Annotated in this window: 46 protein-coding genes and 2 tRNA genes (1 of these 48 running past the window's edge); 32 read left to right on the plus strand and 16 right to left on the minus strand. The window is 71.9% G+C overall.

Going from position 1 to position 57,671, the window contains the following annotated elements; translation table 11 throughout:
- Positions 1–165: 165 nt before the first annotated feature.
- The 5 genes from AC069T_RS17965 to moeZ all read left to right on the plus strand — a co-directional run bounded on the left by AC069T_RS17965 (position 166) and on the right by moeZ (position 6,557).
- Positions 166–2,004 carry a DUF3492 domain-containing protein gene (locus AC069T_RS17965; protein ID WP_478783666.1) on the plus strand — a complete coding sequence of 613 codons (1,839 nt, stop codon included), beginning with the start codon at positions 166–168 and terminating at the stop codon, positions 2,002–2,004.
- Positions 2,004–3,440, plus strand: a complete 1,437-nt coding sequence (locus AC069T_RS17970) for a hypothetical protein (protein ID WP_478783667.1) — start codon at positions 2,004–2,006, stop codon at positions 3,438–3,440. The genes AC069T_RS17965 and AC069T_RS17970 overlap by 1 nt, the downstream gene beginning before the upstream one ends.
- 142 nt (positions 3,441–3,582) lie before the next feature.
- Positions 3,583–4,542 carry an NAD-dependent epimerase/dehydratase family protein gene (locus AC069T_RS17975; protein ID WP_478783668.1) on the plus strand — a complete coding sequence of 320 codons (960 nt, stop codon included), beginning with the start codon at positions 3,583–3,585 and terminating at the stop codon, positions 4,540–4,542.
- Entirely contained in the window at positions 4,530–5,279 is a 750-nt protein-coding gene (locus AC069T_RS17980) for a spherulation-specific family 4 protein (RefSeq protein WP_478783669.1), read from the plus strand. Before AC069T_RS17975 ends, AC069T_RS17980 begins: the two co-directional genes overlap by 13 nt.
- A gap of 99 nt (positions 5,280–5,378) precedes the next feature.
- Positions 5,379–6,557: an adenylyltransferase/sulfurtransferase MoeZ gene (gene moeZ / locus AC069T_RS17985; RefSeq protein WP_478783670.1), complete on the plus strand. Its 1,179-nt coding sequence runs from the start codon at positions 5,379–5,381 to the stop codon at positions 6,555–6,557.
- 110 nt (positions 6,558–6,667) lie between these two features.
- On the opposite strand, the gene AC069T_RS17990 is transcribed toward moeZ, so the two are convergent.
- From AC069T_RS17990 to AC069T_RS18000, 3 genes are all read right to left on the minus strand, one after another.
- Positions 6,668–8,221, minus strand: coding sequence for an alpha/beta hydrolase (locus AC069T_RS17990; RefSeq protein WP_478783671.1), 1,554 nt, complete (start codon positions 8,219–8,221; stop codon positions 6,668–6,670).
- Between the two features lie 116 nt (positions 8,222–8,337).
- On the minus strand, positions 8,338–9,885 hold the full coding sequence (locus AC069T_RS17995; RefSeq protein ID WP_478783672.1) for an alpha/beta hydrolase: 1,548 nt from the start codon (positions 9,883–9,885) through the stop codon (positions 8,338–8,340).
- Between the two features lie 158 nt (positions 9,886–10,043).
- Positions 10,044–12,791 carry a lysylphosphatidylglycerol synthase transmembrane domain-containing protein gene (locus tag AC069T_RS18000; RefSeq protein WP_478783673.1) on the minus strand — a complete coding sequence of 916 codons (2,748 nt, stop codon included), beginning with the start codon at positions 12,789–12,791 and terminating at the stop codon, positions 10,044–10,046.
- Positions 12,792–12,976: 185 nt separating this feature from the next.
- Between AC069T_RS18000 and AC069T_RS18005 the strand changes: the two genes are divergently transcribed.
- From AC069T_RS18005 to nudC, 5 genes are all read left to right on the plus strand, one after another.
- Entirely contained in the window at positions 12,977–13,342 is a 366-nt protein-coding gene (locus AC069T_RS18005; protein WP_478783674.1) for an MGMT family protein, read from the plus strand.
- 326 nt (positions 13,343–13,668) lie between these two features.
- Positions 13,669–17,241: an ATP-dependent helicase gene (locus AC069T_RS18010; RefSeq protein WP_478783675.1), complete on the plus strand. Its 3,573-nt coding sequence runs from the start codon at positions 13,669–13,671 to the stop codon at positions 17,239–17,241.
- A gap of 295 nt (positions 17,242–17,536) precedes the next feature.
- Positions 17,537–21,106 (plus strand): UvrD-helicase domain-containing protein, encoded by a 3,570-nt coding sequence (locus tag AC069T_RS18015; protein ID WP_478783676.1) that lies wholly within the window; start codon positions 17,537–17,539, stop codon positions 21,104–21,106.
- 10 nt (positions 21,107–21,116) lie between these two features.
- Positions 21,117–22,529 carry a dipeptidase gene (locus AC069T_RS18020; RefSeq protein ID WP_478783677.1) on the plus strand — a complete coding sequence of 471 codons (1,413 nt, stop codon included), beginning with the start codon at positions 21,117–21,119 and terminating at the stop codon, positions 22,527–22,529.
- Between the two features lie 107 nt (positions 22,530–22,636).
- On the plus strand, positions 22,637–23,587 hold the full coding sequence (gene nudC, locus AC069T_RS18025; protein ID WP_478783678.1) for an NAD(+) diphosphatase: 951 nt from the start codon (positions 22,637–22,639) through the stop codon (positions 23,585–23,587).
- 183 nt (positions 23,588–23,770) lie between these two features.
- Here the strand turns inward: nudC and AC069T_RS18030 are convergent, their stop codons facing one another.
- Positions 23,771–24,013: a mycoredoxin gene (locus AC069T_RS18030; RefSeq protein ID WP_478783679.1), complete on the minus strand. Its 243-nt coding sequence runs from the start codon at positions 24,011–24,013 to the stop codon at positions 23,771–23,773.
- Between the two features lie 224 nt (positions 24,014–24,237).
- On the opposite strand from AC069T_RS18030, the gene AC069T_RS18035 reads away from it, so the two are divergent.
- From AC069T_RS18035 to AC069T_RS18055, 5 genes are all read left to right on the plus strand, one after another.
- The gene (locus AC069T_RS18035) at positions 24,238–26,433 is read left to right on the plus strand and encodes an ATP-dependent DNA helicase UvrD2 (RefSeq protein ID WP_478783680.1); all 2,196 of its coding nucleotides are present in this window, start codon (positions 24,238–24,240) and stop codon (positions 26,431–26,433) included.
- A gap of 163 nt (positions 26,434–26,596) precedes the next feature.
- The gene (locus AC069T_RS18040; protein ID WP_478783681.1) at positions 26,597–26,917 is read left to right on the plus strand and encodes a hypothetical protein; all 321 of its coding nucleotides are present in this window, start codon (positions 26,597–26,599) and stop codon (positions 26,915–26,917) included.
- 175 nt (positions 26,918–27,092) lie between these two features.
- Positions 27,093–27,461: a WhiB family transcriptional regulator gene (locus AC069T_RS18045; RefSeq protein WP_478783682.1), complete on the plus strand. Its 369-nt coding sequence runs from the start codon at positions 27,093–27,095 to the stop codon at positions 27,459–27,461.
- The gene (locus AC069T_RS18050; RefSeq protein ID WP_476752372.1) at positions 27,458–27,781 is read left to right on the plus strand and encodes a hypothetical protein; all 324 of its coding nucleotides are present in this window, start codon (positions 27,458–27,460) and stop codon (positions 27,779–27,781) included. The genes AC069T_RS18045 and AC069T_RS18050 overlap by 4 nt, the downstream gene beginning before the upstream one ends.
- 115 nt (positions 27,782–27,896) lie before the next feature.
- Positions 27,897–28,121: a hypothetical protein gene (locus tag AC069T_RS18055; RefSeq protein WP_478783683.1), complete on the plus strand. Its 225-nt coding sequence runs from the start codon at positions 27,897–27,899 to the stop codon at positions 28,119–28,121.
- A 6-nt stretch (positions 28,122–28,127) separates the two neighbouring features.
- Here AC069T_RS18055 and AC069T_RS18060 read toward each other — a convergent pair whose 3' ends face one another.
- Both AC069T_RS18060 and AC069T_RS18065 read right to left on the minus strand, forming a co-directional pair.
- A complete protein-coding gene (locus tag AC069T_RS18060) occupies positions 28,128–29,501 on the minus strand; it encodes an ABC1 kinase family protein (protein ID WP_478783684.1) in 1,374 nt (457 codons plus the stop codon).
- Positions 29,494–30,786 (minus strand): TOMM precursor leader peptide-binding protein, encoded by a 1,293-nt coding sequence (locus AC069T_RS18065; protein ID WP_478783685.1) that lies wholly within the window; start codon positions 30,784–30,786, stop codon positions 29,494–29,496. Before AC069T_RS18065 ends, AC069T_RS18060 begins: the two co-directional genes overlap by 8 nt.
- Positions 30,787–31,003: 217 nt before the next feature.
- Here AC069T_RS18065 and AC069T_RS18070 point away from each other — a divergent pair, with 217 nt between their 5' ends.
- From AC069T_RS18070 to AC069T_RS18085, 4 genes are all read left to right on the plus strand, one after another.
- Entirely contained in the window at positions 31,004–31,600 is a 597-nt protein-coding gene (locus AC069T_RS18070; protein ID WP_478783686.1) for a M48 metallopeptidase family protein, read from the plus strand.
- Positions 31,601–31,740: 140 nt separating this feature from the next.
- The gene (locus AC069T_RS18075; protein WP_478783687.1) at positions 31,741–33,435 is read left to right on the plus strand and encodes a TerD family protein; all 1,695 of its coding nucleotides are present in this window, start codon (positions 31,741–31,743) and stop codon (positions 33,433–33,435) included.
- Positions 33,436–33,446: 11 nt separating this feature from the next.
- Positions 33,447–34,127 carry an AIM24 family protein gene (locus AC069T_RS18080; protein WP_476752366.1) on the plus strand — a complete coding sequence of 227 codons (681 nt, stop codon included), beginning with the start codon at positions 33,447–33,449 and terminating at the stop codon, positions 34,125–34,127.
- A gap of 16 nt (positions 34,128–34,143) precedes the next feature.
- Positions 34,144–34,899 carry an AIM24 family protein gene (locus AC069T_RS18085; RefSeq protein WP_476752365.1) on the plus strand — a complete coding sequence of 252 codons (756 nt, stop codon included), beginning with the start codon at positions 34,144–34,146 and terminating at the stop codon, positions 34,897–34,899.
- A gap of 101 nt (positions 34,900–35,000) precedes the next feature.
- On the opposite strand, the gene AC069T_RS18090 is transcribed toward AC069T_RS18085, so the two are convergent.
- Together AC069T_RS18090 and AC069T_RS18095 are read right to left on the minus strand one after the other, a co-directional pair.
- Positions 35,001–35,522, minus strand: coding sequence for an NUDIX hydrolase (locus tag AC069T_RS18090; protein WP_478783688.1), 522 nt, complete (start codon positions 35,520–35,522; stop codon positions 35,001–35,003).
- Entirely contained in the window at positions 35,519–37,018 is a 1,500-nt protein-coding gene (locus tag AC069T_RS18095) for a zinc-dependent metalloprotease (protein WP_478783689.1), read from the minus strand. The genes AC069T_RS18090 and AC069T_RS18095 overlap by 4 nt, the downstream gene beginning before the upstream one ends.
- A gap of 192 nt (positions 37,019–37,210) precedes the next feature.
- Between AC069T_RS18095 and AC069T_RS18100 the strand changes: the two genes are divergently transcribed.
- The 4 genes from AC069T_RS18100 to AC069T_RS18115 all read left to right on the plus strand — a co-directional run bounded on the left by AC069T_RS18100 (position 37,211) and on the right by AC069T_RS18115 (position 40,548).
- Entirely contained in the window at positions 37,211–38,323 is a 1,113-nt protein-coding gene (locus AC069T_RS18100) for an SDR family oxidoreductase (protein ID WP_478783690.1), read from the plus strand.
- 183 nt (positions 38,324–38,506) lie between these two features.
- Positions 38,507–38,968, plus strand: a complete 462-nt coding sequence (locus tag AC069T_RS18105) for a molybdenum cofactor biosynthesis protein MoaE (RefSeq protein ID WP_358850156.1) — start codon at positions 38,507–38,509, stop codon at positions 38,966–38,968.
- Positions 38,969–39,217: 249 nt separating this feature from the next.
- Entirely contained in the window at positions 39,218–39,382 is a 165-nt protein-coding gene (locus AC069T_RS18110) for a hypothetical protein (protein ID WP_355781820.1), read from the plus strand.
- 68 nt (positions 39,383–39,450) lie between these two features.
- Positions 39,451–40,548 (plus strand): YlbL family protein, encoded by a 1,098-nt coding sequence (locus AC069T_RS18115; RefSeq protein ID WP_478783691.1) that lies wholly within the window; start codon positions 39,451–39,453, stop codon positions 40,546–40,548.
- A 112-nt stretch (positions 40,549–40,660) separates the two neighbouring features.
- Here AC069T_RS18115 and AC069T_RS18120 read toward each other — a convergent pair whose 3' ends face one another.
- Complete coding sequence (locus AC069T_RS18120) at positions 40,661–41,203, minus strand: PPA1309 family protein (RefSeq protein WP_476752360.1); 543 nt, start codon at positions 41,201–41,203, stop codon at positions 40,661–40,663.
- 137 nt (positions 41,204–41,340) lie between these two features.
- On the opposite strand from AC069T_RS18120, the gene AC069T_RS18125 reads away from it, so the two are divergent.
- The 4 genes from AC069T_RS18125 (at position 41,341) to AC069T_RS18140 (ending at position 47,004) form a co-directional block, all read left to right on the plus strand.
- On the plus strand, positions 41,341–44,298 hold the full coding sequence (locus tag AC069T_RS18125) for a UPF0182 family membrane protein (RefSeq protein WP_478783737.1): 2,958 nt from the start codon (positions 41,341–41,343) through the stop codon (positions 44,296–44,298).
- Between the two features lie 43 nt (positions 44,299–44,341).
- Positions 44,342–44,415, plus strand: a tRNA-Met gene (locus AC069T_RS18130).
- Between the two features lie 363 nt (positions 44,416–44,778).
- Entirely contained in the window at positions 44,779–46,593 is a 1,815-nt protein-coding gene (locus AC069T_RS18135; RefSeq protein ID WP_476752359.1) for a sel1 repeat family protein, read from the plus strand.
- Positions 46,594–46,930: 337 nt separating this feature from the next.
- Positions 46,931–47,004, plus strand: a tRNA-Met gene (locus AC069T_RS18140).
- A 128-nt stretch (positions 47,005–47,132) separates the two neighbouring features.
- Here AC069T_RS18140 and AC069T_RS18145 read toward each other — a convergent pair.
- Entirely contained in the window at positions 47,133–47,549 is a 417-nt protein-coding gene (locus AC069T_RS18145; protein ID WP_121405873.1) for a Fur family transcriptional regulator, read from the minus strand.
- 143 nt (positions 47,550–47,692) lie between these two features.
- Here AC069T_RS18145 and AC069T_RS18150 point away from each other — a divergent pair, with 143 nt between their 5' ends.
- Positions 47,693–49,144, plus strand: a complete 1,452-nt coding sequence (locus AC069T_RS18150) for a catalase (RefSeq protein ID WP_478783692.1) — start codon at positions 47,693–47,695, stop codon at positions 49,142–49,144.
- A gap of 81 nt (positions 49,145–49,225) precedes the next feature.
- Here AC069T_RS18150 and AC069T_RS18155 read toward each other — a convergent pair whose 3' ends face one another.
- On the minus strand, positions 49,226–49,618 hold the full coding sequence (locus AC069T_RS18155; RefSeq protein ID WP_478783693.1) for a CBS domain-containing protein: 393 nt from the start codon (positions 49,616–49,618) through the stop codon (positions 49,226–49,228).
- Positions 49,619–49,820: 202 nt separating this feature from the next.
- Positions 49,821–50,621, minus strand: coding sequence for a histidinol-phosphatase (gene hisN / locus AC069T_RS18160; protein ID WP_358850149.1), 801 nt, complete (start codon positions 50,619–50,621; stop codon positions 49,821–49,823).
- A gap of 291 nt (positions 50,622–50,912) precedes the next feature.
- On the opposite strand from hisN, the gene AC069T_RS18165 reads away from it, so the two are divergent.
- Positions 50,913–51,530: a TetR/AcrR family transcriptional regulator gene (locus AC069T_RS18165; RefSeq protein ID WP_478783694.1), complete on the plus strand. Its 618-nt coding sequence runs from the start codon at positions 50,913–50,915 to the stop codon at positions 51,528–51,530.
- Between the two features lie 37 nt (positions 51,531–51,567).
- Here AC069T_RS18165 and AC069T_RS18170 read toward each other — a convergent pair whose 3' ends face one another.
- The 4 genes from AC069T_RS18170 to AC069T_RS18185 form a co-directional block, all read right to left on the minus strand.
- Complete coding sequence (locus AC069T_RS18170) at positions 51,568–51,891, minus strand: DMT family transporter (RefSeq protein WP_358850147.1); 324 nt, start codon at positions 51,889–51,891, stop codon at positions 51,568–51,570.
- Positions 51,892–52,057: 166 nt separating this feature from the next.
- The gene (gene rsgA, locus AC069T_RS18175; protein ID WP_478783695.1) at positions 52,058–53,068 is read right to left on the minus strand and encodes a ribosome small subunit-dependent GTPase A; all 1,011 of its coding nucleotides are present in this window, start codon (positions 53,066–53,068) and stop codon (positions 52,058–52,060) included.
- A 16-nt stretch (positions 53,069–53,084) separates the two neighbouring features.
- Entirely contained in the window at positions 53,085–54,425 is a 1,341-nt protein-coding gene (gene aroA / locus AC069T_RS18180) for a 3-phosphoshikimate 1-carboxyvinyltransferase (protein WP_478783696.1), read from the minus strand.
- A gap of 134 nt (positions 54,426–54,559) precedes the next feature.
- A complete protein-coding gene (locus AC069T_RS18185; protein ID WP_478783697.1) occupies positions 54,560–55,282 on the minus strand; it encodes a M50 family metallopeptidase in 723 nt (240 codons plus the stop codon).
- A gap of 50 nt (positions 55,283–55,332) precedes the next feature.
- Here AC069T_RS18185 and AC069T_RS18190 point away from each other — a divergent pair, with 50 nt between their 5' ends.
- The 3 genes from AC069T_RS18190 to sigR form a co-directional block, all read left to right on the plus strand.
- Positions 55,333–56,169, plus strand: coding sequence for an SOS response-associated peptidase (locus AC069T_RS18190; protein WP_478783698.1), 837 nt, complete (start codon positions 55,333–55,335; stop codon positions 56,167–56,169).
- Position 56,170: 1 nt separating this feature from the next.
- A complete protein-coding gene (locus tag AC069T_RS18195; RefSeq protein ID WP_478783699.1) occupies positions 56,171–56,815 on the plus strand; it encodes an alpha/beta hydrolase family protein in 645 nt (214 codons plus the stop codon).
- Positions 56,816–57,090: 275 nt separating this feature from the next.
- On the plus strand, positions 57,091–57,671 hold the 5' portion of the coding sequence (gene sigR, locus AC069T_RS18200) for an RNA polymerase sigma factor SigR (RefSeq protein ID WP_476752349.1). 112 nt of this gene lie beyond the right edge of the window; 581 of the gene's 693 nt are visible here — the first part of the coding sequence; its start codon is at positions 57,091–57,093; its stop codon lies beyond the right edge, outside the window.

Below are 57,671 nucleotides of genomic sequence, written 5' to 3' on the forward strand. Positions count from 1 at the left end.
ACCAACCCCCTCCCCCCCCACCCCCCCCCCCCCCCCCCCCCCCCCCCCCCCCCCCCCCCCCCCCCCCCCCCCCCCCCCCCCCACCGTCATGTCCGCATACGTTCGTCCCGCTGCGAGCCGCCGGACCAACGGCGGCTCCCCATACGGGAGATCGGGGGTGCACTCGTGCGCATCGGACTGCTTACGGAGGGTGGCTATCCGTATGTGAGCGGTGATGCCAGGCTCTGGTGCGACCGGCTCGTGCGCGGGCTCCGGCAGCACGAGTTCGACATCTACGCCCTCAGCCGCAGCGAGCACCAGGAGGACCAGGGCTGGGTCGAACTGCCACCCCAGGTCAGCCGGGTGCGCACCGCGCCGCTGTGGACGGCCGAGGACGACGGCGCGGTCCTCGGACGGCGGGCGCGGCGCCGCTTCGCCGAGGCGTACGGAGAGTTGGCCGCGGTGGTCTGCGCGGCGCCTGCACTCGCCGCCGGTATGCCTGCACTCGCCGCCGGCACGGAGGCACCCGCCGCCTCCGGAACCCGCGAAGCGCTTGAGGCGGACCGTTTCGGCAGTGCCCTGTACGCCCTCGCCGAACTCGCCCGCGACGAGGGCGGACTGGTCGGCGCCCTGCGCTCCGAGACCGCCGTACGCGCCCTGGAAAGCGCCTGTCGCGCGCCGGGTGCGCTCAGGGCCGCCCGCACGGCCGGGGTGCCGGACCTGCTCGCCGTCGCCGCCCACTTCGAGCGGGCGCTGCGGCCCCTCTCCCTCGACTGGTACGAGGACGACGGGCTCGGCTCGGCCGACCTGTGCCATGCCGCGGCCGGCGGCTCGGCCGCGCTGCCCGGCCTGCTCGCCCGTCACTTCTCCGGCGTGCCCCTGCTGGTCACCGAGTACGGAGTCCAGCTGCGCGCCCACTACCTGGCCTCCGGTCAGGCGCCCCCGGCGGTACGGTCGCTCCTCGCCGCCTTCCACGGCGCTCTGGCCACCGAGGTCTACCGCCGGGCCGCCGTCATCACGCCCGGCAACACGCACGCACGCCGCTGGCAGGAGCGCTGCGGCGCCGACCGCGCCAAGCTGCGCACGGTCTACCCCGGCATGGAGGCCTCCCGCTTCGCGCAGGTCGGCGAGAACGCGGAGGGCGCCGCGGGCGCGAACCCGGACACGCCGGTCGCCGACCCGGACACGCTGGTCTGGGTCGGCCGCATCGAACCGGCCAAGGACCTGATCGCCCTGCTCCACGCCTTCGCCGAGATCCGCAGGGAGGAGCCGAAGACGCGGCTGCGGATCGTCGGTGCCGCCGCCGGTGCCGAGGGCGCCGCCTACCTCGGTCACTGCAAGGCCCTGGCCGCGCAGCTCTTCCCCGACGAGGCGGAGGGCGTGCACGCGGTCGGCGACAACCCCGTCTCCTTCGAGGAGATCGGCGGCCCCGAGGTCCCGGACCTCGCGGAGGCGTACGCGGCCGGGGCCGTGGTCGTCCTGTCGAGCGTCGTCGAGGGCTTCCCGATCAGCCTGGTCGAGGCCATGTTCTGCGGACGCGCCACGGTCTCCACGGACGTCGGCGCGGTCGTCGAGGTCATCGGCGGTACGGGGCTGGTGGTCCCCCCGCGCAATCCGCGGGCGCTCGCCGAGGCGTGCGTGGCGCTGCTGCGCGACCCCGAACGCCGTGAGCGACTCGGCGCCGCCGCCCGCGCCCGGGCCCTCGAACTGTTCACCGTCGAGCAGAACGTCGCGGCGTTTCACGGCATCTACCTGGAGATCGTCTCGCACTCCCCGGTGCGCCGGATGCTGGTCGACGAGGCCGGTGAGCCCCTGCCCTTCGGCATGCCCGCCGAGGCCCAGGTGCCCGGCCGCTGGACCGAGTCCCGCCCGATGGCGGCGGGCCGGCCGCGCTGGGCGGCGGGAGCACCGGTACGGGCCACGGTGACCGCGCCGTCGGTCGCCGCGGCCTCCGCCGCTTCCGTCGTCGTCCCGGCGGTCTCGGCTGCCGCCGTCCCGGCGGTCCCCGCGGGAGAGGGCGTGTGATGAGCGAACACGGCGGGGCGAGCGGCCTGAGCGAACCGGGTGTGAGGGGCACGCGGGACGAAGGGGTCGAACCGGATGTGCGGGGCCTGGGCGTGGGCGGGGGCGGCCGGCACGTGCTGGATGCCGGCGGCGTGGGCCGGCGCGGCCAGGGCGTGCCGGAGGCGCAGGGTGCGGGTCAGGACGGCCAAGGCGCGCTGGACGTGGAGGGCGTGGGCCGGCGCGACCAGGGCGTGCCGGAGGCGCAGGGTGCGGGTGCGGCCGGTCAGAGCGTGCCGCATGTGAAGGGCGCGGCCGGTCAGGACGGGCCGGATGTCGGGCGCGTGGGCCGGGGCGGCCGGAGCGGGGGCGCCGGGGGCGCCGCGCACAGGGCGTTGGGCCGTCGAGGCGCCGTGGACCCCGTGAAGGCGCTCATGCACCGGCACCGCGAACTGTGCGCACGGGCCGTCGACCCGCTGGAGATCGCCGCGGGCCTGGAGGCGCACGGCGTGACCGACCGCACTGCCGCGCGCTTCCGGCACCGGGACGTGTTCTCTCTCGCGGAGGAGATGTACGCCCGCGTGCCGCGCGACGGTGATCCGACGGCGCAGCCCGGGCAGACCGACCCTTCCGGCGCGCCCGCCCGCTGGGCCGCACTCGCCCTGCTGCCGGGCATCCTGTGCGCCGCCACCGTGGCGGGCCTGCGCCTCACCGACGGCCGGCCGCGCCTCGCCGTGGCCGCGACCGGTGTCCTGGCCGTCGTGCTCGGCCTCCGGGCGGCACTGCGCCGCGGACCCCTCAGCTCCCCGAACCGCAGCACCCCACGTGCGTGGACCTGCTGGCTCCTCGCGTACGCGCTCCTCGGCGACGGACTGCTGAGCGCCGGCCTCGCGGGCGGTCCCGACGGTGCCTGGCCCCTGGCCGTCGCGCCGCTCCTGGCCCTCGCGCTGGCCTGCGCCCCCGCGGCCTGGTGCACGCACCTCTTCTCCGTACGCGCCCGGCGCAGGCTGACCGTCAGCCGCGGTCTGGAGGAGTTCGCCGCCTCCGTGAAGCCGCTGCTCCTGGGGACGTTCGGGCTCTTCCTCTGTTCCCTGGGCGCGCTGCTCGCCCTGTGCGGGACGGTCCTGGGCGAGCCCGCCGCCCTCGGCGGAGCCGGGGCTCTCGGAGCACTGCTCCTGTTGGCCCGCCTGCTCACTGCGCACGGCTTCACCCACGCTCCTGCCGTCGTCCTCGCCGCCGCGGGCGCGAGCGAGGCGACGGCCCTGTCGACGGTCTTCGCGAGCCGCCTCCCCGGCTGCTCGTCCCTCGCCAGGCCGGTCGAGACCCTCGTCCAGGCGGGCGGTCCGGGGGCCGTCCCGGCCGTGGTGTGCGGCACGGCCGCCCTCGTTCTTCTGGTCCACGCCAGCCGCACCCTGACCCGGGCCTCCGCCCACGCCACACCGGCCGGAGCCACCCCGTGAGGACCGGCTCCCGGTCCGCGCACCCCCTTTCTCCCGCGGGGCCGACACCGCGGGCCCCACTCCCGATCCACGGCACCACCCCTGAAGGAGAACGCAAGATGATCACCTCCCGAACCGGAGAGTCCGCCCCGGGAGCCGCCCGATGAGGGTCCTGCTGACCGGAGCCAACGGATACCTGGGCCGCTTCGTCGCCGACCGGCTGCTCGCCGACCCGGCCGTCCAGCTCACCGCGCTCGGCCGCGGCGACGACGCCGACGTACGGTTCGACCTCGCCTCCGGCAGTCCCGGCGCGCTCACCCGCTTCCTGGACGCGGTGCACCCCGGGGTCGTCGTCAACTGCGCGGGCGCCACCCGCGGCGGCGCCCGCGAACTCATCCGGCACAACACCGTCGCCGTCGCCACCGTCTGCGAGGCCCTGCGCCGCAGCGGCTGCGGCGCACGACTCGTGCAGATCGGCTGCGGCGCCGAGTACGGGCCGAGCCAGCCCGGCTCCTCGACCGCGGAGGACGCCGTACCGCGTCCCGGCGGCCCGTACGGCGTCAGCAAACTCGCCGCCACCGAACTGGTCCTCGGCTCGGGCCTGGACGCCGTCGTACTGCGCGTCTTCTCGCCCGCGGGCCCCGGCACCCCCGCCGGATCCCCGCTCGGCCGTCTCGCCGAGGCCATGCGCCGTGCCATCCAGTCCGGCGACGGCGAACTCAAACTCGGCGGCCTCGGTGTCCAGCGCGACTTCATCGACGTCCGCGATGTCGCCCGCGCCGTCCACGCCGCCTCCCTCTCCGCCGCCCAGGGCGTCATCAACATCGGCTCGGGCCGCGCCGTACGCCTTCGCGACGCCGCCGCCGTCCTCGCCCGGGTGGCCGGCTACGGCGGCGCACTGCACGAACTCGACGGGCCGCCGGGGCCGATGAGGCCGTCCATCATCCACCCCCGCAACGAACCCGACCACGTGCCCCCCACCGCCTTCCCCTACCCGGACGGCTGCGGCAGCTGGCAGCAGGCCGACGTCCGCACCGCGCGCGACCGCCTCGGCTGGCGGCCCCTCATCAACCTCGAGGAATCCCTCGCCGACATCTGGATGGAGGCGGCATGCCGTATCTGACCCGCTCCGCGGCGGGCACCGCAAGCACCGGCGTGGGACTCGGCTTCGGCATCCCCGGCTATGCGCACCCCCTCGTCGCTCCGCTGGAGTGGGGCGAGCTGACCCGCCCCGGCACCCCCTTGCACTGGGTGGTCCTCAACGTCGCCGACGGGCCCGGTACGCGCCCCGACCCCCGCTGCCTGGAAGCAGCGGGACGCCTGCGCAACGCCGGTGTCCGGGTGCTGGGACACCTGGACACCGCCCACGGCGCCCGCACCTTCGGCGAACTGGTCTCCGACGCCCACCGCTACCTCGACTGGTACCGCACCGACGGCTTCTTCCTGGACCGCTGTCCCACCGAGCGCGCCGCGCTCCCCGAGGTCCGCCGCACGGTGACCACGCTCCGAGCGCTGTGCGAGCGAGGTCACATCGTGCTCGGCCACGGCACGCACCCGTACGCCGGATACGCCGAGGACGCCGACCAACTGGTCACCTTCTCCGGTTCCTGGGGCGACTACCGCTGGTCGCAGGCGGCCGAGTGGACCGCCGACCATCCGCCCGAGCGCTTCTGCCACTTCGTGCACGGCGTCCCCCGCGGCCATCTCGAAGAGGCCCTGCGCATCGCCCGCTGGCAGGGCGCGTCGACGATCTACTTCACCGACCGCACCGCCGACGCCGGCCGCGCCGACCCCTGGGCGAGCATGCCCGGCTACTGGGACGAGATCGTCTCGCGAGTCGGAACGGGTGTCTCGGAATGAAGAAGGGCGTGGCAGTGTTACGGGGAGAACGACCTCCCCCGGTCTCGGCTGCGCCCGAGCAGGGGGACACCCATTGATTGACCGATTAACGGAGTAACCGTGTCGCTGCCACCCCTGGTCGAGCCGGCTGCCGAGCTCACCGTAGACGAGGTCCGCAGGTACTCCCGCCACCTGATCATTCCGGACGTCGGAATGGACGGGCAGAAGCGGCTGAAGAACGCCAAGGTGCTCTGTGTGGGCGCCGGCGGCCTCGGATCGCCGGCCCTGATGTACCTGGCCGCCGCGGGCGTGGGCACGCTCGGCATCGTGGAGTTCGACGAGGTCGACGAGTCGAACCTGCAGCGCCAGATCATCCACAGCCAGGCGGACATCGGCCGCTCCAAGGCCGCGTCGGCGCGTGACTCGGTGCTGGGCATCAACCCGTACGTGAACGTGGTCCTTCACGAGGAGCGGCTGGAAGCCGACAACGTGATGGACATCTTCAGCCAGTACGACCTGATCGTGGACGGCACGGACAACTTCGCCACCCGGTACCTGGTCAACGACGCGTGCGTGCTGCTCAACAAGCCGTACGTATGGGGTTCCATCTACCGCTTCGACGGCCAGGCCTCGGTCTTCTGGTCCGAGCACGGCCCCTGCTACCGCTGCCTCTACCCGGAGCCCCCGCCGCCCGGCATGGTCCCCTCCTGCGCCGAGGGCGGTGTCCTCGGCGTGCTGTGCGCGTCCATCGGATCCATCCAGGTCAACGAGGCCATCAAGCTCCTCGCGGGCATCGGCGAGCCGCTCGTCGGCCGTCTGATGATCTACGACGCCCTGGAGATGCAGTACCGCCAGGTCAAGGTCCGCAAGGACCCGGACTGCGCGGTCTGCGGTGAGAACCCCACCGTCACCGAGCTCATCGACTACGAGGCCTTCTGCGGCGTCGTGTCCGAGGAGGCGCAGGAGGCGGCCGCCGGCGCGACGATCACTCCGAAGCAGCTCAAGGAGTGGATCGACGACGGCGAGAACATCGACATCATCGACGTCCGCGAGATCAACGAGTACGAGATCGTCTCGATCCCCGGTGCCCGGCTGATTCCGAAGAACGAGTTCCTCATGGGCACCGCCCTGGAGAGCCTCCCGCAGGACAAGAAGATCGTCCTGCACTGCAAGACGGGTGTCCGCAGTGCGGAAGTCCTCGCCGTGCTGAAGTCGGCGGGTTTCTCCGACGCGGTGCACGTCGGCGGCGGTGTGATCGGCTGGGTCAACCAGATCGAGCCGGACAAGCCCATCTACTAGGCGTCCACGCCGGTCCGTCGGACGTCCGGCTTTTCGGCAGGGGCCCGGCACCGCGTGTGCCGGGCCCCTTTCCGCGGGGTCCCGCCCTGCTACGAGCGAATCCCGGCGCGCTACGAGCAGACCTTGCCGTCCTTCGGCACCGATCCGTCCAGCAGATAGCCGTTCACCGTGGAGTCGACGCAGTCGCTGCCGCTCCCGTACGCCCCATGCCCCTCGCCCTTCCAGGTCAGGAGCACGCCGACGTCCTTCCCCAGCTCGTCCGCCATCTTGCGGGCACCCTCGTAGGGCGTCGCCGGGTCCCCGGTGTTGCCCACGAGCAGGACGGGAGCCGACCCGGGCGCGCTGACCTCCGGCGTGTCGTACTGCCCGGCGACCGGCCAGTCGTGGCACCAGCCCGCCGTGTCCCAGCCCATGAAGTCGCCGAAGACGGGCGAGATCTTCTCGAAGTCCGGCAGCAGCCCCTCCGCCTCCTCGGGCGTCAGCCGCTGCTTGTCGTCCAGGCACGATATGACTCGTTGGGCATGGGCCGTCGTGCCGTAGTGCCCCGAGGCGTCACGCTCGTTGTAACCGTCGGCCAGCGTCAGCAGCTGTGAACCGTCTCCGCCCTCGGCGGCCTTCAAGGCGCTGGTCAGGGTGGGCCAGGACTGCTCGCTGTACAGCGGCAGGACGATGCCGGTCAGCGCCAGCGTCTGGGTGAGCTTGCGGTCGGAGGACGCCGCGAGCGGCTTCGCGTCGATCCGCTCCAGCAGGTCCACGATCTTCTGGGAGCCCCGCTTCGGGTCCTGACCGGTCGACTTCAGGTAGGCGTCCAGAGCGCGCTGGAAGCCACGGGTCTGGTTCTTGGCATGGCCCACCGTGTCGGCGCTCGGGTCGACGACGGCGTCCAGCACCACACGCCCCACGTGCTCGGGGAAGAGATGGGCGTACACCCCGCCCAGCTCCGTGCCGTACGAGATGCCGAAGTAGTGCATCTTCGGATCGCCGAGGACCTGGCGCATCAGGTCCAGGTCGCGGGCCGTGTCCGTGGTCGAGACGTGCGACATCAGCTTCCCGCCGTTCCTCAGGCAGCCCTTGCCGAAGTCCGTCGCGTCCTTGAGGTAGGCCGTCTCCTCGGTCGCGTCGTCCGGGGTCGCGTCCACCGACTCGGCGGCTTCCATCTCCTTGTCGCTGCGGCAGCGCACACCTTCGCTGGCGGCGACTCCGCGCGGGTCCCAGCTCACCAGGTCGTAGCGCTGGTGGAGCTTCGAGACCGTACCCGCGTACGACGGCATCGTGGCGACGCCCGAGGCGCCCGGGCCGCCGAAGTTGAAGACGAGGGAGCCGAGCCGCTCGCCGCCGGTGGCCTTCGTACGGATCAGCGCGAGGTCGATGGTCCTGCCGTCGGGCTGCGCGTAGTCGAGAGGCACCTTGAGCTTCGTGCACTGCCAGGCATCGCCCGGGGCGGGGGAGTGCGACGTGCCCTTGCAGCCGCCCCAGTCCAGCCGCTGCGAGGTCAGCGACGAGGGCAGTCGCGGCGAGGCGCCGGACGAGGGCGTCGTGGCCGACGCGTCGGAACGGTCCTGTCCCCCGGACGTGTTCTTGCCTTCGCCGGAGGAGCCCCCGCTGCAGCCGGCCACCAGCAGAGCGGCGGCGGCCGCCGCCGTCCATCGTGCGAAACGTGTCATGCGCTCTCCCCCTCAGCAGTGATCCGCTCGTAGTCGCGGATCACATGCAGGCCATAGTAGGCGCCTGCGCCCGACCACCGTCGGGGCCTGTGGATAACGCTTTGACCTGGTGTTTTCTAGGAGCAGACGGTTCCGGCGGAGGGCACGGTCCCCTGCAGCAGATAGCCGTCGACCGCGTTGTGCACGCACTTGTTCCCGCTGTCGTAGGCACCGTGCCCCTGGCCCTTGTATGTCAGCTGGACGCCCACCGACGGGCCCAGCGCGTCCGCCATCTTCTTCGCACCCTCGTACGGTGTGGCCGGATCGCCGGTGTTGCCGACGACGAGGATCGGAGCCGATCCGGGCGCGCTCACGTCGGGGTGGTCGGCGGCGCCCGCCACCGGCCAGTCGCTGCAGCTGACCATGCCCCAGGCCAGGTAGTCGCCGAACAGCGGCGAGGCGGACCGGAACTCAGGCAGCTTCGCCTCCACGTCGGCCGTGGTGTAGCGCGGCTTGTCGTCGGCGCAGTTGATGGAGACGTTGGCCGCGGTGATGTTGCTGTACTCGCCGTCCTCGTTGCGCCCGTTCATCGAGTCGGACAGCAGCATCAGCACCTTGCCGTCACCGTCGTACGCCTCTTCGAGGCCCTGCGTGAGGTACTCCCAGAAGTCCTTGGAGTACAGGGCCTGGGCGATGCCACTGGTCGCCGCGGTCTGGGTCAGCTCGCGGGGGAAGACGCCGGGAATCGGCTTGCGGTCGAGGTCCGCCAGCAGTTTCGCGATGCGGTCCTTGACGTCCTGCGGGGAGTCGCCGACCGGGCAGTCCTCCGTCTTCGAGGTGCAGTCCTCGGCGAAGTTGTCGAGCGCGAGCTGGAAACCCCTGGCCTGTCCCAGCGAGCCCTGTTCCGGCGACTGCGTCGGGTCGACGACCGCGTCGAAGACGGCACGCCCCACCTTCCCGGGGAACAGGTGCGCGTACACGCCGCCCAGTTCGGTGCCGTACGAGATGCCGAAGTAGTACAACTTGTCGTCGCCGAGCACCTGCCGCATCAGGTCCATGTCACGGGCCGCGTCGGTCGTCCGCAGGTGCGGCAGGGTCCGGCCTGAGTTCTTCTCGCAGGCCGCATTGAACTGCTTGGTGTTGTCGAGCAGCGCGGTGCGTTCCGCCGCGTCGTCCGGCGTCGCGTCCTGTTCGAAGTACTCGTCGAGCTGCTGGTCGTCCTCGCACTTCACGCCTGCGCTGCGGCCGACCCCGCGAGGGTCGAAACTCACCAGGTCGTAGCGGGTGCGCAGTTTCGCGTAGTCCTCGCCGAAGGCGGGCAGCGCGGTGATTCCGGAGCCGCCGGGACCGCCGAAGTTGAAGACGAGCGAGCCGATGCGCTTGCTCTTGTCGCCACTGGTCCCGGCCCGGATCAGGGCGATGCCGATCGTGTCGCCCGTGGGCTTGTCCCAGTCGAGCGGCGCCTTCATCGTGGCGCACTGCCACCTGGTGCCCCCCGGCAGCGGCGAGGGTGCGTTGCCGCCGCCCTCGGACGCGGACGGCGCGGGGCAGTCCTTCCAGCTCAGTTTCTGAGTTGTCAGGTCCTCGTCCTTGGAGTCGTCGTCACTGCAGCCCGTCATCAGCGACGACAGCAGGAGGGCGGCGGCGGTGAGGGCAGCGGCGCGCAGTCCGGGCGGCATCGGCATGATCCCATCCTGAGGTCGCGCCTGGCGGGACGCTCGGGGCGCGGGCCGTGCGGGTGAGGAGCGGCCGGTGGTTCGTCCGGATCACGTGGAGGCCCGTCAGGATCACTCGACGGTTCGTACGGATGCCCCGAGGGCTCGTGGAGACTGCCGCGCGTGGGCTAGAGCGCGCCCTTGCGGGTCAGATGGTTGAAGAACAGCCATCCCGGCAGCACCGGAAGCCAGAGCGTCAGGAGCCGGTACAGCAGCACCGCGGGTGCCGCGACCTCCTTGGGGAGCCCGACGGCGATCAGACCCACCGTCAGCGTCGCCTCGACCGCGCCGACGCCGCCCGGGGTCGGCGCCGCCGAGCCGAGCGCGTTGCCCGCGAGGAAGACGACGGCGACGCTGGCGAGGCTGAGGGTGGTCGTCTCCTCGTGGCCGAAGGCCCTGATCGACGCGTCCAGGCACATCACGAAGCAGGCGGTGAGGAGCAGCATGCCGCCGATGCCGGTGATCAGCTTCTGCGGCCGCTGGAGCACGTCGAGCATGCGCGGCACGACCCCGGCGAACAGCGACCTCACGCGCGTGGCGACGAATTTGCGCAGGAACGGCACCGAGGTCACCACGAGCACCAGGACCGCGACCGTCAGCAGACCGGCGATGACCGTACGGGACGGCGACAGGGAGGGCGTCTTCTCGGTGCCGGTGAGATATCCGAACGACAGCAGCATCAGGATGTGGCAGCCGAGTCCGAAAAGCTGCGACGCGCCGACACTGGCCACCGCGAGCCCGGGGCGGACTCCCGCGCGTTGCAGGAAGCGGGTGTTGAGGGCGACTCCGCCCACCGCCGCGGGCGCCACGATCTTCACGAACGAACCGGCGACCTGCGCTGCCACGGTCCGCAGGAACGGCACCCGCTCCGGTACGAAGCCGAGCAGGCTCATCGCCGCCGCGAAGTAGCTCAGCGCCGAGAACAGCACGGCCGCGGCGACCCAGCCCCACTCGGCGCTGTCGAAGAGAGTGCCGAACTCGATGTGGGTCAGCTGCGTCAGCAGGAAGTACGCGCCGATGGCGCCGGCGATGAAACTGATCAGCGTGCGCGGCCGGACGCGCTCGAGGCGGGCAGGCTCGACCGGCGCCTGCGGCCTGATCAGCAGCACCTGGTGGCGGATCTGGGTGAGCAGATCCTCCTCGCGTGCCTCCTCCAGAGCGTCGTCGATCGCCCGCTTCTCCGCCCGCTGCTCGGCACGTACGGCCTTCTTGTCGGGCTTCTCCAGTACGGGCCTGGTGTGCTCGTGGGCTTCCTCGGTGCGGGCGAGCTTGTCCTGCCGGGAGGCGTCCAGGACCGCGTCGCGCTCGCGCTGTGCACGCTCACGGGCCAGTTTCCGCAGCGTCGCGCGCGTGGAGCGCGTCAGCGCGATCGGCTGGAGCAGCGGGAGGCAGTCCGCGACCGCGTCCGGGCCCAGCACGCCGACCGCCGAGGCGACCGCCCGCTCGGCGCCGACGCGCAGTCCGAGCGTCGTCACCAGCTGCGCGATGTCCATGCGCAGCACCAGGTCACCTGCGGCGATCTCGCCGCCGCGCAGGTCGGTGAGGATCACCGTGCCGGAACGATCCACCAGGATGGCGTCGCCCGCGAGCCTGCGGTGCGCGATGCGCCGAGACTGGAGCGCCTGGACCTGATGCCAGGTGTCCCGCAGGAGGTCGTCCGTGATCATGTCGTCGGGCACCGAGTCGAGCGTGTGGCCGCCCGTGTGCTCGTAGACCAGCATCACCGCGTCGGGGCCGAGTTCGGAGGTCGCGATCAGCTTCGGCGCGTTGGCACCGGCCGCGATGGCCGCGTACGCGAGGAGCGCTTCCTGCTCCAGGGCCTGGCGCAGGGACTGGAGGCTGCGGCGCGTGGTGATGCCGCGCAGCGTCAGCCGGCGCCACACGCGGTAGAAGAAGCCCTGCGCCTGCTGTTCCCGGTCGACGACCGTGACGTCCAGGGGCGGGCCGTCCTCCAGAGTGACGAAGTAGCGCCGGCCGCGGTCGCCGTTGTCCGTGGTGTCCGGCGCCTCGTCGCGGGCGGCGCTCACCGGGTGGAAACCGACGTGCCGCAGCCCCGCCATCAGCGTGCGGCCGGTCGGCCGCACGTTCGGCGAGCCGACCGCGTACAGCGTCCCGTACGCGACCGTCCAGCCGATCAGCACGGTCAGGATGATCGAGAACGGTGTCGTGTAGCCGGTGACCAGCATCGAGAAGGCGTCCAGGAGCAGCACCACCCACAGCACGCCACGCCAGCGCGGCCGGCGCGACATGCCGACGGCCGTCATGTAGGCGATGACGGGCGCGAGGTAACCGTGCACCGGGTCGGTGAGGGCGTGGACATCGCCGGGCGAGGGCTGGGTGAGCGCTTCCTGGATGGAATGCGGTGCGGCCTTGGCGACCCACAGGTCGGTGGCGAGCGTCACTCCGTGGGCGAGGACGGCGGCGAGCACGCCGTCGGCGATGCGCAGACCGTCCCGCTTGATCAGCCGCTCGATCGCGAACGCGACCGGCACCAGGAGGATCGCGATGCTCGACACCAGGCCGGCGATCTTGATCAGCAGGTCGGGTGCCTGGCCGGTGCCCTTGTTGATGTCCTGTTCGAGCCCCGACGTGGTGCCGTGGGCGAACGCGGCGACGGCGAGCAGCAGCACGATCGCGAGGAACCCCACGAGGAGCCGCATCAGGTCCGAGGGGCGGTGCACACGCGCGGGGAGCAGCGGTTCGTCGCCCTCGACCTCGTCGTTGTGCGGGTCCTCGGCGCAGTCGGCGCCCTGCCCGCTCACCTCGTCCGCAGCCGCGTTCGTGGGCGCTCGGTCGCCTGCCTGAGCGGTGTCCGGGCGCGACGACGGCTCAGAGGTGCCCTCCGCGTCCTCGGGGTGCACACCCTGCTGCTTCATCGTCTCTTCTTGATCTCGTATCACCTGTCACCGCCCGCACGATGGTGGCATGCCCGGCCGGGACACGGGGGCAGGAGGGTGCAATACGGGGGCGCACAGTCTGCCGGAAGCAGGTCTTCGGGGCGAGTGCTGCGCCCCGTGACCGCCGCGACGCGTTGTCGGTGGGGTGGGGCAGGATGGGTCGGATGAGTGAGGAGAGCCTTCCGGCGGACGCCCTGCCGGAGTACGCGGAGCGGGTGCTCGACGTCGCCGAGCTGATCCCGTCCGGGCACGTCATGACGTACGGGGACGTCGCCGAATGGCTGGACGAGGGCGGTCCGCGCCAGGTGGGCCGGGTGATGGCCCTGTACGGAGGAGCGGTCCCGTGGTGGCGCGTCATCCGCGCGGACGGGGTGCTGGTCCCCGGCCACGAGCTGGAGGCGCTGAGCCACTACCGCGCGGAGGGCACGCCCCTGAAGGAAGTCGGCCGGACCTCCGAAGGTCATCTGCCGCGCGTCGACATGAGACGGGCGAGATGGGACGGGGGCGAGCGCGCGGAAGGTCACACCTGACAGCTTCCGCCATCGGACGGGCGAACGGGGAACCTGTGGCCCGTACGGGGGAAGTCGGGCACCCGCGCGGCATGCCGTACGTTCGAGCAGCGAGGGACGCAGGGGGCACGAGGGAAGAAGGGGAAGCTCTCCTTCCACGGTGTCCACCGGCGTAGCGTCTTCCCGGGTGTCCACCGGTGTGGCATCGCTGACGCACGTCTCCCTCACCCCGCCGCCACCCCCTCCCGCACGCGCCGGCCCTCGTACCGGACGCCCGACCACCCCCGAACGAGAGCGCTCAGCGCCCGCAGTGACCGAACGCACAACCACCAGGACCGGCGAACCACGTGAGCTCCTCCTCTTCCACCAGGCGCCTGTCGCACCACCAGGTGCGCCAGGGGACCCGTGGCGCCTACCGACTGGTACGTACCCCGCCGGCCCGGCCGGACCCCCCTCGGCTGGACGCGGCGCAGCGCTCCGTGGTTGACCACAAGGGGGGCCCGCTGCTCGTTCTGGCCGGTCCCGGTACGGGCAAGACGACCACGCTGGTCGAGTCGGTGGCGGCACGCATCGCCCGGGGCGGGGACCCGCAGCGCATCCTGGTGCTGACCTTCAGCCGCAAGGCGGCCGTCGAGCTGCGTGACCGCATGGCGCTGCGCATCGGAGCCGCGCGCGCCCCACGGGCGACCACGTTCCACTCGTACTGCTACGCCCTGGTCCGCGCTCACCAGGACAGCGACCTGTTCGCCGAGCCCCTGCGGCTGCTGTCCGGTCCCGAACAGGACGTGGCGGTGCGTGAGCTGCTCGCGGGGCAGCCCGCCCTGGAGCGGCTCGGTCTCGCGCACGTGCGCTGGCCGGACGAACTGCGGGCCTGCCTGACCACCCGCGGCTTCGCGGACGAGGTCCGCGCGGTGCTTGCCCGCAGCCGCGAGCTGGGACTGAGCCCCGACGCCCTCGACGCGTTCGCCTCCCGTATCGGCCGCCCGGACTGGCGGGCGGCGGCCGCCTTCCTCGCCGAGTACCTCGACGTGCTCGACATGCAGGGAGTGCTCGACTACGCCGAACTCGTCCACCGCGCGGTGCTGCTCGCCGGCCGGGCGGAGGTCGCCGAACGGCTGGCCGCCCAGTACGACGCGGTCTACGTGGACGAGTACCAGGACACCGACCCCGCACAGGTACGGCTGCTGCACGCCCTCGCGGGAGGCGGCCGCACCCTGGTGGCCCTCGGCGATCCCGACCAGTCGATCTACGCGTTCCGCGGTGCCGACGTGAACGGCATCCTGGAATTCCCGCACGCGTTCCCGCGCCTGGACGGCCGCCCGGCGCCGGTGGCGGTCCTGCGCACGTCCCGCCGCTCGGGCGCGGCCCTGCTCGGTGCCACGCGTCTGGTCACCCAGCGCATGCCCCTGACCCGCCTGCCCGCGGAGAAGGTCCGCGCCCACCGCGAGCTCACGCCTGTCCGGGGCGGAGGGCGCGTCGAGGTCTACACGTACCCGACACCGGGCACGGAACTGGACAACATCGCGGACATCCTCCGCCGGGCGCACCTGGAGGACGGCGTCCCGTGGGGCGAGATGGCGGTCCTGGTGCGCGCGGGCTCCCGCACCATCCCCGCCGTCCGGCGCGCTCTCACGGCCGCAGGCGTCCCCCTGGACATCGACGGCGACGACCTGCCGCTGCGCCACGAACCGGCGGTGGCACCGCTGCTCGCGGCCCTGAGGGCGGTGGCGACGGCGGCGGCGGAAACGGTGGGCGTCGGCTCTGGGGCCACTGACCTGTCCGCACCGGAAGCGGGCGCGGAGCCGACGAAGCCTGTGCTGTCCGCGGAGCCAACTGAGCCTTCGGATCCCACGGAGCCCATGGCCTCGGCGGAGCCCACCGAGCCCACCGAGCCCACCGAGCCCACCGAGCCTGCGGATCCCGCGGATCCCGCGGATCCCGCGGATCCCGCGGATCCCGCGGATCCCGCGGAGTTCACGGACCCGGCGGTGCCCGCGCCGTCGGCCCCGGCGGACTCCGGAACGGCCGCCTCCGGTCGGGTGGGAACCTGGCTCGACACCGAGACCGCGCTCACGCTGCTCGCCTCGCCCCTCGCCGGCATGGACGCCGCCGACCTGCGCCGTCTCGGCCGTGCGCTGCGTGAGGAGGAGCGCGCCGGGGGCAACCACGTGCCCCCGCCCTCCGACGAACTGCTGAGGCGCGCACTCGCCGAACCGGAACGGCTGGTGGCGCACGATCCGGCGTACGCCCGGGGCGCACAGCGCCTGGGTGCGCTGCTGCGCAAGGCACGCGAACGCCTCGCGGGCGGTGGCACGGCGGAGGAGGCCCTCTGGGACCTGTGGGAGGGCACGCCGTGGCCGCAGCGCCTGGAGCGCTCGGCCCGGCGCGACGGCGCGGCGGGGCGCAACGCCGACCGCGACCTCGACGCGGTGTGCGCGCTCTTCGCGACCGCGGCCCGCGCCGAGGAACGCATCGGTGGCCGCGGCGCCCTCAACTTCCTGGAGGAGATCGAGGCCCAGGACATCGCCGCCGACACGCTCACCCGCCGGGCCGTGCGCCCCGACGCCGTCCGGCTGATGACCGCGCACCGCTCCAAGGGCCTGGAGTGGCGGCTCGTCGTGGTCGCCGGCGTCCAGGAGGGGCTGTGGCCCGACCTGCGGCGGCGCGGCTCCCTGCTGGAGGCCGACCGCATCGGCCGCGACGGCCTCGCCGAGCCCCTGACGCCCGGAGCGCTGCTCTCCGAGGAACGCCGGCTGTTCTACGTGGCCGCCACGCGCGCGCGTGAACGCCTCGTCGTCACCGCGGTGAAGGCCCCGGCGGACGACGGGGACCAGCCCTCCCGCTTCCTCACCGAGCTCGGCGTCGAGCCCAAGGACGTGACGGGCCGCCCGCGCCGCCCCCTGTCCGTGGCCGCCCTGGTGGCAGAACTGCGGGCGACCACCGTCGACCCGCGGGTCTCCGACACCCTCCGGGAGGCCGCCGCCCGCCGCCTGGCGAGGCTCGCCGCACTCGGCGACGAGGACGGCCGCCCCCTGGTGCCGTCCGCGCACCCCTACCGCTGGTGGGGCATGTACGAGCCGACCGAGAGCAAGGTGCCGCTACGGGACCGCGACCACCCCGTCGTGCTCTCCGGAAGCGCCCTGGACCAGCTCGCCAACACCTGTGCCCTGCAGTGGTTCCTGGGCCGCGAGGTGAAGGCGGACGCCCCCGCGACGGCCGCCCAGGGATTCGGCAACGTGGTGCACGTCCTCGCCGACGAGGTGGCCTCCGGGCACACCCCCGCCGACCTCGACGTCCTCATGGAGCGGCTGGACTCCGTGTGGAACGCGCTCGCCTTCGACGCGCCCTGGAAGTCGTCGCAGGAGAAGGAGCACGCGCGCGTGGCGCTCGAACGCTTCCTGAACTGGCACGTCATGGACCGCACCGGCCGTACGCCGGTGGCCAGCGAGCAGGACTTCGACGTGACCCTGGAAGCGGGCTCCTACGAAGTGCGCATCCGCGGCTCCATGGACCGCGTCGAGACGGACTCCGAAGGCCGTGCCTACGTCGTCGACTTCAAGACCGGCAAGCAGGCACCGACCGCCGCCGACGTGGCCCGCCACCCGCAGCTCGCCGTCTACCAGCTGGCCGTGAACCACGGGGCGGTCGACGAGGTCTTCGACGGAGTGCGTCCCGAGCCCGGCGGCGCGGAACTCGTCCAGCTGCGACAGGGCGCCGCCAAGAAGAACGGCGGCGAGACCCTCCCCAAGGTGCAGGCCCAGGAGCCGCTCGCGGGGGGGTGGGTCGGCGACCTCCTCGCCACCGCCGCGGGCAAGGTCCTCGACGAGCGGTTCACCCCGGCCGCCGGACAGCACTGCACGCACTGCGCGTTCCGGGCGTCGTGCAGCGCGCGGCCGGAGGGCCGGCAGGTGATCGAGTGACGGGAGCCGCTCCGCCGGCGCCCAGGGGTGTCGTGCCGGAGTGACCCGCCCCGGTGAGGAACGCCGATGCCGCGCCCCGGCCCAGGTACCGCGCGGCTCGGTACGTCCGACGCGGGCCCGGGTGCCGTGCCGCACGCCGTCGGACCGACGCGCCCCCGGGTGACGCACCGCGCGGCGACGGTACGTCCGACGCGGCCCGAGTGACGTACCGCACCCCCCGAGCTGACCAGCGCTTCTTCCGTCCCGTCGGCCGATGCGGTCCTCGCTGTCAGTGGGCGCCGCTAGCCTCTCAGACGTGCCAGCCCGTATCACCGACCCCGAGCAGCTCAAGGAGCTCCTGGGCATCCCCTTCACCCCGGAGCAGACGGCGTGCATCACCGCGCCGCCCGCTCCGCAGGTGATCGTGGCCGGAGCCGGGTCGGGCAAGACCACGGTGATGGCGGCCCGTGTCGTGTGGCTCGTCGGCACCGGCCAGGTCGCCCCGGAACAGGTGCTCGGCCTGACGTTCACCAACAAGGCGGCCGGTGAGCTCGCCGAGCGCGTCCGCAAGGCACTCATCAGGGCGGGTGTCACCGACCCCGACGTGATCGACCCGGACAACCCTCCCGGCGAACCAGTCATCTCCACGTACCACGCCTTCGCGGGCCGACTGCTGACCGACCACGGCCTGCGCATCGGGCTGGAACCCACGGCACGCCTCCTCGCCGACGCCACCCGCTACCAGCTCGCCGCGCGGGTCCTCCGGGAGGCCCCGGGCCCCTACCCCGCCCTGACGCGCTCCTTCCCCGACCTGGTGAGCGACCTCCTCACGCTCGACTCCGAGCTCGCCGAACACCTCGTACGCCCCGAGGACCTGCGGGCGTACGACGCCGAGCTGCTGCGCTCGCTGGAGGGCGCCAAGCTCACCAACGCCGACCTGCGCAAGGTCCCCGAGGCCGCCGCGGCCAGGCGGGAGCTCACCGAACTGGTGGGCCGCTACCGCACGTCCAAGCGCGAGCGCGACCTGCTCGACTTCGGTGACCAGATCGCCCTCTCGGCGACCCTGGCCCGCACCCGTCCGGAAGTCGGCGCGATCCTGCGCGACGAGTTCCGCGTGGTCCTGCTCGACGAGTACCAGGACACGTCGGTGGCCCAGCGCGTCCTGCTGGCCGGGCTGTTCGGCGGGGGCACCGGCCACCCGGTGACCGCGGTCGGCGACCCCTGCCAGGCGATCTACAGCTGGCGCGGCGCCTCCGTCGCCAACCTGGACGACTTCCCCGAACACTTCGCGCACGCCGACGGCCGCTCCGCGACCCGTCAGTCGCTCAGCGAGAACCGCCGCAGCGGCGGCCGCCTCCTGGACCTCGCCAACGGCCTCGCGGAACCCCTGCGCGCGATGCACGCGGGCGTGGAGGCCCTCCGCCCCGCCCCCGGAGCCGAGCGAGACGGCATGGTCCGCTGCGCGCTGCTGCGCACCCACGCCGAGGAGATGGCCTGGCTCGCCGACTCGATCGCCCACCTCGTACGCACCGGAAAGGCACCCGGCGAGATCGCCGTGCTGTGCCGCACGGCGACCGACTTCGCCGAGATCCAGGGCGCCCTCGTCGCCCGTGACATCCCGGTCGAGGTGGTGGGCCTCTCCGGCCTGCTGCACCTGCCCGAGGTGGCCGACCTGGTCGCCGTCTGCGAAGTCCTCCAGGACCCCGGCGCCAACGCCTCTCTCGTCCGGCTGCTCACCGGCCCGCGCTGGCGGATCGGCCCGCGCGACCTCGCGCTCCTGGGGCGGCGTGCCCGTCTGCTCGTGTCCCACGCGCGCGGGGGCGACGACGACCCCGACCGCCGGCTCGCCGCCGCCGTCGAAGGAGTCGACCCCGCCGAGGTGATATCGCTCGCCGACGCCCTCGACACGTTCCTGGAGACACCTTTCGGCGCCGAGGCCGAGGACGACGGGCTGCCGTTCTCGCCGGACGCCAGGGTGCGCTTCGCGCGGCTCGCCGCCGAGCTGCGCGACCTGCGGCGCTCGCTGTCCGACCCCCTGATGGACGTCCTGCACCGCGTGCTCGCCGTCACCGGCCTCGAGGTCGAACTGTCCGCGTCCCCGCACGCCCTGGCCGCCCGCCGCCGCGAGACCCTCTCCAACTTCCTGGACGTCGCCGCCTCCTTCGCGGCCGGCGACGGTGAGGCGAGCCTGCTCGCCTTCCTCGGCTTCCTGCGGACGGCCGCGCAGTACGAGAAGGGCCTCGACAACGCCCTCCCCGGAGGCGAGAACACCGTCAAGGTGCTCACCGCCCACAAGTCCAAGGGCCTGGAGTGGGACGTCGTCGCCGTACCGGGCCTGGTCACCGGGACCTTCCCCAGCACCCAGGGCCGCGAGAAGTGGACCGCCCAGGGAAAGGTCCTGCCGCACGAACTGCGCGGCGACGCGGACACGCTGCCCGACATCGACGCCTGGGACGCCCGGGCCATGAAGGCCTTCCACGAGGCCATGAAGGACCACCAGCACACCGAGGAACTGCGCCTCGGCTACGTCACCTTCACCCGCCCCCGCTCGCTGCTGCTCGGCTCCGGCCACTGGTGGGGGCCCTCTCAGAAGCGCCCGCGCGGCCCCTCGGACTTCCTGCGGGCCCTGTACGAGCACTGCGCGTCCGGGTACGGCGAGACGGAGGTCTGGGCCGACGAACCCGCGGAGGACGAGGAGAACCCCGCCCTGCACGAGGCCGCCGCCGACCACGCGTGGCCGCTCCCGCTGGACGACGTGGCGCTGGCCAGGCGGCGCGCAGCCGCGGAGACCGTCCTGGCCCATCTGGAGCGCGTCGCCTCCCATGACGACGCCCACCCGGGGACCGCGCGGACCGGCGCCGTCCACGACCCCTCCTCGCACGACGACCCGGACTGGCCGCCGCCACCGGACGACGACGAGTTCCCCGGCCCGGACGGGGACCACGACGGGGACCCCTCCACATCCGAAGAGGCCGCCTCCGACTGGGACTCCTGGACCACGGACCGGCCTTCGGGGGCGCCGCACGCGCCCGTACCGCTCACCCACGAGCACGGACAGAAGGACGAGGGTGACCGGCCCGTCATCCCCCACGCGCGTGCCCACCCCGCCGGTCCCGACCACGGACTCGCGCCCGCGGGCGCGCCCCTCACCCCGGAGGAAGCCCGCACCCTCGACTCCTGGGACCGTGACCTGGAGGCCCTCACCGGCGAACTCCTGCGGGCCCGCGCGAGCGTCACCGACGTACCCCTGCCCGCGTCGCTGACGGCGTCGCAGCTGCTGCGCCTGGCCGCCGACCCGGACGGTTTCGCGCAGGAACTCGCCCGCCCCATGCCGCGCCCGCCGCAGCCCGCCGCCCGCCGCGGCACCCGCTTCCACGCCTGGATCGAATCCCGCTTCGAAGCGCTGCGGCTGCCCATGCTGGAACCGGACGAGCTGCCCGGCAGCGAGGCCGAGATCGCCGACGAGCACGACCTGGAGGCCCTCAAGGAGGCCTTCGAACGCAGCGCGTACGCGCACCGCACCCCGTACCGCGTCGAAACCCCCTTCCAGCTGGCCATCGCCGGACGCGTCGTGCGCGGCCGCATCGACGCCGTCTACCGGGAGGACGACGGCGACCGCACGACGTACGAGATCGTCGACTGGAAGACGAGCCGCACCCGCACCGCGGATCCCCTTCAGCTCGCCGTGTACCGGCTGGCCTGGGCCGAGCAGCAGGGCGTACCCCTCACCTCGGTCACGGCCACCTTCCTGTACGTCCGCAGCGGGGAGGCCGTCCGCCTCGACGGGCTCCCCGACCGGTCCGCACTGGAGCGGTTGCTCCTGGACGACCCCGCCGACGACGTCCCGGAGGATCCGCCGGACGAGCGTGTCGGCGCGGGCCGATAGGCTCGTGGCCATGAGCAAGCCCGTTGACAGCGCTGTCAGCGCCGTCCGCACGTACATCGCCGCGCACCGCGCCGCCTTCCTCGACGACCTCGCGGAGTGGCTGCGGATCCCTTCGGTGTCGGCACAGCCCGACCACGCCGCGGACGTGGCACGCAGCGCCGACTGGCTCGCCGCCGCACTCAGGGAGACCGGCTTCCCCACCAGTGAGGTCTGGGAGACGCCCGGCGCCCCCGCCGTCTTCGCCGAGTGGCCGTCCGACGACCCGCAGGCACCCACCGTTCTCGTCTACGGACACCACGACGTGCAGCCCGCGGCCCGCGAGGACGGCTGGGACACCGACCCGTTCGAACCGGTCGTCCGCGGGAACCGGCTCCACGCGCGCGGTGCGGCCGACGACAAGGGGCAGGTGTTCTTCCACACACTCGGGGTGCGCGCCCACCTCGCCGCCACGGGACGCACGACCCCCGCGGTGCACCTGAAAATGCTGATCGAGGGTGAGGAGGAGTCCGGCTCGCCGCACTTCCGCGCCCTCGTCGAGAAGTACGCGGACCGGCTCGCCGCCGACGCGGTGATCGTCTCCGACACCGGCATGTGGTCCGAGGACACCCCGACGGTGTGCACCGGCATGCGCGGCCTGGCCGAGTGCGAGATCGAGCTGCACGGGCCCGAGCAGGACATCCACTCCGGCTCCTTCGGCGGCGCCGTGCCGAATCCCGCCACCGAGGCCGCCCGCCTCGTCGCCGCGCTGCACGACGAGCACGCGCGCGTGGCCGTCCCCGGGTTCTACGACGGCATCGTCGAACTCACCGACCGTGAGCGGGAACTCTTCGCCGAACTGCCCTTCGACGAGCAGCGGTGGCTGCGTACGGCGAAGTCGGCGGCGACCCACGGAGAGGCCGGGCACACCACCCTGGAGCGCATCTGGGCCCGCCCGACCGCCGAGGTCAACGGCATCGGCGGCGGTTACCAGGGACCCGGCAGCAAGACGATCATCCCGTCCTCGGCCACGGTGAAGCTCTCCTTCCGGCTGGTCGCGGGACAGGACCCGGACCACATCGAGAAGGCCGTACGCGCCTGGGCGGCCGACCGGCTGCCCGCCGGGATCCGGCACGAGATCACGTTCGGCGCGGCGACCCGCCCCTGCCTGACGCCGCTCGACCACCCGGCTCTGCAGTCCGTCGTACGCGCCATGGGCCGCGCCTTCGAGCAGCCCGTCCGCTTCACCCGCGAGGGCGGCTCGGGGCCCGCCGCGGACCTTCAGGAAGTCCTGGGGGCGCCCGTCCTCTTCCTGGGCATCTCGGTCCCGTCCGACGGCTGGCACGCGCCGAACGAGAAGGTGGAACTCGATCTCCTCATGAAGGGCGTCGAAACCACCGCCCACCTGTGGGGCGACCTGGCCGAGAACTGGGGCGAGGCACACTGAGAAGGCCCGGCCACGTGCTGAAGAACGACGTCCGGACCCGTCCCGCCGCAGACCCTGCCGAACCGCCCGTCGAAATAACCGTTCCACCGGGGGAGTTGGAAGCACCCGTGACCACCTGGACCGACCGCACCGCCGACCGACCCATTTCGCTCACCGCACCGAGCGGCATCGACCGGGCGGCCCACCACCGCCTCGACGAGGCCTGGCTCGCGGCGGCGTGGAGCCACCCCACCACCCGCGCCTTCGTGGTCTCCGGCGGCCAGGTCCTCATCGACGAGACGGCGGACGGCATCACCGAACTCGTCATGACCCCGTCCTTCGAGGCCCCGCTCACCGAGGCGCACCGCTACTTCCTGGGCACCGACGACGACGGCGTGAGCTACTTCGCCCTGCAGAAGGACGCCCTGCCTGGCCGTATGGACCAGTCCGCGCGCCCGGCGGGGCTGCGCGAGGCGGGGCTGCTGCTGTCCCCCCGCGACGCGGGCCTCATGGTGCACGCGGTCGCCCTGGAGAACTGGCAGCGGCTGCACCGCTTCTGCTCGCGCTGCGGCGAGCGCACCGTCATCGCGGCCGCCGGTCACATCCGCCGCTGCCCGGCCTGCGGTGCCGAGCACTACCCGCGCACCGACCCGGCCGTGATCATGGCGGTCACGGACGACGACGACCGCATCCTCCTGGGCCGCCAGGTGCACTGGCCCGAGGGGCGCTTCTCCACGCTCGCGGGCTTCGTCGAGCCCGGGGAATCCATCGAGACGTCGGTGCGCCGTGAGGTCTTCGAGGAGGCCGGTGTCACGGTCGGCGAGGTCGAGTACGTCGCCAGCCAGCCCTGGCCCTTCCCCTCCAGCCTGATGCTGGGCTTCATGGCCAGGGCCACGTCGGCGGAGATCAACGTCGACGGCGAGGAGATCGAGGAGGCGCGCTGGTTCTCCCGCGAGGACCTGCGGGCCGCCTTCGAGTCAGGTGAGGTGCTGCCTCCGTACGGCATCTCGATCGCGGCCCGGCTGATCGAGCTCTGGTACGGCAAGCCGCTGCCCCGCCCGGGCGGCTCGGCGCTCTGACGTCCGCCGCGCCGCGCGCCGGGCACGCGAGCCGTCGGCCGCCGCGCCGCGCGGGCCGGGCACGGGAGCCGTCGGCCGCCGCGCCGCGCAGGCGGGGCACGGAAGCCGTCGGCCGGCGCGTACGGGGGACGGTGGTCCCCGTACCGGCCGCGGCCGTCGGGCCGCGGGCCGGCCGCGCCCGGACTACGCGCTGATCTTCTGCTTGACCTGCGCCAGCGAAGGGTTCGTCAGGGTCGACCCGTCGGGGAAGAGGACGGTCGGAACCGTCTGGTTTCCGCCATTCGCCTTCTCCACGAACGCGGCGGACTCCGGGTCGTGCTCGATGTTGACCTCGTTGTACGAGATGCCCTCCCGGTCCATCTGGCTCTTGAGCCGACGGCAGTAGCCGCACCACGTGGTGCTGTACATCGTCACAGTGCCCGACATCTTCGTTGTGCTCCTTCGCGGCAGGGTGCGGTTCGCAGTGAGTGGAACGTACGTGACCCGGCCGCCATTCCCGCCCGCGGGCCCCGCGGGCGGCACGGGTCCCGCACGCCATCGGACCGCCGGACCGCGCGACCGCTGTGACGCCTGCCGCATTAGTACGACTACGAGTGCCCCCCTGTGGACAACCGGCTCATCCGTCTCCGGCGACCTGGCAGCATGGCGGTGTGACAGCAGCAACGCACTCCCCCCTCTTCCCGCAGGTACCGGACACGGCCGACGCGGTGCTCGACGGGCTCGACCCCGAGCAGCGCGAGGTGGCCACCGCCCTGCACGGTCCGGTGTGCGTGCTGGCCGGCGCCGGCACGGGCAAGACGCGGGCGATCACCCACCGCATCGCCTACGGGGTGCGCGCGGGGATCCTCCAGCCCTCCAGCGTGCTGGCCGTCACCTTCACCAACCGCGCCGCGGGAGAGATGCGCGGCCGCCTCCGTCAGCTCGGTGCCTCCGGCGTCCAGGCCCGCACCTTCCACTCGGCCGCCCTGCGTCAACTGCAGTACTTCTGGCCGAAAGCCGTCGGTGGCAGCATGCCCCGTCTCATCGACCGGAAGATCCAGCTCGTCGCGGACGCGGCGGCCGCCTGCCGCATCCGTCTCGACCGGGGCGAGCTGCGGGACGTGACCGCGGAGATCGAGTGGTCCAAGGTCACCCAGACCGTCCCCGGCGACTATGCCGCCGCGTCCGCCAAGGCCGGTCGGGAAACCCCGCGCGACCCCGCGGAGATCGCCCAGCTCTACTCGACGTACGAGGACCTCAAGCGCGACCGCGCCGTCATCGACTTCGAGGACGTCCTGCTGCTGACCGTCGCCATCCTGCAGGACCGGCACGACATCGCCGAACAGGTCCGCACCCAGTACCAGCACTTCGTGGTCGACGAGTACCAGGACGTCAGCCCGCTCCAGCAGCGCCTCCTGGAGCTGTGGCTCGGCGAGCGCGACAGCCTCTGCGTCGTCGGTGACGCCAGCCAGACGATCTACTCCTTCACCGGCGCGACCCCCGACCACCTGCTCGACTTCCGCACCCGCCACCCGGGAGCCACGGTCGTCAAGCTCGTCCGCGACTACCGCTCCTCGCCCCAGGTCGTCCGTCTCGCGAACGGACTGCTCGCCCAGGCCCGCGGCCGCGCGGCCGACCACCGGCTGGAGCTGATCTCCCAGCGCGGTCCCGGCCCCGAACCCGTCTACGCCGAGTACACGGACGAGCCCGCCGAGGCCGAGGGCGCGGCCCGCCGCATCCGCGAACTGATCGCCTCCGGGGTCCCGGCGGCGGAGATCGCCGTCCTCTTCCGCACGAACTCCCAGTCCGAGATCTACGAACAGGCCCTCGCCGACGCCGGAGTGCCCTACCAGCTGCGTGGTGCCGAGCGCTTCTTCGACCGCCCGGAGGTGCGCAAGGCAGGAGTCGCCCTGCGCGGCGCGGCCCGCTTCGGAGGCAACGACTCCCTCCTCGACGACGTCGTCGACCTGCCCTCGCAGGTCCGCGCGGTCCTCTCGGGCGAGGGCTGGACCAGCCGACCGCCCGCCGGATCCGGGGCGGTCAGAGAGCGCTGGGAATCGCTGGCCGCCCTGGTGAATCTCGCCCAGGACTTCGCCACGGCCAAGCCCGACGCCACCCTGAGCGACCTGGTGGCGGAGCTCGACGAGCGCGCCGGTTCCCAGCACGCTCCGACCGTCCAGGGCGTCACCCTCGCCTCGCTGCACTCCGCCAAGGGCCTGGAGTGGGACGTCGTCTTCCTGGTCGGCGTCGCCGAGGGCATGATGCCGATCACCTACGCCAGGACGGACGAACAGATGGAGGAGGAGCGCCGCCTCCTCTACGTCGGCGTCACGCGGTCCAGAGAGCGGCTGTTCGTCTCCTGGGCGCTGTCCCGCTCGCCCGGCGGCCGTGCGAACCGCCGACCGAGCCGTTTCCTCGACGGGCTGCGCCCCGGCTCCGTCGCCACCGCAGGCCGCGGTGGGGCGGCCGGAGCGGGAGGTGTCGAGCGCGGCGTCGGGAGCGCCGGCGGAAGTGCGGTGCGGCGCACCAGCCGGACCCCGGCCCGGTGCCGGGTCTGCGGCCGCACACTCACGGACGCCGGCGAGATGAAGCTGATGCGCTGCGAGGACTGCCCCTCGGACATGGACGAGGGGCTCTACGAGCGGCTGCGGGACTGGCGGGCGGTCCAGGCGCAGCGCAGTGGGCAGCCGGCCTTCTGCGTCTTCACCGACAAGACGCTGATGGCGATCGCCGAGTCGGTGCCCGACGACGAGGGCGTGCTGGCGCGGATCCCCGGCGTCGGAGTGCGCAAGCTCAACCGCTTCGGAGCCGACGTTCTGGCCATCTGCGCAGGTCGTGAACCCGCAGGGGGCAACGAAGTTGATTGATTCAAACTCGTCGAGAAAATAGTTTGCGCATGCCCCAGCGCTCCCCATAGGTTCTTAACACGGAAACGGCGGCCTTCTCCGAGGCCCTGGTTTCGTGCTGTACTTAACAACCGTCGGACCGGTTCATCCCGGTCCCTCTAGACGCCGAGAGGAGGCGATTCCAGTGATCAGCATCAACTTCAGCTCCGCCAGCACCGCCAAAATGACCGATCGCTCGGTCGTCTCCGCTTGCACGCTCGGCGCCCCGGACCTGGGCACCGGTCTGTTCGGCATCTCCGCCGTCCGTCCGGCGTCCGTCGTTTCTCTCGCGGGTCTTCCCATCCGTGAGCGCAATGAGCGACCGATCCAGGCACTGGAAGCAGTAACGGCACAGGTGCGGACCTATGCCTTTGCCGCGGCCGGTGCCGGATCCCTGGAGCAGACGAAGCAGCACCACACGATGTGGGCCTTCCGTGGGCCTGAACCCTGGAGTGATCCAGCCTGATCTCGATCAGGCCGGCGCCTTCAGGGCCGCGGAACCCCACCCGGGATCCGCGGCCCTTCTGTTTGTCCCCGACCGGGGACAGCCGGAGCGAAGGGGCCTCGGGACAAGAAAAGAACCCGGTACCAAGCCGCCAACCGGCCAACCGGCCGGCACGACCAGACGAGGAAAACAAACCGTGCAACTCGAAGCGCACGCCCCGTCCGTACCGCCTTCCGAGACGATCCCCCCGCCCGGCCCCACCGAGGACTCCACCGTGACTCCGCTCACCGCGCTCACCGCGCTCGACGACGCCATCGAGAACCTCGGCGTACCCGTCCCCTGCCGCTCCTACGACCCGGAGGTCTTCTTCGCCGAGTCGCCGGCCGATGTCGAGTACGCCAAGTCCCTCTGCCGCACCTGCCCGCTGATCGAGGCCTGCCTCGCCGGGGCGAAGGAGCGGCGTGAGCCCTGGGGTGTCTGGGGTGGCGAGCTCTTCGTCCAGGGTGTCGTCGTGGCCCGCAAGCGGCCGCGTGGCCGTCCGCGCAAGAACCCGGTCACAGCATGAACACCGTAGGAACGATCGATCGCCCCCTCACGAACGACCCCAAGAAGCAGGCCCCGATGACGCCGTCCACCACCGAGCCCGCCGGCTCCGCGACCCCAGACTTCTCCACCACCGGTGCGCACGACTCGCGCCAGAACAGGACCCGAGAAATGCAACTCATCCCAGAAGCCATGGCTCGTGCGCATATGCACGAGCGACTGCACGAAGCCGAGCGGGAACGCCAGGCCGTGCGCCTGGCCGCCGCCCGGCGGATGCAGCGCCGTGCGGAGCGCGCCTCGATGCGCGCCCGCCGGGCGCTGGCCATGGCCGTCATGCAGTGACCGGGGACGGTCGCGGGCAGTAGACACCACGTCAGAGCGGGGGCCGGTCCGGACGGACCGGCCCCCGCGGTGCGTGGGGGCACCGAAGTGCTCGGCGCGGGGATATCGTCGCCGGGTGACGAGTCTTTCCGGGGACAGTGACGACAGCGGCTCCGCGCGGCCCGCCGAGACGGCCGAGCCCGTGAGCATCGTGTGCGCCCGCTGCGGTACCTCCGCCGAAGGACCACCGCTCACCTGGACGCGCTCCGTGGAGAACGGCACCCCCCATTACCTCTGTGACGGGTGCGCCCGAGCCAACCTCCGGGCGATCGAGGGCCGCCTGGACTCGGCCTGGTGGTAGGTCCGTTCACGCCTCCGCGGCTGCCTCCTCCTCCAGCAGCTCTTCCGGCGCGTCCTCCTCGGGGAGGAAACCGGGCAGCCACTCCTCCAGTTCGTCCCTCAGCCGCACCGTCGCACCCAGTTGGCACAGGACGCCGATGGTGCTGAGGGTGACCCGGTGGATCAGCAGGTACGACGGCGGCAGATTGAGCTGCCTGCCGAGCTGGTGGGCGGGCGACCGGGGGTCGGCGATGCGCGCGGCCTGGCTGCGCATCCAGCCGCGGGTGAAGGTGAACTCGTCCGCCTGGGCCGGTTCGATGATCGGGAGCAGGTAGTCGAGGACCGCGTCGGGGTCCAGCTCTATGGACTCCTTGACGAAGCCCTCCGTGCACAGAAGTCCGTAGACCGCCTCGGCTTCTCCCTCGATGGTCATGCGCAGGGAGCTGCCGATGGTCGGGGGCAGACCGCCCGGCAGCCGGTCGACGGTGCCGAAGTCGAGGACGCCCAGCCGCCAGCCCGCCTTCTCGTCCGGCAGGAGACGGAAGTTGCCCGGGTGCGGGTCGGCGTGCAGTAGGCCGGTGCGGGCGGGGCCCGAGAACAGGAAGCGGGCCAGCAGCTGACCGGCCCGGTCACGCTGCTCCCTCGTGCCGTCGGCGATCACCTCCGAGAGCGGTGTCCCGTCGATCCACTCCGTCACCAGTACCTGCTCGCACTGGTGGACGACGGCGGGGACCACCACGTCGGGGTCGTCGGCGAACTCCTCCGCGTGGGCCGTCTGGGCCTGGGCCTCCAGGCCGTAGTCGAGCTCCTCCGAGACCCGGTCGCGCAGCTCGGTGATCAGCGGCTTGATGTCCATCCCGGGAATGAGCGGACCCAACAGGCGCGCGAAACGGCTGAGTTGCGTGAGGTCCGACAGGAGGGCCTCGCCCGCGCCCGGGTACTGCACCTTGACCGCGACCTCGCGCCCGTCGTGCCACACCGCCCGGTGCACCTGGCCGATCGAGGCCGCCGCCGAGGGCTTGTCCTCGAATTCCCGGAAGAGCTCCTGCCAGTCCTCGCCGAGCCGCTTCTCCAGCACGGAGTGCACGGTCCGGGTCGGCATCGGAGGTGCGGCCTCCTGCAGCTTGGTCAGCGCCGCGCGGTAGGGCCCCGCGACCTCCTCGGGCAGCGCGGACTCGAAGACGGACAGGGCCTGCCCGAACTTCATCGCCCCGCCCTTCAGCTCGCCGAGCACCTTGAACAGCTGCTCTGCCGTGCGCTGTTGGAGTTCGCGGCCGACGATCTCCGCCGACTTCCCGCCGATGCGTTTGCCCAGCCCCCAGGTCGCCCGCCCGGCGAAGCCGAGCGGGAGCGCGGCGAGCTTGGCGGTCCGGGTGACCGCCTTGCGCGGAAGATCAGACATGCGCCCTCCAAGTCCCAGACAGCCGCGCGGCGTGCGCCTCGTGGCGTGACCCCGCCGGCGGCTGTTGCTCAGCCATTGTCTCGTGCGGTCCCCCGTCCTTTGGGGTGTGTTCTTCGTTACCTCTCCCCGCCGCCCCGCACGGACACGCGGGGTGCGGCCACACCGGCCGTGCGTGCCAGGTCAGGGTCGGTACGGAGGCCTCCCAGCGCGTCCCGGCGCCGACGGGCGGCATTCCGTCGAGGAAGGCGAGGGCGTGGCCGGCGGCCAGCCCGGCGACGGCAGTCGCCAGGGCGAGGTCGCAGGCCTGGGTGTGCCGGCGGCCGCCCGACCGCCACTGGGCGACCAGTCGTGGCCACGTCTGGTCCCGGTCGGTGCGGGCCCGGTCAAGACAGCCCGCGCATCCGGTCTCGCCGGGCAGCACCAGAGGGCCCACCACACCCGTCCCCTCCACGACTCCGGTATAGAGGTGCGGAGTCCCGGAGACGATCAGCGGTTCGACGGCGGCCGGGTCGGGCGCGTGGACCGCCAGCCCGTCCCGGGGCGCGAGGATCACCAGCGACCAGCCGGACTCGTCCGGCGGGACGGCGGTCCGGTCGGCCGGGGCGCAGGTGCGCCCGGCCGGCTCCAAGGAAGGCGGCGTCCGGTCCTCCGGTGGATGCGGTGCGGGTTCCCGCCGATGACGCGGGCGCCGGTCGGGGGCCGCTCGCCGCACCGCCCGCCGGGCGGCGTCCTCCCTCCGCTCGCCGACGCACTCGGCGGACAGCCCTCCGGGAGCGACATCACCCGGCTCCACCCGGCCGCCGTCACGGACGTGGACCTCGCCCACCCCCGCGCCCGCCAGCAGCGCGGCGAGCACGACGCCCACCCGGCCCGCACCCCGCACCTGCACCCGCAGGGAGCGGCGGGCGGCCAGGCGCTCGATCGCCTCGCCCGGCGCGGAACTGACCAGGGAGAGGGAGGCGAGGTCCGGCCGGAGCCGGTCAAGGACCGCCTGCTTCCCACGGAGGGCGTCGGCCGCCGGACCGCCACCCGTCGCGTCGTCCAGCAGACCGGAGCGGGCCAGCCGCTCGACCAGACCGTCGACATGGCCGTCAGGCAGACCCATCCAGCGTCCCTCGTCGCGCAGCAGCGGCAGTCCGCGCGTCCCGTCCAGCAGGGTCAGGAAACTGCCCGTCGCCGTGTCCACCGGGCCCAGCACCATCGCGTGTGCCGGCGCCATGCCGAACTGCACGGTGTTGAGATCCCGCCAGCCGCGCCGCAGCGCGGGTTTCACCATCGGATGCATGACCGGCCCCCGTAACTCTCAGATCGTCCCCGTGTGCCGGCGGCAGCGGCCCAGCTCCGCCGACGACTGCCAGCATGCCCGCCCCGCCCGCCGCGGTGCCGAAAGTTGTCCACAGGCTGCCGCATTCGTCGTACGAATCCAGCGCACGGAGTGCGGATCGCCACGGAACCGTCCCGGAGGCGGGACTTTCACCATGTGCAACGGGTAACGTCGGGGCGTGCCCGCCGACCCACTGCACCGCGCCGGAAAGCCACAGCGCAGCACGACGAGCCTGCCGCCGAGCGGCGCAGGGGCGAGCGCGATCGAGGTCCGCAGGAGTGCTCGCCGACGCAGAACGGTCTCCGCGTACCGCGAGGGCGATCGCACCGTCGTGCTCATCCCCGCCCGGATGTCCGAGGCGGAGGAGCAGCGCTGGGTGAGCGTCATGCTCGACAAGCTGGCCGCGCAGGAGAGCAAGCGGAAACTCGGTGACCGGGAGCTGTCCGAGCGCGCGGCGCGGCTCTCCGGCCTGTACTTCGACGGCCGTGCCCGTCCCACGTCGGTCCGCTGGGTCACCAATCAGAACACGCGCTGGGGCTCCTGCACCCCCTCGGAGGGCAGCATCCGGCTCTCGCACCGGCTGCAGGGCATGCCGGAATACGTCGTCGACTACGTCCTGGTCCACGAGCTCGCGCATCTTCTCGTACCCGGTCACGGGCCCCGTTTCTGGCGGCTCCTCGAGGCCTATCCCCGCACCGAGAGGGCCCGCGGCTACCTCGAAGGAGTGGTCGCCGCCGACCGGCTGCCCCACCGGCCCGCCGTGGCCGAGGACTGAGAACCCACGTCCCCGGCGGCTCGTCCGAAGCCCGGGGCGGGGATTGTGTACCGGGTCTGTACCGGCTTCGTCCGCTGCCGGAATTTGCCGTTAGCCTGACGCGACGTACTTGCATTCGGGATGGGGGACGGTCGTTACGCATGGCCAGGGAATTCCAACGCGGCCACAAGGCCAAGATCAGTGACCTCACCGCGGGCACCGATCTGTACGTAGGCGTGCAGATCACCGGCCCCGGGCTGACCTTCGACATCAGCTGCTTCGGTCTGGACGCCGACGAGCGGCTGTCGGACGACCGGTACTTCGTCTTCTTCAACCAGCCGAAGTCCCCCGAGGAGTCCATCCAGCTCCTGGGCGCCCAGGCGGGTGACACGGAGTCCTTCCGCGTCACCCTCGACAGGATCCCGCCGCAGATCCACAGGCTGTCGTTCACGGCGACGCTCGACGGTGCCGGGCAGATGTCGCAGATCGCTCCCGGATACCTCCGCATCGTCGCGGGCGGCGAGGAGGTGGCACGGTACGCGTTCAGCGGCGCCGAGTTCTCGACGGAACGTGCCGTCATGCTGGGCGACTTCTACCTCAAGGACGTATGGCGGTTCGCGGCCGTCGGACAGGGCTTCGACGGCGGACTCGACGCACTGCTGAAGAACTTCGGCGGCGAGGTCGCCGACGCGGAGCCCGCGGCCCCGCAGCAGCCGCAGCAGCCGCAGACCGGAGCCTCCCCGTCCTTCGCGCCGCCCGCCCAGGCGGCCGCGCCACCCGCCTTCGGTGCCCCCGCCCTCGGTTCCCCGGCCCCAGCGCCGCAGCCCGCCGCGCAGGGCTTCGCACCGCCTGCGGGAGCCACTCCGCCGCCCGCCCCGGCACCCGCGGTGCACGCCGCACCGACCATCATCGCGCCGCTCACGCCGCCCGGCGGCACCGTGCCGCCGCCCGGACCCGCGCCGTACGCGCAGCCGCCCGGCCAGCCCGGTCCGCCGCCCGGCTACGGACAGCAGCCGCCCGGGCAGAGCGCCCCGATGCCGCCCGGCTACGGGCAGGCCCCGAGCGCGCCCCCCGGTTACGGCCAGCAGGCCCCGCCTCCCGGCTACGGGCAGCAGCCTCCGTACGGACAGGTCCCCGGCCAGACCGGTGCCCCCGCGTCCTACGGTGCTCCTCAGGGCGCCCCGCAGGGCGGCGCCGGTGTGGCCGCCGCACTCCAGGCCTTCAAGGAGACGCCCACCGGCCAGCGGTGGACCCAGCAGAACAAGAAGCTGGTCCGGGTCGACCTCGGCGCCGGCGGCGACCAGGCGGTCCTCGCCCGGCAGGGCAGCATGGTGCTCTACCAGGGCAAGGTCGACTTCAGCTACAAGGGAGCGGGCTTCGCCGGACGGATCGTGGGCAACGCGACCGGCCAGGAGATGCAGCTCATGCGCTGTTCCGGCCGGGGCCAGGTCTTCCTCGCCGACAACTCGACGATGCTCCACCCCATCGAACTGCAGGGCGACGGGATCTGTGTGTCCGCGGAGAACGTCCTCGCCTTCGACGAGACGCTTCAGTACGAGGTGCGTCGCGTCGAAGGACACGGCATCCCCGGGGGCGCGCTGTTCACGATGCAGTTCCAGGGGACTGGCACGATCGTGGTGAAGACCCACGGCGCACCCGTCGTGCTGCCGGTCACGCCCACCACGTTCGCCGACTGCAACGCAGTCGTGGCCTGGTCGGCGGCCTCCCAGGTGATCGTCTCCAGCCAGGTGCGGATGCGCCGCAACGCCTATCCGGGCGACACCGGCGAGAGCGTGAACCTGCAGTTCCGGGGCGCGCCCGGCAATTTCATCGTCGTCCAGCCGTACGAGGTCTGAGGGAGCCCGTCATGAATCAGCCATTCGCGGGCTTCGCCCCGGCACCCGTCACCGCCCGCATGGAGAACCACGGCAACCACATGCTGAAGGTCGCCATGCAGACCGGCAACGATCTCCTCGCGCGCGTGGGGTCGATGGTCGCCTACGAGGGGTTCGTCCAGTACGAGCCCAACCCGCCGGCCGTACGCCAGATCGCGCGGGACTGGATGACCGGCGAGGGCGCGCCCCTCATGAAGTGCTCCGGTGACGGCCTGCTCTATCTCGCCGACTACGGCGCCAACGTGGTCGTCATCAACCTCAACGGGGACGCGATCTCCGTCAACGCCACCAACCTGCTCGCCTTCGACGCGCACCTCACCTGGGGTGTCGAGCGCGTCAAGGGGCTCGCCAAGTTCGCGGGGCAGGGGCTGTGGAACACCAAGATCTCCGGCCAGGGCTGGGTGGCGCTCACCTCCCGGGGCAAGCCGATCGTCGTGGACTGCGGCGGCGGCGAGGACGAGACGTACGTCGACCCGGACGCGCTCGTCGCCTGGTCCCCGAACCTGAAGGTCAAGGGCAAGCGCAGCTTCAAGGCGCAGTCCCTGATCGGGCGGGGCAGCGGCGAGGCGTACCAGATGGCGTTCTCCGGGCAGGGCATCGTCGTCGTCCAGCCCAGCGAGGACAGCACCGACCGCCTCCGGATCCGGGGCTGAGGGGGAACAGGACACCATGCAGAGCCCGCTTTTCGGCTACAACGAACAGCAGTCCCAGGACCGCTACAGCCTGCAGAACTCGCAGATGCTGCGCGTCGCCCTGGAGGGCCACGACGACATCCTGGCCCGCAAGGGCACCATGGTCGCCTACCAGGGCCTCGTCGAGTTCGACGCCGAGTACCAGAACAACGGCCAGCGCCGTTCGCGTGCGGTGACCGGTGAGGGCCTGGACCTGATGCGCTGCCACGGGCAGGGGACGGTCTATCTCGCGAACCTGGCCCAGCACGTGCACGTGGTCGACATCGACCAGGAGGGTCTCACCGTCGACAGCAGCTACGTCCTCGCGATGGACTCCTCGCTGCACCACGAGGTCATCGCCGTGGACAGCCAGTACGGCATCTCGGGATCCGGCAAGTACCAGCTGAACATCACGGGCCGGGGCAAGGTCGCCCTGATGACCTCGGGGATGCCGCTGATGATGCAGGTCACGCCGGACAGGTACGTCAACTGCGACGCCGACGCGATCGTCGCGTGGTCCACCGGGCTGCGGGTGCAGATGCAGGCCCAGACGCACTCATCCGGAGTGTGGCGGCGCCGCGGCAACACCGGTGAGGGCTGGGAGCTCAGCTTCATGGGACAGGGCTACATCCTCGTCCAGCCGAGTGAGCTGCTCCCGCCGCAGAACGCCCAGATCGGCCAGGGCGTGCGCGCGCAGTACGGCATGGGCCAGCAGGGCGCCCACGCGCAGAACCAGGGCAACGCCTGGAGCTGAGAAGCGCAAGTGCCTCACCGAAGGCGTGGGGGGGGGGGGGGGGGGGGGGGGGGGGGCCCACCCCCCCCCCCCCCCCCCCCCCCCCCGCCTTCGGGACGCCTTCAGAGCCGTGCCCGGGTGGCCTCCACCAGACGGACGACCGATGCGTCCGCCACGCCCGCGACCTCGTCGTACGAGAACCAGCGCAGGTCCAGCGACTCGTCGCTGATCTCCTGTACGGCTCCCGGCTGGGCGAGGACCGCGTACTGGACGTCGAAGTGGCAGTGGCACGGAGGCGGGATCGGATGCCGGTCCAGGCGCACCGGACCGCCCGGCAGCAGGGTCAGGCCCGCGATGCCGGACTCCTCCGTGGCCTCGCGCAGTGCGGCCGCCGCGAGCGTGGTGTCCCCGGGTTCGCAGTGGCCGCCCATCTGGAGCCACATGCGCAGCTTCCTGTGCAGGGTCAGCAGCACGCGGCCGTGCCCGGGGTCGACCACCAGGGCGCTCGCCGTGAGGTGCCCGGCCGTGCACGCCTTCCACAGGCCGTCCGGGTGAGCCTCCAGATGGTCCAGATAGGCCTGGCGCAGCTCTTCCTGGTCCTCGTACTCCTTCAGTACGAGGACCGCGTCGTCGTGGAGGGTCACTCGGTGTCGTCGCCCTTGCCCTTGTTCTCGCCCTTGCTCTTGTTCTCGTCCTCGGTCTTGTTCTCGTCCTCGGCCCTGGCGTCCGGGGCCTGTGCTGCCGCGTCCTTCCCGAGATCCGGCTTCGCGGGGCCGTCCGCCGCCTCGCCGAGCATCTTGTCGAGCTCGGAGAAGTCCAGCTGCTCGCGGTGCACGAAGCCGTCCGGGTCGTCCAGGTCGGACGAGGTGGGGAGCATGTCCGGGTGGGCCCACAGACCGTCCCGGCCGTCGACACCGCGGGCGTCGGAGAGGGAGGCCCACAGCCGCGAGGCGTCCCGCAGCCGGCGCGGCCGCAGCTCGAGCCCGATCAGGGTCGCGAACGTCTGTTCGGCAGGGCCGCCCGAGGCCCGGCGGCGGCGCAGCGTCTCGCGCAGCGCGTCGGCGGACGACAGCCGCGGCTTGGCCGCCGCGTGCACGACCGCGTCGACCCAGCCCTCGACGAGCGCGAGGGCCGTCTCCAGACGGGCGAGGGCGGCCTTCTGCTCCGGGGTGTCCTCCGGCTGGAACATGCCCTGCTGGAGGGCGTCCTGGAGCTGCTCCGGATTCTGCGGGTCGAACTGGCCGACCACGTCCTCCAGCTTGGCGGTGTCGACCTTGATCCCGCGCGCGTAGCCCTCGACCGCGCCGAACAGGTGCGAGCGCAGCCACGGCACGTGCGCGAAGAGGCGCTGGTGGGCGGCCTCGCGCAGCGCGAGATAGAGCCGTACCTCCTCCTGGGGGATGCCCAGGTCCTTGCCGAACGCCTCGATGTTCAGCGGGAGCAGCGCGGCCTTGCCGGCCGGGCCGAGCGGCAGGCCGATGTCGGTGGAGCCGACGACCTCGCCCGCCAGCACGCCCACGGCCTGCCCGATCTGCGTGCCGAACATGGCGCCGCCCATGGACCGCATCATGCCGATCAGCGGGCCCGCCATGGCCTGCATCTCCTCGGGCAGCACGTCGCCCATGGCCGCGCCGACGCGCTCGGCGACCGGATCGACCAGTTCCTTCCAGACCGGGAGGGTCGCCTCGACCCACTCCGCGCGGCTCCACGCCACGGCGGAACCGGCCCCGGACGGCAGGGACGTCGCGTCGTCCAGCCAGTGGTCGGCCAGCCGGACGGCCTCCTGGACCGCCGAACGCTCGGCGGGGCCGACGCTCGCGTCCTTCGTGCCGTCCGACGTGCCCTGGGAGACCGTCTGGCGGGCGATCTGCTTGGCCATGTCCCAGTTCACCGGGCCGCCCTCGTACGAGAGCATCTGGCCCAGCTGCTGGAACGCGGCGCCCAGGTCGTTGGGGTTCAGGGAACCGAACATCGCGGCGAGCGGATTGTCGGCGCCGGGACCGCCGGCGCCGGGGAACCCGAAGCCGAACGGGTTGGCCGGTCCCTGCCCACCACCGCTCTCCTGGTCCTTCTTCTTGCCCTCGTCGCCGTTCTCCGGCTCCTCCGGCGGAAGGCCGAATCCGAATGGGGTGTCACTCACGGGATTCCTCGGCTGGTAAGGCCGCCGGTTCTTTCCCGACGGCGGCTGCCCGACAACACCACCCAGCGTAGACACCATGGGCCGATCGGGCCTCGGTGCTCCGCCGACTGTCGGCCTGCGGCAGGATGGATGCCACCTGGTACGCACGCGTCACGCGCGTTCATTACTGAAGACAACCGCTGGAGACGCCCGGTGAGTTCCCCAGATCCGCAGGTTCGCGCAGCGCGAAACCCTTCCACCAGCCCGGCCGCCCGCGGGCCCGTCGTCGCCGTCACCGGCGCGGCGTCCGGCATGGGCGCGCTGCTCACCGAGCGGCTGGCCGCAAGTGAGGAGATCAAGCAGGTCATCGCCATCGACGAGCGGCGCGGGGAGTGCGCCGGCGCGCAGTGGCACATTCTCGACGTGCGGGACCCGGCCATCGCCGAGCGGCTGCGCGGCGCGGACGTCGTCGTCCACCTGGCGCTGGACCTGGACCTCGAGAGCGATCCGGCGGCACGCACCGCCTACAACGTCCGCGGGACGCAGACGGTGCTCACGGCGGCCGCCGCCGCCGGGGTGCACCGGGTGGTGCTGTGCACCTCGTCGATGGTCTACGGGGCCCTGCCGGACAACGAACTGCCCCTCTCCGAGGACGCCGAACTGCGGGCGACCGCCGAGGCCACGGGCGTCGGGGACCTCCTGGAGATCGAGCGGCTCGCGCGGCGCGCCCCACGCGCCCACCCCGGCCTGAACGTCACCGTCGTCCGGCCCGCGGTGCTGGTCGGGGGCACCGACACGGCACTGACCAGGTACTTCGAGTCGCCGCGTCTGCTGGTCGTGGCCGGTTCGCGGCCCGCCTGGCAGTTCTGTCACGTTGAGGACCTGTGCAGCGCGCTGGAGTACGCCGTCCTGGAGAAGGTCGACGGGGAGCTGGTCGTCGGGTGCGACGGGTGGCTGGAGCAGGAGGAGGTCGAGGAACTCAGCGGCATCCGGCGCATGGAACTGCCGTCCGCCGTGGCGCTCGGGGCGGCCGCCCGGCTGCACCGGATCGGGCTCACCCCTTCGCCCGCCGGTGACCTGGCCTACACGATGTATCCGTGGGTGGTCAGCGGGAACCGGCTGCACGACGCCGGCTGGCGGCCCCGGTGGAGCAACGAGGAGGTCCTCGCCGAGCTGCTGGAGGAGGTCGCCGGGAGGCGCACGCTGGCCGGGCGGCGGCTGGGCCGCAAGGACGCGACCGCCGCGGGAGCCGCGGGGGCGACGGTCGCCCTGCTCGGTACGGCGGCCCTCGTCCGCCGGGCCCGGAAGGCCCGGCGCCGGATCTGACGTCGGTGGCGCGGAATCGGTCCGGCCGGCGGCCTCTGGGGTGCCGCCCGGCTCCCTCGGGGGCTGGCGCGAAGCGTGCCCGTTCGGGAGGCCCACTCCTGTAGGAGGCTCCAAACGGCTACGCGCGCGTGCCGGGTGAAAGCGCTATTCCGCCTTGTCGGCGGCGTGCGGCACGATGGGCTCATGGCACCTACGTTTGACCACCCGGGCGAGCAGGCGGCACAGGATCCCATCAGGCTGCTCGCCATCCGTGAGACGCCGCTCTCCCTGGACGAGGTCTTCCGGGCCGTCGGGGATGACGCCGCCGGCGGGACCGCGCTCTTCGTCGGGACCGTGCGCAACCACGACGGCGGCGCCGACGTCGACCGGCTCGGGTACTCGTGCCATCCCACGGCCGAGGCGCAGATGCGGCGGATCGCGGAGAAGGTCACCGCCGACTATCCGGTGCGAGCCCTGGCCGCGGTCCACCGTGTGGGTGACCTGGCCGTCGGAGATCTCGCGGTGGTCGTCGCCGTGTCCTGTCCGCACCGGGGCGAGGCCTTCGAGGCGTGCCGCAAGCTGATCGACGACCTCAAGCACGAGGTGCCGATCTGGAAGCACCAGACGTTCTCCGACGGCACGGAGGAATGGGTCGGCGCCTGCTGAGCCGAAGGGCCGCCGGCCGAGCCGTAGGGCCGCGCACATCCGGCTGAACCGAAACACCTCCGGCTGTTGAGGCCGCCTGCTGAACCGAGGCGGCCTCAACAGCCGGAGGCAAGGTGGTGGTCCCCGAACTCCTCACCCCCGCCCGGTCTTCCGGTTGCGTAACCGCACCCCTGGCATGAGCGTTGACCAAGCGGATGGTTAATCTGCTGATCACTCAGTTGCGGTCGCTCATGGGGTCGGGAGGTCGGTATGGCGGCGCTCGCCTGGTTGCTGATTCCGCTGTTCGCTGCGATCGGTGCCGGTCTGTGGGGCAGTTGGGTCGGCCGTAATCGCAAGACCACGGGAGACGGCACCGAACTGGCGGGCTACACGCGCTTCCGTGAGGCCATGGAGAAGTCCCACTCCGGGACGTGACCGAGGGCCCCGCCACGGACGGGCGGCCCCCGCAGTGCGCTGTCGGCGCGGTCCCGTACTGTCGTTCCATGCCACGCCGCACCGCGACGATGCTCGCCTCCACCCTGATGCTGATCGCACTCCTGTGCGCGGGAGTGTTCATCGACGTGCCGTACTCGGAGATGTCACCGGGACCGACGGTGAACACGCTCGGTGAGCACGCGGGCGAGCCGGTGCTGCAGGTCTCCGGCCGCAAGACGTACCCCACGACCGGTCACCTCAACATGACGACGGTCAGGGTCACCAGCGCCGACTACAAGATGAACCTCGTCGAGGCGGTCTACGGGTGGCTGGCGCACGACAACAAGATCGTGCCGCACGACACGCTCTACCCGGACGGCAAGACCGAGGAGCAGTCGACGCAGGAGAACGCCGAGGAGTTCAGCCAGTCCCAGGAGAGCGCCAAGGTCGCGGCGCTCAAGGAGCTGGACGTCCCGGTGAAGTCCTGGGTGATCGTCTCGACGGTCCTCAAGGGCACCCCCGCCGAGGGTGAGCTGCACGCGGGTGACGTCATCAAGTCCGTCGACGGCACGGTCGTGAAGGCGCCCGAGGACGTGGCGAAGCTGGTCACCAGGCACAAGCCGGGCGAGAAGGTCGTCTTCACGATCGTGCCCGCCAAGGAACAGGCCGCCGCCGAGAAGGCGAACAGGACGGCGACCCGCACCGAGGACGTCACGATCACCACCGACAGGTCCGACGACACCGGCGAGGCCCGCGCCATCGTCGGCATCTCCGCCGGGACCGATCACACGTTCCCGTTCACCATCGACATCAAGCTCGCCGACGTCGGCGGCCCCAGCGCCGGCCTGATGTTCGCCCTCGGCATCGTCGACAAGCTGACGCCGGGGAATCTGACGGGCGGCAGGTTCGTCGCCGGCACCGGCACCATCGACGACGACGGCACGGTCGGCCCGATCGGCGGCATCGAGATGAAGACGGTCGGCGCGCGCGACAAGGGCGCCCAGTACTTCCTGACGCCGAAGGAGAACTGCGCGGCCGCCGCCAAGGACACCCCCGGCGGCCTCACCCTCGTCAAGGTGCACACCATCGACGACGCGCTGGACGCACTGAAGGACATCCGCTCCGGTGACACCGCCGGCCTTCCGAAGTGCACGGCCAAGGGCTGACCGCGAAGGACGCCCCGGACACGAACGGGTACACAGACGGGGGCGCACCCGGAACCGGGCGCGCCCCCGTCGCCGTACGGGAAACCCTCGTGCAGACGTGAGCGGGAGGCGGTCAGTCCGCGAAAGTGGCCGACAGGGCCTCCGCCAGACCGGGCACCAGCTCGGAGCCCGTCAGCACCTCCGTGGGCGCGTCCTTGGCACGCAGCCGCAGCGCCGAGTCGCGCGAACCGTCGCGCAGCACCGCGACCGTCATCCGGACCTCCTGCCGGTCCGGGTGCTCGGCCACCCACTGCGCGAGCTTCTTGTCGCTGAGACCCTCCGGGACTGAGGCCTCCGCCGACGGCGGCAGCATCAGCCGCTCCACGGTCAGCGCGCAGCCGACGACCGCGTCCGGCCAGGCGATCGTGCCGAGGAACTCGTCCAGCGGCTTGTCGGCGGGAACCTCGTCCTGCTCGATGGGGGTGAAAGCGGTGGTCTGCTGCTCGTCCCCGAGGCCGAGCTGCGCCGCGAGACCGGGCTCCTGGGCGCGCAGTCGCGCGGTGTCTACGAGGGCGAAGAGGCGAGCGGGCTGGTCCCAGCCGAGGCCGGAGGCGTACTCGTCGATCTCGAGTACGGCCCGGGTGAGCGGGCTCGCTGCCATGGGAGTGTTGGACATGGTCACAATCCTGCCTCGGAAGTACCCGGAAGCGGGAACCGAGTAAAGCGTGAGTAAGTTGCATAGGTGTGGGTCCACGATCTCGGGGGCCTGACGGATCAACAGCGAACTTCGAGGTGCGCACCTTGGCTTTCCAGATGCCGGACCGCGGCGGAGGCCCGACGGGGCCACGGATCAGAGTGGGCCGCCCGTCCCGGCGTGTCCGGACCCTGCTGATGACGCTGGGCGTCCTGGCCGTACTGGCCATGGCGTTCACCATGTTCGCGGGCTTCTGGACGGACTGGCTCTGGTACCGGTCGGTCGACTACTCGTCCGTGTTCACGACCACGCTGTGGACCAAGATCGGGCTCTTCTTCGTCTTCGGCCTGCTGATGGCGGCCGCGGTCGGGGTGAACGTCTGGCTGGCGCACCGGCTGCGCCCGCCGCTGAGCGCCATGTCGATGGAGCAGCAGAGCCTCGACCGGTACCGCATGGGCATCGCGCCCTACAAGCGGTGGCTGCTCCTCGGGGTCACCTCGCTCGTCGGGCTGATCGCGGGCGCGTCCGCCGCGGGCCAGTGGCGCACGTGGCTGATGTGGGTGAACGGAGTCCCCTTCCACCAGAAGGACCCCCAGTTCCACCTCGACGTCTCCTTCTACGCCTTCGACCTGCCGTGGTACCGCTTCCTGCTGGGCTTCGGCTTCGCCGCCGCGGTGCTCTCGCTGATCGCCGCCGCGCTCACGCACTACCTCTACGGAGGGCTGCGGATCACCAGCCCCGGCGCGCGTGCCACGGCCGCGGCCACCGGGCATCTCTCGGTGCTCCTCGGCATCTTCGTCGCGCTGAAGGCGGTCGCGTACTGGCTCGATCGGTACGGGCTCGCCGTGAAGTCCAGTGACTTCAAGGCCACGGGCAACTGGACGGGCCTCAGGTACGTCGACGCGAACGCGTACCTGCCGGCCAAGACGATCCTGTTCTGCATCGCCGTGATCTGCGCCGTGCTGTTCTTCGCCACCCTGTGGCGGCGCACCTGGCAGCTGCCCGTCATCGGCTTCGGCCTGATGGTGCTCTCGGCGATCCTCATCGGCGGGCTGTACCCGGCGATCGTCCAGAAGTTCCAGGTCCAGCCGAACGAGCAGGCCAAGGAAGCGCCGTACGTCGAGAAGAACCTGCAGGCGACCCGCGAGGCCTACGGCATCGACGGCGCCCAGGTGAAGGAGTACGCGGGCCGCAGCGACACCGACGACAAGAGCGAGCTGCGCAAGGACGCCGACGGTGCCGCGAGCATCCGTCTGCTGGACCCGAACGTCGTCTCGCCGACGTTCCAGCAGCTCCAGCAGGTGCGCAACTACTACGCGTTCCCGTCGAACCTGGACGTCGACCGCTACAGCAAGGACGGCAAGGACCAGGACACGGTCATCGGTCTGCGCGAGCTGAATCTCCAGGGCATCCCGAAGAACAACTGGATCAACGACCACTTCCGCTACACCCACGGGTACGGCGTGGTCGCCGCCAAGGGGACCGCGGCCGACGCCGAGGGCCGCCCGGAGTTCACCGAGTACGACCTGCCGTCCAAGGGCAACCTCGGTGAGTACCAGCAGCGGGTCTACTACGGCGAGAAGACCACCCAGTACTCGATCGTCGGCGGGCCGCAGAAGGAGATCGACTACTCCGACGACAACGGCGAGAAGACGACCAGCTACCAGGGCAAGAGCGGGGTCAACCTCTCCAGCCCGGTCAACCGGGCCGCGTACGCGGTGGCGTTCAGCGAGCCGCAGATCCTCTACTCCGGCGCGATCGGGGAGGGTTCGCGGATCCTGTACAACCGCACGCCCAAGGAGCGCGTCGAGGCGGTCGCCCCGTGGCTGACCATCGACGGTGACGCCTACCCGGCGGTCGTCGGCGACAGGATCCAGTGGATCGTCGACGCGTACACGACCACCAACGGTTATCCGTACGCCTCCCGCACCACCCTCGGCGACACGACGGCCGACTCGCTGACCGCCGCCAACAACCAGCGTGCGGTGGTGGCCCAGCAGAACCAGGTCAACTACATCCGCAACTCGGTGAAGGCGACCGTCGACGCGTACACCGGAAAGGTGACGCTCTACGAGTGGGACACCAAGGACCCGGTCCTGAAGACCTGGAAGAAGGCATTCCCGGGGACGGTGAAGTCGAAGGGGGACATCCCGCAGGCCCTCATGGACCATCTCCGTTATCCGCAGGACCTGTTCAAGGTCCAGCGCGAGCTGCTCACCCGGTACCACGTGAAGGACGCCCAGACGTTCCTCAGCGGCAGTGAGGTGTGGCAGGTCCCGGACGACCCGACCAACAAGTCGGGCAACGCCGTGCCGCCGTACTACCTGAGCATGAAGCTGCCCGGCAAGGACTCCCAGGCGTTCTCGCTGACGACGACGCTCACGCCGAACGGCCGGGACAACCTGAGCGCCTTCATGTCCGTCAACGCCGAGGCCGGCACGGACGAGTACGGCAAGATCAGCATCCTGAAACTGCCCACGGGCAGAACGGTCGACGGACCGAAGCGGGTGCAGAGCCAGTTCAACTCCGAGCCGTCCATCGCCGAGTCCATCAGGCTTCTCAGAGGTGGTGACTCGGAAGTCGAGTACGGCAACCTGCTGACGGTGCCGCTCGACGGAGGACTGCTCTACGTGGAGCCGGTCTACGTGCGCGGTGGTGGCCTCAAGTACCCGCTGCTGCGGAAGGTGTTGGTGACCTACGGCGGCGCCACGGCCTTCGAGGACACGCTGGGCGAGGCGCTCAACAAGGTCTTCGGATCCGAGGGCGCGACCCAGGAGCCGCCACGCGAGGGCGAGGGGACCAAGCCGCCGACGTCGCAGGACCCGACGGTGCAACAGGCCCTCGACGACGCCCAGAAGGCCTTCAATGACGGCCAGGCCGCCCTCAAGAAGGGCGACTGGGAGGCGTACGGCAAGGCGCAGAAGGATCTCGAGGACGCGCTGCAGCAGGCCGAGGACGCGCAGGCCAAGGCCGACAAGGCCGGCGGTACGGGCGGCAGCGGCGCCGACAAGGACACCTCCAAGGACACCTCCAAGGACGGTGACAAGAGCAGCGACAAGAACTCCGGGGGCGGCTGAACCGGAGCCCTCCCCGCGCCGTGGTACGGTTGCAACACAACGGCGCGGGGTGGAGCAGCTCGGTAGCTCGCTGGGCTCATAACCCAGAGGTCGCAGGTTCAAATCCTGTCCCCGCTACTGAAAGGCGAAGGCCCGGATCCTATGGATCCGGGCCTTCGCCGTGTGTGCGTGCGCGCACGGAGCGGGGAGCGGGCGTGCCCGGACTCCGGGACGGGTGCGTGCCCGGGCGTGGGCGGGGCAGGTGCGCTTGGACGTGCGCGCGGCCGTCGGGGACCTGTACGGGTGCCTCGTGGACGCGCGTACGGAACATGTGGACGTACGTACGGAGTTGGATGTCGACGCGCGCGAAGGCCGCTTCCTGTGCGCCGAGTTGGCCGATCTGTGTTTGACTTGTCTCTCTGTGGGCATGTCGACAAAACGCTGAAGTGACCTCACGGACTGCGGTATACCAGGTGTACCCAGGTTGCAGGTGGTGCGACGATGGACGTTATGGGGGACAAGGCAACTCTGTTGGATACAGGGCGTTTTGTGCAGCCTTCCGGCCGGGACGAAACCGGCGAAGCTGTCGAGGAGGCACGTCAGCGGCTCGCCGCGGAAGCCGGCGACGTCGAGGCGATGAGCGTCCTCGGAGCCATGCTGCTGCGCCGTGGTGATCTCGACGGAGCCGAGCCTCAGCTGCGCGCGGCCACCGCTGCCGGTGACCGCGCCGCCGCCAACAACCTGGGTGTCCTCCTGCATCAGCGCGGGTACGCCGACGAGGCCGCGGGCTGGTGGCGGATCGCCGCCGTCGCCGGCTCCGCCGCCGCCGCGCACGCGCTCGGGCGCCACCACCGCGAGCGGGGCGACGAGCCCGCCGCCGAGTACTGGCTGCGTCAGGCTGCCGAGCAGGGCCACGCCCTCGGCGCGTACGCGCTCGCGGACCTCCTGGAGCACCGCGGCGACGTCGGCGCCGAGCGGTGGCTGCGGGCCGCCGCGGAGCGCGGGCACCGCGAGGCCGCCTACCGGCTGGCGCGCACCCTGGACCGCAGGGCCGTCGACGCAGGCGAGGTCGGCGCCGACAACGGTGTCATCGGTGCAGGTGGGGAGGAGGCCGCCCAGTGGTACCGGCAGGCCGCCGCGCGCGGGCACCGGCGGGCCGCGCTGCACCTCGGGGCGATCCTGGAGAAGCGCGGCGACCTCAAGGAGGCCGGGCGCTGGTACCTGACGTCCGCCAAGGACGGTGAGGCCCGGGCCGCCTGCGCGCTCGGATTCCTGCTGCGGGACGCGGGCGACAGTGAGAGCGCCGCCGTGTGGTGGCTGCGGGCCGCCCAGGACGGCGACGGCAACGCGGCCAACGCCCTGGGCGCGCTGCACGCCGAGCGCGGCGAGCACCAGACCGCCGAGCGGTGGTACCGGGCGGCCCTGGACGCGGGTGACGTCAACGGGGCGTACAACCTGGGCCTGCTCTGCGCCGAGCAGGGACGCACGGCGCAGGCCGAGCAGTGGTACCGGCGCGCCGCCTACGCCGGGCACCGCGAGGCGGCGAACGCGCTGGCCATCCTGCTCCTCCAGGTCGGTGACGCGGCCGGGGCCGAGCCCTGGTTCTCCAAGGCGGCCGAGGCGGGCAGCGTGGACGCCGCGTTCAACCTGGGCATCCTGCACGCGGGGCGGGGCGGCGAGGAGGGCGAGGCCGCCGCGCTGCGCTGGTACGAGCGGGCGGCTGCCGCCGGGCACACCGAGGCGGCGCTCCAGGTCGCCATCGCGCGGCTGCGGGAGGGCGACGAGCCGGCCGCGGAGCGGCATCTGCGGTGCGCCGCGGGCGGTGGCAGCGCGGAGGCCGCGTACCGGCTCGCCTCCGTGCTCGACGCCCGGCGGCCGCCGGCACCCGCGCACGAGCTGGGGGAGCCTGCGTACGAGAAGAGCGAGTGCGAGGAGTGGTACGAGCGGGCGGCCTCCCAGGGGCACCGGCGGGCGCAGGTGCGTGTCGGGATGCTGGCGGCCGCGCGGGGCGATGTCGTGGAGGCGGCCCGGTGGTACCGCGAGGCCGCGGAGGCCGGGTCGCGGAACGGGGCGTTCAACCTCGGGCTGCTGCTGGCGCGTGAGGGGAGTGAGCCCGAGGCGGCGCTGTGGTGGACCCGGGCGGCCGATGCGGGGCACGGGCGGGCCGCGCTTCGGCTCGCGCTCGTCTACGCGCGTCGTGGGGAGCTTGCGGAGGGGCAGCGGTGGGCGGATCGTGCGGTGTCGCTGGGGCCGGCGGAGGTGTCCGAGCGGGCGGCTCGGTTGCGGGACGCGTTGCGGCAGGAGTTGACGGCGTGAGCCGTGGCCCGCGTGGCCCGCGTGAGCCACGTGGCCCACGTGAGCCACGTGGGGTGCGCCCCCGTCTTGGCTGCGGGGTGGTGTCGGCGGTGGGGCGGGGCCGGCAGCACCGCGGGGCGTGACGGGGAGTTGTTCGCCCCCTCCGCCCCTTCCCGTCCCGTCCCTGGGGGCTCCGCCCCCAGACCCCCGTGTCGGCCTGCGGCCTCGTCCTCAAGCGCCGGACGGGCTAAATTGCCCGTCCTCGGTGTCGGACGGGGCGCCTAAGGACGCCCAGCCGGTCGAAACCAGAAGTGATTTGCATGCGTGCACACGGTTGACGTAGTGTTCATTTCACCGACGCGGGGTGGAGCAGCTCGGTAGCTCGCTGGGCTCATAACCCAGAGGTCGCAGGTTCAAATCCTGTCCCCGCTACTGAAGACCGAAGGCCCGGAACCAATGGTTCCGGGCCTTCGGTGTATGTGTTCGTATGCGAAAGCCCGGCGTCCGTACGCGAAGGCCCCGGCACCATGGGTGCCGGGGCCTTCGCGTGAGTTGGTGGGTCAGGCTGCCGCGCAGTTCGGGCAGACGCCGCGGTACGTCACCTCGACGTCCGAGACCGTGAAGCCGAAGCGCTCGGAGTCGGGGAGGTCGGCGAGCGGGTTGCCGCCCGGGTGGACGTCCTTGATCGCACCGCACTGGGCGCACACCAGGTGGTGGTGGGGCCGGTGGGCGTTCGGGTCGTAGCGCTTGGCGCGCTTGTCCGTGGCCACTTCCAGTACCTCGCCGAGCGAGACCAGCTCACCCAGCGTGTTGTACACGGTGGCCCGGGAGATCTCGGGCAGCTTCGCGACGGCCCGGGCATGCACCTCGTCGGCCGTCAGATGAACGTGATCGCCGTCGAGGACCTCGGCGACGACACGGCGCTGCGCGGTCATGCGCCAGCCGCGTCCACGCAATCGTTCCAACAGGTCACTCATGCGCACCAGCCTAACAGCCAGGGACCAGATCCCGAACAGGTGTGACTTTGGAAGGTCACTTGACTTAGACATTGTCTATTATAGGATCGAGTTCGGCATTGGCCAAAGGACAGGAACAGACAGGTATGACGCAGGAGGCGCACGTGACGCAGGGACCGCTCACGACGGAGGCCGGCGCGCCGGTCGCCGACAACCAGAACAGCGAGACCGCGGGCGTCGGCGGGCCCGTCCTCGTGCAGGACCAGCTGCTCCTGGAGAAGCTCGCCCACTTCAACCGTGAGCGCATCCCGGAGCGCGTCGTGCACGCCCGTGGCGCCGGGGCGTACGGCACCTTCACGCTCACCCGTGACGTCTCGCAGTGGACGCGTGCCGCGTTCCTCTCCGAGGTCGGCAAGCAGACCGAGACCTTCCTGCGCTTCTCCACCGTGGCCGGCAACCTCGGCTCCGCGGACGCGGTGCGCGACCCCCGCGGCTGGGCGCTGAAGTTCTACACCGAAGAGGGCAACTACGACCTCGTCGGCAACAACACCCCGGTGTTCTTCATCAAGGACGCCATCAAGTTCCCCGACTTCATCCACACCCAGAAGCGCGACCCGTACACGGGCTCGCAGGAGGCGGACAACGTCTGGGACTTCTGGGGCCTCAGCCCGGAGAGCACCCACCAGGTGACCTGGCTCTTCGGTGACCGCGGCATCCCGGCCTCGTACCGCCACATGGACGGCTTCGGCTCGCACACCTACCAGTGGAACAACGAGGCGGGCGAGGCCTTCTGGGTCAAGTACCACTTCAAGACCGACCAGGGCATCAAGAACCTGACGACCGAGGAGGCCGTGCGGCTCTCCGGTGTCGACCCGGACTCGCACCAGCGGGACCTGCGCGAGGCGATCGAACGCGGCGACTTCCCCACCTGGACCGTGGGCGTGCAGATCATGCCGGCGGCCGAGGCGGCGAACTACCGCTTCAACCCGTTCGACCTCACGAAGGTGTGGCCGCACGCCGACTACCCGGTCATCGAGTTCGGCAAGCTGGAGCTCAACCGCAACCCGGAGAACGTCTTCGCCGAGGTCGAGCAGTCGGTCTTCAGTCCGGCCCACTTCGTGCCCGGCATCGGCCCGTCCCCGGACAAGATGCTCCAGGGCCGCCTCTTCGCGTACGGCGACGCCCACCGCTACCGCGTCGGCATCAACGCCGACCACCTGCCGGTGAACCGCCCGCACGCCACCGAGGCGCGCACCCACTCCCGTGACGGCCTCCTGTACGACGGCCGCCACAAGGGCGCGAAGAACTACGAGCCGAACAGCTTCGGCGGCCCGTTCCAGACGGAGCGTCCGCTGTGGCAGCCGGTCCCGGTCACCGGGGTCACGGGCAACAGCGAGGCGCCCGTCCATGCCGAGGACAACGACTTCGTGCAGGCGGGCAACCTCTACCGCCTCATGTCCGAGGACGAGAAGGGCCGTCTGGTCGACAACCTGGCGGGCTTCATCGCCAAGGTCTCGCGCGACGACATCGCCGAGCGCGCGATCAACAACTTCCGTCAGGCGGACGGGGACTTCGGCAAGCGGCTGGAGGCCGCGGTCCAGGCCCTGCGCGGCTGAGTTCAGCACTGGATCGCTTGTCGTAGGGAGCGGGCCGGATCTCCGGGAGGGGGTCCGGCCCGCTCGTGCGCCGGGGGCGGGTCAGGCCGGGGCGTGCTGCCCGGCCGGGGCCCAGCAGCGGATGATGTCGCGGACCGACACGATGCCGGCCGGGCCGGTGGCGTCGAGCACGATGAGGTGGCGGAAGCCGCCGTGCGACATGGCCGCAGCCGCCTCCTCCAGGGTCCAGGCGGGCGTGGCGAAGACGACGTTGTTCGTGGTGTGGGTGCCTGCGGTCTCGGTGTCCGGGTCCTGGCCGAGGGCCACCGAGTTGAGGATGTCGCGTTCGGTCAGGATTCCGAGACCATCGGCTTCCTCGTCGAGGACGACGGCCGCGCCGACGCGGCGGGCCGACATCAGCCGGGCCGCCTGGCGGAGGGTGTGTGCCGGGCCGATGGTGAGGACCACCGTGCTCATGGCGTCGCGGACGAGCATGGGATGGAGCCACCTCCTTCGTGAAACGCTCACGAGAAGCGATTCACAAGTTCACAAGTGGGGGCTCTCAGGGTGGCAGTCAAAGGGAGGGTCAACAAGAGGGCGCGGGAGGCGAGTTCAGGGGCGCCCACGGGTCACACGGGCGCTCAGGGTTCGCAGTGGAGCGCCCGGATCACTCCGGTGACGCGGGTGCGGGCGTCCGTCAGTAGCGCTGGTTGAGGTAGCCGAGCAGTTCGTCGTGCAGGATGCCGTTCGACGCGGCGGCGTTGCCGCTGTGCGGGCCGGGGCGGCCGTCGAGGCCGGTGAAGGAACCGCCCGCCTCGGTGACCACGATGGCGTTGGCCGCCATGTCCCAGAGCGACAGCTCGGGTTCGGCGCAGATGTCGACCGAGCCCTCGGCGACCATCATGTACGGCCAGAAGTCGCCGTATCCGCGGGTGCGCCAGACTGCCTTGGTCAGGTCCAGGAATCCGCCGAGGCGGCCCTGGTCCTCCCAGCCGGTCAGCGACGAGTACGCGAACGAGGCGTCGGCCATGCGGGAGACGCCGGAGACGTGCAGCCGGGACGCGGTCGACAGGCTGCGGCCCGTGAACGCGCCGTGGCCCTTCGCGGCCCACCAACGGCGGCCGAGCGCCGGTGCGGAGACCACGCCGACGACGGGCTGGTAGCCGCCCTCGCCCGCCTCCATCAGGGAGATCAGCGTGGCCCAGACGGGCACACCGCGTACGTAGTTCTTGGTGCCGTCGATCGGGTCGACCACCCAGCGGCGCGGGCCGGTGCCCTCGACGCCGTACTCCTCGCCGATGATCGCGTCACGCGGGCGCGCCCGCTGGAGCTGGCCGCGGATCAGCTCCTCGGCGGCCTTGTCGGCCTCGCTCACCGGCGTCATGTCCGGCTTGGTCTCCACCTTGAGATCGAGTGCCTTGAACCGGCCCATGGTCGCCGCGTCGGCGGCGTCCGCCAGGACGTGGGCGAGGCGCAGGTCATCGCGATAGTCGGGCATGGCAGAACCGTATCCGGCCGCGCCGCCCCGGGGCCACGCGGGCCCGGATCACTCCGGCACGAGCGCACGAGCGCACGAGCGGAGCGCGGGCTCCCCGGCCGCCCGCACGGCGGCCCCCGCAAACGTCACGCGCGCCGCGGTCGGCATGCCCCGCGCCCGTACGGCGGCCCCCGGGGACGCGGCGCGCGCCGCGGTCGGCGCACGCCCCCTCGGTGCTGCCGCGAACCCTTGACAGTGCCCCAGGGCGCGTCAAATGTGAGCTGCAGAGCCGGTCGCCCCTGGGAGGCGCAGATGCCTGCAGCGCGGGAATCCCTGCTGAACGCCGCCTACACGGCGCTCGCCCGCCGTCCGTGGTCCACGGTGCGGATGGTGGACGTGGCCGCCGTGGCCGGTGTGTCCCGTCAGACGCTCTACAACGAGTTCGGCACCAAGGAGGGGCTCGCGCGGGCCCTCGTCCGCCGGGAGGCCGACGGTTATCTCGCGGGCTTCGAGCGCGCCCTGGCCGCGCATCCCGATCCGCGTGACCGTCTCGTGGCGGCCGCCGAATGGACCGCCTCGACGGCCCGCGACAACGCGCTGGTACGGGCGATGCTCACCGGCTGCTGGAGCGAGCGGCTGCCGACGCCGACGCTCTCGGCGGTGCCGTCGTCGTCCGCGGTGCCGGCCCAGCGCCGGGCGGACGGGCCGCTGCCCTCGCCGGCCGACCTCGTGGGCCTGGTGCGCGACCGCGCCGTCACCGCGCTCTGCCGACCCGGCACCACCAGGTCGGACGCCGCCGAGCTGGCCCGCTCCTGCGAACTCGTCGTACGCCTCTCGCTGTCCTGTGTGGTGGCACCGCCGAGCGCCGGGGGCGTCTCGGGCCTGGTGAAGTCCGCGCTCGCCCCGCCGCAGCGCGCCTTGGGAAACTGAGCGGCGGCGCACGTCCCGCGTCCGGGCGACCGCCGGGTCAGTGCGTGGAGCCCGACAGCTGGAGCCCGATGACGCCGATGATCACGAAACTGATCGAGACGATCTTCAACGTGGAGACCAGGTCGTCGAGGAAGATCATCCCGTAGATCGCGGTGCCGGCCGCGCCGATGCCGGTCCACACCGCGTACGCCGGACCGACGTCGAGCTTCTTCAGGGAGAGCGTCAGCAGCCCGAAACTGCCGAGCGCGAAGACGCAGAACGCGACGGTCGGCCAGAGTCTGGTGAAGCCGTGCGAGAGTTTCAGGCAGACGGCGAAGCCGGTCTCGAGAAGGCCCGCCACAACGACCAGCAGCCACGCCATGTGCTGTCCTCCCGCGTACCACGTCGACTGCTTCGCCTGGCTCGGATCGGGCTCGGTGCGATTATGCCCTTACCGACGTGCCGCGGACGCAAACAACGCGGAGGTCAGCGGTCTTCGCGGGCGTCCGCGCCAGAGGCGGCCCGCGGACCTCTCCCGCGCGGACGGCTCAGTCGTCCTCGTGCCGCTCCCGCGTCGCCAGCAGCCGGCGCAGCGAATAGAGGCGGGCCGGGTCCGCGTGACCGTCGGCCACCCACTGGTCCAGCGCGCAGTCCGGCTCGTCGTGACTGCACGCGCGCGGACAGCCCTCGGTGCCGGGCTCCAGGTCGGGGAAGGCCTTGATCACCCGGGACGGGTCCACGTGGTGCAGCCCGAAGGAGCGCACGCCCGGGGTGTCGACGACCCAGCCGGCCGTGCCGGGCAGCGGGATCGCGCGCGCCGACGTGGTGGTGTGCCGGCCGCGGCCGGTGACGGCGTTGACGATGCCGGTGCTGCGCCGCCGGTCCAGCGACACCAGGGCGTTGACCAGGGTCGTCTTGCCGACGCCCGAGTGCCCGACGAACGCCGTGATCTTGCCGTCGAGTTGCTTGCGCACCCGCTCCACCGCCTCGCCGCTCTCCAGCTCCGTGCGGCTGGTCACGACGTACGGGACGCCCAACGTCCCGTACAGCTCCAGGAGTTCGTCCGGCGGGGCGAGGTCCGACTTGGTCAGGACCAGCAGGGGCTCCAGGCCGCCGTCGTACGCCGCCACCAGACAGCGGTCGATCAGTCGCGGGCGGGGCTCGGGGTCGGCCAGGGCCGTGACGATGGCGAGCTGGTCGGCGTTGGCGACGACCACGCGCTCGTAGGGGTCGTCGTCGTCGGCGGTGCGGCGCAGGACGGAGTTGCGCGGCGCGATGCGGACGATGCGGGCGAGGGTGTCCTTCTCGCCGGAGAGGTCCCCGACGATCGCGACCCGGTCGCCCACGACGGCGGCCTTGCGGCCCAGTTCGCGGGCCTTCATCGCGGTGACGAGGCGGTCCTCGACGAGACAGGTGAGGCGGCCCCGGTCGACGGTGACGACCATGCCCTCGACCGCTTCCTCGTGCTTGGGCCGGATGTTCGTACGCGGACGGTTGCCCTTGCGGTTGGGGCGGCTGGGGATGTCGTCCTCGTCGGTGTGCTTGCCGTATCGGCGCATGATCCTGATCCGCCCGTCAGTTCCCGAGCATTCCGGTCCACAGGTCGGGGAAGTCCGGGAGGGTCTTCGCGGTCGTCGCCACGTTCTCGATCCGGACCCCCTCCACGGCGAGGCCGATGACCGCGCCGGCGGTGGCCATGCGGTGGTCGTCGTACGTGTGGAAGACGCCGCCGTGCAGCGGTCGCGGACGGATGTGGAGGCCGTCGGCGGTCTCCGTGACGTCACCGCCGAGTTCGTTGATCTCCTTGGTGAGTGCGGCCAGCCGGTCCGTCTCGTGGAGGCGCAGGTGGGCCACGCCGCGCAGGGTGGAGGGCGAGTCGGCGAGGGCGGCGACCGCCGCGATGCCGGGGGTCAGCTCGCCCACCTCGCCGAGGTCCACGTCGATACCGTGGATCGAACCCGATCCGGTGAATTCCAGTCCCCGGTCCGTCAGTTCGCAGGAACCACCCATCTCGGTGAAGATCTCCCGCAGCCGGTCCCCGGGCTGGGTGGTGTGCTCGGGCCAGTCGGGGATGAGGACCTTGCCGCCGGTCACCAGGGCCGCGGCCAGGAACGGCTGGGCGTTGGAGAGGTCGGGCTCGACGGTCAGGTCGCGGCCGAGCAGGGCGCCCGGCGTGACCCGCCAGACGTCGGGTTCGCCGCCCGACTCGGGGGTGTCCACCTGGGCGCCCACCGTGCGCAGCATGTCGACGGTCATCCGGATGTGCGGCATCGAGGGCAGCCGTGAGCCGGTGTGGCGGACCTCGACGCCCTGGTTGAAGCGGGGGCCCGACAGCAGCAGGGCGGAGACGAACTGCGACGAGGACGAGGCGTCGATCTCCACCGGCCCGCCGTCCAGGGCGCCGCCGCCGTGCACGGTCAGCGGGAGCGCGCCGCGGCCGTCGTCGTCGATCCGGGCGCCGAGGACACGCAGCGCGTCGATCACCCCGTGCAGCGGACGCTCGTAGGACCGCGGGTCGCCGTCGAAGCGGACGGGGCCGTCGGCCAGCGCGGCGACCGGCGGCAGGAAGCGCATGACCGTGCCCGCGTTGCCGACGTCGACGGTGGCCGGGCCGTGCAGGCCGGAGGGGATGATCCGCCAGGCCTCGCCCGTGCCGTCGGAGCCGACCGCGACGGTGGAGCTGGAGGAGACCGTTTCCTCGATGCCGACGCCCATCGCGCGCAGCGCCCCGGCCATCAGCAGCGTGTCCCGCGAGCGCAGCGGCCGGCGCAGCCAGCCGGGCTCGGAGGCGAGGGCGGCGAGCACGAGAGCCCGGTTGGTGACCGACTTCGACCCGGGCACGTGGACCGTCGCGTCGACGGCTCCGCTTGCGTGCGGGGCGGGCCAGAGGGCGGTGTGCGCGGGGTTAACGGTCATGCCCCCACTTTAGTGGCTGCCGATGGGTGGAGATCTTGATCAGAAGCGGCGAAATCCGAGCGAAACAGAGCGGTGGTAAGAACCGTCGGCGCCCGCGCACGCCGGCGGGCCGGGGTCCCGCCGACCGCCCCCGCTCACACCCCCAGGAGCCAGCGACCCCCGCCGAGCAGGGAGCACACGGACACCGCGTGGAAGAGGAACAGCCACATCCCGGCCGGCACGTGCGTGAGCCGGGACAGCTGGTCGGCGTCGGAGTCGCCCGCGTTGCCGTGCCTGCGCTTGGCCTGGAGCTCGAAGGCCGGCCGGACGCCGCCGAACAGCAGGAACCACACCACGGCGTACGCGAACGCCGCCTGCACCTGCGGTCCGGCGAGCCAGGACACCACCAGGAACGTGCCGCCGGTGAGCAGCACCGTGAGGGCGCCGTACGCGTTGCGGATCATCACCAGCATCACCAGCAGCAGGAGGGTGGCCAGCCACAGGAGCGCGGTGATGTGGCCGGCGCCCAGCAGCGCGGCACCGCCGAGCCCGAGCAGCGGCGGCGCGGTGTAGCCGGCGGCGGCGGTGAGGATCATGCCGAGGCCGGTCGGCTTGCCGCGGCTGACGGTGAGGCCGCTGGTGTCGGAGTGCAGGCGTATCCCGCTGAGACTGCGGCCGGTGATCAGCGCCACCAGGCCGTGCCCGCCCTCGTGGGCGATGGTGATCGCGTTGCGCGAGAGCCGCCACAGGACGTGCGGGACGACCACCGCCACCGCGGCGGCCATCGTGGCGATCACCACCCAGGTGTCCGGGTCCGGCTGGCTGCCGAAGACCTGGTCCCAGAGCCCGGCCAGGGAGGTGGATGCAGTGCTGTCCATGGTCGGCGGGGGCTCCCTCTGGTGTCGCGGAATCTGGCAGTCTGGCACGTATGTGCGGACGGTATGCAGCGAGTCGTGGGCCCGAGGATCTCGCAGGAATCTTTGAGATCCAGAAGTGGGATGCCGAAGAGGCCCTCGCCCCCGACTTCAACGTGGCCCCGACCAAGGAGGTCCACGTGGTCCTCGACCGTCCCGTGAAGGACGCGGGGGCCGCACCCGCCAGTTCCGTGTCCGACGGGCCGGTCCGCCAGCTGCGCAGGCTCAAGTGGGGCCTGGTCCCGTCCTGGGCCAGGACGCCCGAGGGCGGCGCCCGGATGATCAACGCGCGCGCGGAGACCGTGCACGAGAAGCCCTCCTACCGCCGGGCCTTCGCCGCCCGCCGCTGCATCATCCCCGCGGACGGCTACTACGAGTGGGTGACCGGGTCCGCAGAGCGGGAGCTGGAGGTCGAGGGCAGGAAGAAGCGGCCGCGCAAGCAGCCGTACTTCGTGACGCCCGCGGACGGCTCCGTCTTCGCCATGGCCGGTCTGTACGAGTTCTGGCGGGACAGGACGCTTCCCGACGACCACCCGCACGCCTGGTGGGCGACGTGCTCCGTCATCACCACGGAGGCCGAGACGTCGCCGCTCGCCGTGGCCCCCGCCGAGGGCCCGCACGCCCTGGCCGACATCCACCCGCGGATGCCCCTGATGCTCACCCCGGACCGCTGGGACGCCTGGCTCGACCCGGCGCGCACCGACACCGACGACGTACGGGAGCTGCTCGCGCCGCCGCCCCCCGGGCTGATGCGCGCCTACCCCGTCTCCACGGCCGTCAGCAACGTGCGCAACAACGGCGCGGAGCTGCTGAAGGAACTGGACGGACCCGAAGAAGGCACACTCTTCTGATGTGACAGACGCGACACACGTGACACAGGCGGTCGAGACCGGCACCGGCACGGCCCGGGTGACCTGGCACCACGCACCCGGGGCGCGGCTCGTCCTCGCGGTGAGCCACGGCGCGGGCGGCGGGATCGAGGCGCGGGACCTCCGGGCGCTGGCGCGCGTGCTGCCCGCGCACGGGGTGAGCGTCGCCCTCGTCGAGCAGCCCTGGCGGGTGGCCGGGAAGAAGCTGGCGCCGGCGCCCAGGACGCTGGACGCGGGATGGCGGGGACTGTGGACGGCCCTGCGCGAGCCGGGGCTGCCGGTGGTCGCGGGCGGCCGCAGCGCCGGGGCGCGGGTCGCCTGCCGCACGGCACGCGAGCTGGGCGCCCACGCCGTCCTCGCGCTCAGCTTCCCGCTCCACCCGCCGGGCAGGCCCGAGAAGTCCCGCGCCGACGAACTGCTCGGCGCCGGCGTGCCCACCCTCGTCGTGCAGGGCGGCAACGACCCCTTCGGCAGGCCCGCCGAGTTCCCGAAGGGCACGTACAACCTCGTCGAAGTGCCGTACGGCGACCACGGCTTCGCCGTGCCGAAGCGCGCGCCGCTCGGCCAGGACGAGGCGCTTACGGTGATCACCGACGGGACGGCGAAGTGGCTCTCGTCACTCTCGTGAATCCACGTGCCGGCCCGGCACGGCCGCGGGAATGCCGGCCGCCGGCCCACTGTTGTGCGGATCAGACAGCGCACAGCAGTGCCGACCGTTCACGAGAGGATGTCCGCCGCATGGGTTCGACCATCTGCCCGAGCCGTCGCAGCGCCGCTGACCTGGAGTGGTCGGTGCTGTACACGGCGAAGACCGCCCCTATTCGGGCGGCGGGCGGACCGGATCGTCGTCTATCCTCCGATTCGAGTGGGACCGGTTTCGGTTCCGCCACGTCGCTGGAGGAGGTGGGTCCGGTCACTGGGACCGACGCAGGGACCGAACACGGCCAGGCGGAGCAGCCCGAGGGCCAGGGCACGAGCGACGCGTCGGCGGAAACGTCCGCCGAGCGCACCGCGCGCTTCGAGCGGGACGCGCTCGAATTCCTCGACCAGATGTATTCGGCGGCGCTGCGCATGACACGCAACCCGGCCGACGCGGAGGACCTGGTGCAGGAGACGTACGCGAAGGCGTACGCGTCCTTCCACCAGTTCCGCGAGGGCACCAACCTCAAGGCGTGGCTGTACCGCATCCTGACCAACACCTTCATCAACTCGTACCGCAAGAAGCAGCGCGAACCCCAGCGCAGCGCGGCCGAGGAGATCGAGGACTGGCAGCTGGCGCGCGCCGAGTCGCACATGTCGACCGGACTGCGCTCCGCCGAGTCGCAGGCGCTCGACCACCTGCCCGACTCGGACGTCAAGGCAGCGCTGCAGGCGATTCCCGAGGAGTTCCGCATCGCCGTGTACCTGGCGGATGTAGAGGGCTTTGCGTACAAGGAGATCGCGGACATCATGGGGACACCCATCGGAACGGTGATGTCCCGGCT

It is taken from the genome of Streptomyces sp. NPDC043867 (assembly GCF_056435845.1).

Excerpts from the sequence above, each read along its gene's own strand:
- AC069T_RS18050 (WP_476752372.1), top strand. The coding sequence starts at position 27,458 with ATGAACACCGTAGGAACGATCGATCGCCCCCTCACGAACGACCCCAAG.
- AC069T_RS18135 (WP_476752359.1), top strand. The coding sequence starts at position 44,779 with ATGGACGTTATGGGGGACAAGGCAACTCTGTTGGATACAGGGCGTTTT.
- AC069T_RS17980 (WP_478783669.1), top strand. The coding sequence starts at position 4,530 with ATGCCGTATCTGACCCGCTCCGCGGCGGGCACCGCAAGCACCGGCGTG.
- AC069T_RS18020 (WP_478783677.1), top strand. The coding sequence starts at position 21,117 with ATGAGCAAGCCCGTTGACAGCGCTGTCAGCGCCGTCCGCACGTACATC.
- AC069T_RS18165 (WP_478783694.1), top strand. The coding sequence starts at position 50,913 with ATGCCTGCAGCGCGGGAATCCCTGCTGAACGCCGCCTACACGGCGCTC.
- AC069T_RS18110 (WP_355781820.1), top strand. The coding sequence starts at position 39,218 with ATGGCGGCGCTCGCCTGGTTGCTGATTCCGCTGTTCGCTGCGATCGGT.
- AC069T_RS18085 (WP_476752365.1), top strand. The coding sequence starts at position 34,144 with ATGCAGAGCCCGCTTTTCGGCTACAACGAACAGCAGTCCCAGGACCGC.
- AC069T_RS18075 (WP_478783687.1), top strand. The coding sequence starts at position 31,741 with ATGGCCAGGGAATTCCAACGCGGCCACAAGGCCAAGATCAGTGACCTC.
- AC069T_RS18125 (WP_478783737.1), top strand. The coding sequence starts at position 41,341 with ATGCCGGACCGCGGCGGAGGCCCGACGGGGCCACGGATCAGAGTGGGC.
- AC069T_RS18080 (WP_476752366.1), top strand. The coding sequence starts at position 33,447 with ATGAATCAGCCATTCGCGGGCTTCGCCCCGGCACCCGTCACCGCCCGC.
- AC069T_RS18170 (WP_358850147.1), bottom strand. The coding sequence starts at position 51,891 with ATGGCGTGGCTGCTGGTCGTTGTGGCGGGCCTTCTCGAGACCGGCTTC.
- hisN (WP_358850149.1), bottom strand. The coding sequence starts at position 50,621 with ATGCCCGACTATCGCGATGACCTGCGCCTCGCCCACGTCCTGGCGGAC.
- AC069T_RS18065 (WP_478783685.1), bottom strand. The coding sequence starts at position 30,786 with ATGCATCCGATGGTGAAACCCGCGCTGCGGCGCGGCTGGCGGGATCTC.
- AC069T_RS17975 (WP_478783668.1), top strand. The coding sequence starts at position 3,583 with ATGAGGGTCCTGCTGACCGGAGCCAACGGATACCTGGGCCGCTTCGTC.
- AC069T_RS18115 (WP_478783691.1), top strand. The coding sequence starts at position 39,451 with ATGCCACGCCGCACCGCGACGATGCTCGCCTCCACCCTGATGCTGATC.
- rsgA (WP_478783695.1), bottom strand. The coding sequence starts at position 53,068 with ATGCGCCGATACGGCAAGCACACCGACGAGGACGACATCCCCAGCCGC.
- AC069T_RS17990 (WP_478783671.1), bottom strand. The coding sequence starts at position 8,221 with ATGACACGTTTCGCACGATGGACGGCGGCGGCCGCCGCCGCTCTGCTG.
- AC069T_RS18145 (WP_121405873.1), bottom strand. The coding sequence starts at position 47,549 with ATGAGTGACCTGTTGGAACGATTGCGTGGACGCGGCTGGCGCATGACC.
- AC069T_RS18000 (WP_478783673.1), bottom strand. The coding sequence starts at position 12,791 with ATGAAGCAGCAGGGTGTGCACCCCGAGGACGCGGAGGGCACCTCTGAG.
- aroA (WP_478783696.1), bottom strand. The coding sequence starts at position 54,425 with ATGACCGTTAACCCCGCGCACACCGCCCTCTGGCCCGCCCCGCACGCA.
- AC069T_RS18105 (WP_358850156.1), top strand. The coding sequence starts at position 38,507 with ATGGCACCTACGTTTGACCACCCGGGCGAGCAGGCGGCACAGGATCCC.
- AC069T_RS18190 (WP_478783698.1), top strand. The coding sequence starts at position 55,333 with ATGTGCGGACGGTATGCAGCGAGTCGTGGGCCCGAGGATCTCGCAGGA.
- AC069T_RS18120 (WP_476752360.1), bottom strand. The coding sequence starts at position 41,203 with ATGTCCAACACTCCCATGGCAGCGAGCCCGCTCACCCGGGCCGTACTC.
- AC069T_RS18060 (WP_478783684.1), bottom strand. The coding sequence starts at position 29,501 with ATGTCTGATCTTCCGCGCAAGGCGGTCACCCGGACCGCCAAGCTCGCC.
- AC069T_RS18005 (WP_478783674.1), top strand. The coding sequence starts at position 12,977 with ATGAGTGAGGAGAGCCTTCCGGCGGACGCCCTGCCGGAGTACGCGGAG.
- AC069T_RS18030 (WP_478783679.1), bottom strand. The coding sequence starts at position 24,013 with ATGTCGGGCACTGTGACGATGTACAGCACCACGTGGTGCGGCTACTGC.
- AC069T_RS17995 (WP_478783672.1), bottom strand. The coding sequence starts at position 9,885 with ATGCCGATGCCGCCCGGACTGCGCGCCGCTGCCCTCACCGCCGCCGCC.
- AC069T_RS18155 (WP_478783693.1), bottom strand. The coding sequence starts at position 49,618 with ATGCTCGTCCGCGACGCCATGAGCACGGTGGTCCTCACCATCGGCCCG.
- AC069T_RS17970 (WP_478783667.1), top strand. The coding sequence starts at position 2,004 with ATGAGCGAACACGGCGGGGCGAGCGGCCTGAGCGAACCGGGTGTGAGG.
- AC069T_RS18185 (WP_478783697.1), bottom strand. The coding sequence starts at position 55,282 with ATGGACAGCACTGCATCCACCTCCCTGGCCGGGCTCTGGGACCAGGTC.